Origin of the sequence: Duganella sp. BJB1802, assembly GCF_013369445.1 — a bacterium.
Taxonomy (GTDB): domain Bacteria; phylum Pseudomonadota; class Gammaproteobacteria; order Burkholderiales; family Burkholderiaceae_D; genus Rugamonas; species Rugamonas vulcania_A.
Map to the genome: position 1 here is coordinate 1 of NZ_JABWEF010000017.1, position 55,257 is coordinate 55,257.

The window sequence follows — 55,257 nt, forward strand, 5'->3', positions numbered from 1 at the left end:
GGGGGGGCGCGCAGGGGGCGCCGACGGCTGCCCGGCCAGCTTGAACACGCTGACCGCCTGCGCCAGCAAGTCCGCCTGGTCGCGCATGCTCTGCGCGGCCGCGGCGGCCTCCTCCACCAGCGCGGCGTTCTGCTGCGTCACGTCGTCGATCGAGACGATGGCTTGATTGACCTGTTCTATCCCCGTGCTCTGCTCGCTGCTGGCGGCGCTGATCTCCGTCATGATGTCGGCCACCTGCTTGACCGCCTTGACGATGCCGTCCATCGTCGCGCCGGCCTGATCGACCAGCAGCGATCCCGCATCCACCGTTTGCACCGAGCGTGCGATCAAATCCTTGATCTCCTTGGCGGCGCTGGCCGAACGCTGCGCCAGCGTCCGCACCTCCGAGGCCACCACCGCGAAGCCGCGTCCCTGCTCCCCGGCACGCGCCGCTTCCACCGCCGCGTTCAGGGCCAGGATGTTGGTCTGGAAGGCGATGCCGTCGATCACGCCGATGATGTCGACGATCTTGCTGGAGCTTTCCTTGATCGCGCCCATCGTGGTCACAACCTGGCCCACCACCTGCCCACCCTTGGTGGCGAAGTCCGACGCCGCCAACACCAGCTTGGTGGCCTGGCGCGCGTTCTCGGCGTTCTGCGTCACGGTCGAAGTCAACTCCTCCATCGACGACGCCGTCTCCTCCAGGCTGGACGCCTGCTGCTCGGTGCGGCTCGACAGGTCCAGGTTGCCGCTGGCGATCTGGTTGGACGCGGTGGCGATGGTGTCCGTGCCGGAACGCACCTGGCCCACGGTGCGCGCCAGGCTGTCGTTCATGTCGATCAGCGCGCGCAGCAACAGGCCGGTTTCATCGGTCGTGTCGCACTCCATGCGCGTGGTGAGGTCGCCGCCGGCCACCGCCTGCGCCATGCCGACGGCGCGGTTCAGCGGCTGGGTGATGCTGCGCGTGATCCAGTACAGCACCCACGACGCCAGCGCGGTCGCCATGACCGTCAGCAGTATCATCGTGTTGCGCGAGCCGGCATAGGATTGCTGGGCCACGACGCTGGCGTCCGCCACCGCCGCGTTCTGGAACTTGACCAGCTCGGTAAGCGCGTTCAGGTAGGCGGTTTGCTCCTTGCGCACCGCGCTCAGCAGATAGCTGACCGACTCGTCGCGTCTGCCGCTGTCGGCCGACATCTTGAGAAAGTTGGCCTGCACCACCGTGTACTTGTCGCGCGCGTCCAGCACGGCTTGCAGCTTAGCCTTGCTCTGCGGGTCTTCATCGTCGGCGATCAGCGTGGCCAACTGGTCGAGGCGGGCGGCGTTGTCGGCCTTGCGCTGCTCCACCCGCGCCAACTCCACCTTGACGACCTCGGGATCATTGGACAGCATGGCATTGCGCATGGCGCGCGCCACATCGTTCAAGCCGCCTATTGTTTCGTAACCCAGTATGACCTTGGGTATCTTGTCGGCCGCCAGATCCTGGGTGTTGTTATTCAACTTGCCAAGATTGCTGATGCCGATCACCGAAATGCCGACCATGAACACCATCGACACGCCCAGCCCGGCAGCCAGCCGCGCCCCTATTTTCCAGTTTCCAATACGCATTTACGTGCTCCCCAGAGTAAGACCATCGGACTTAAATTCTTGGTTGCTGCAAACTAGTTTTGAGTTTGAGTATAGGATCAATCAGGCATGCCAAATGGAAAAAATCAGCAGACTGTTCGATGGCCGCCACAGCTGAGCCTGCATCCCCAAATCAGGACAACTCCCCGCCGCTCAAGGCCGCGTCGATGTCGGCGCGGGTCAGGTCCGGCGCGAATTCCTGGATGAAGTGGTAGGCGTAGGAGCGCAGGTAGGCGCCGCGCCGCACCGCCAGCCGCGTGGTGTTCTGCGCGAACAGGTGCGACGCCTCCACCGCGCGCATGCCCTTGTCGCGCCCGTGGTCGAAAGCCATCGAGGCGACGATGCCCACGCCCAGTCCCAGCGCCACATACTGCTTGATGACGTCCGAGTCCATGGCCGTCAGCACGATGTCCGGCTTGACGCCGGCGCGTTCGAACGCGGCGTCGATGTGGCCGCGTCCGGTGAAGCCGATGTCGTAGGTGATCAGCGGGAACTCGGCCAGGTCCTCCAGCCGGATCGGCGAGCGCGCCAGCAGCGGATGGCCGTCCGGTACCACGATCAAATGGCTCCAGCGGTAGCAAGGGAAAGACACCAGGTCGGGGAATTGCGACAAACCCTCGGTGGCGATGCCGATGTCGGTCTTGCCGGACAAGATCCATTCGGCGATGTGCTCGGGCGCGCTCTGCTGCAGGGCGATGCGAACGTCCGGGTAGGCCGCGCGGAAGCCCTGCACCACTTTCGGCAGCGCATAGCGCGCCTGCGTGTGGGTGGCCGCCACGCTCAGGGTGCCGCTCTGCTGGCCGGTGTATTCCAGGCTAGCCTGCTGCAGATTCTCGGCCTCGATCAGCAGGCGCTCGATGATCTTCAGGATGCCCTTGCCCGGCTCGGTCATGCCGGTCAGGCGCTTGCCGTTGCGTTCGAAGATCACCACGCCCAGCTCGTCCTCCAGCTCGCGGATCTGGCGGCTGACGCCGGGCTGCGAGGTGAACAGCGCATTGGCCACTTCGGTCAGGTTGTAGCCACGGCGGGCCGCTTCGCGGATGGACCGCAGTTGTTGGAAATTCATATGGCCACTCCGGCATCGACAAAGACATGCAGGCGCTTGGGGCGCACCACCAGGGTTTCGCCTTCCTTCAATTGCAGAAGGCTGTAACGTTCATTCGACATCACCGCCTCGATCAACTCGGCGGTATCGCTGCGCTCCAGGTCCAGCTGGGCCAGCGGGCCGATCGCATGCGCGCGGCGCAGCTTGACCACGATGCCTTCCGCCCCCGGCGTGTAGCGGTCGATCTCCAGGTCGTGCGGACGCACATAGGCCGTGCCCTTGCCGTCGGCCTGCGGCTGGCCCGGCACGGCGAAGGACGCGTCGCCGCTGGCCAGCACGCCGTCCTGCACGCGGCCGTGGAACATGTTCACGTTGCCGAGGAAGCCGTACACGAACGGCGAGGCCGGATGGTTGTAGACCTGGTCCGGCGCGCCGATCTGCTCGACGTTCCCCTTGTTCATCAACACCACCTGGTCGGCCACTTCCAGCGCCTCCTCCTGGTCGTGCGTGACGAAGATCGACGTCACATGCAGCTCGTCGTGCAGGCGGCGCAGCCAGCGGCGCAGTTCCTTGCGCACCTTGGCGTCGAGCGCGCCGAACGGCTCGTCCAGCAGCAGCACGCGCGGCTCGACCGCCAGCGCGCGCGCCAGGGCGATGCGCTGGCGCTGTCCGCCCGACAGCTGCGGTGGATAGCGGTCGGCAAGCCAGTCCAGCTGCACCAGCTCCAGCAGCTCCTTGACCTTGCGGCGGATCTGGTCTTCCGACGGCCGCTCGGCGCGCGGCTTGACGCGCAGGCCGAAGGCGACATTCTCGAACACGGTCATGTGCTTGAACAGCGCGTAGTGCTGGAACACGAAGCCGACCTGGCGCTCGCGCACGTGGCGGTGGGAAGCGTCGCGGTCGTCGAGCAGCACGCGGCCCGAGTCGGGATGTTCGAGGCCGGCGATGATGCGCAGCAGCGTGGTCTTGCCGCAGCCGGATGGCCCCAGCAGCGCGGTCAGCTCGCCCTGCGGAAAATCCAGCGACACATTGTTGAGGGCGACGAAATCGCCGAAGCGTTTATTGATGTTGATAACTTCGATGGTCATGGCATTACTCCGTTGGACGCGCGTCGTCGGCGATCGATTCGTTCAGGCGCCAGGCGATAAAGGATTTCAGGGCCAGCGTCACCAGCGCCAGCAGGGCCAGCAGCGAGGCCACGGCAAAGGCGGCGGCAAAGTTGTATTCGTTGTAGAGGATCTCGACCTGCAGCGGCACGGTGTTGGTCTCGCCGCGGATGTGGCCGGACACAACCGACACCGCGCCGAACTCGCCCATCGCCCGCGCGTTACACAGGATCACGCCATACAGCAGGCCCCACTTGATGTTGGGCAGCGTGACGCGGCGGAAGGTGTCCCAGCCGGACGCGCCCAGCACGATGGCGGCCTCCTCCTCCTCGCTGCCCTGCGCCTGCATCAGCGGGATCAGCTCGCGCGCGACAAACGGGAAGGTGACGAAGATGGTGGCCAGCACGATGCCCGGCACCGCGAACAGGATCTTGATGTCGTGCGCCTGCAGCCACGGGCCGAACCAGCCCTGCGCGCCGAACAGCAGCACGTAGATCAGGCCGGAGATTACCGGCGACACCGAGAACGGCAGGTCGATCAGCGTCAGCAGGATGCTCTTGCCGCGGAACTCGAACTTGGCGATGCACCACGAGGCCGCCACGCCGAACACCAGGTTCAGCGGCACGGCGATCACCGCCGTGATCAGCGTCAGCTTGATGGCAGAGATCGCATCATCCTCGATGATGGCCGCCGCGTACGCCTCCCAGCCCTTGCGGAAGGCCTCGACAAACACCGCCACCAGCGGCACGAACAGGAACAGCGTCAGGAAGGTCAGCGCGATCGCGATCAGCACGACGCGCACCCACCAGGGCTCCAAGGTGTGCGGCGCCGGCGCGCCCCGGCGCGTGGTTGTGGTTGGAATGGCGCTCATTATTTCCCCGACTTTCCGCGAGCCCAGGCTTGCAACAGGTTGATGGTCAACAGCATGACGAAGGACACCACCAGCATCACCACGGCGATCGCGGTGGCGCCGGCGTAGTCGTACTGCTCCAGCTTGGTGACGATGAACAGCGGCGTGATTTCCGACACCATCGGCATATTGCCGGCGATGAAGATGACCGAGCCGTACTCGCCAGTGGCGCGCGCGAAGGCCAGCGCGAAGCCTGTCATCAGCGACGGCAAGATGGTCGGGAACACCACGCGGGTGAAGGTTTGCCAGGCATTGGCGCCCAGGCTGGCGGCGGCCTCTTCCAGTTCGCGCTCGGCGTCCTCCAGCACCGGCTGCACGGTGCGAACCACGAACGGCAAGCCGATGAAGGTCAGCGCGACCACCACGCCGACCGGCGTGAACGCCACCTTGAAGCCCAGCGTGCCTTCGAGGAAGCGGCCGAACCAGCCGTTGGCCGAATACAGCGCGGTCAGCGTGATGCCGGCCACGGCGGTGGGCAGCGCGAACGGCAGGTCGACCAGCGCGTCGATGATGCGCTTGCCGGGGAACTCGTAGCGCACCAGCACCCAGGCGACGATGCCGCCGAACACCACGTTGACGAAGGCGCCCAGCAGCGAGGCGCCGAAGGTCAGCTTGTAGGAGGCGACCACGCGCGCCGACGTCACCGCGCTCCAGAAGCCGTCCCAGCTGAGGGTGAAGGTCTTCAGGAACACGGCCGACAGCGGGATCAGCACGATCAGCGTCAGGTAGAAAATGGTGAAGCCCAGCGACAGCCGGAACCCTGGCATGACGCGGAAAGGCGCGCCCCGGGCGGCGGCTGGCGCCGTGGCGGGCGCAGCAAGAACTGCAGACATGTATGCTCCCTTATTACAAATTCTTCTATAAGGGCTGCATAATCTCATCAAGGCTTCATATTACAAACGAAGCATTTTTCATTTGGTTAGACGCTAAAGCTATATGGATTTTAAGACACCAGCTTGGCCGCGACCGCGACCAGGGTGAAGGCCAGCAAGCCGCGCAGCAGGCGCTCCGGCACGGCGCGCGCGGCGTAGGAACCGATGGTGATGCCGGGCAGCGAACCGACGAGCAAGGTCAGCAGCAAGCTCCAGTTGATCGAGCCCAGCCACCAGTGGCCGATGGCGGCGATGGCCGTCAGCGGCACGGCGTAGGCGATGTCGGTGCCCGCCACTTCGGCGGCGCTCAGGCGCGGATACAGCATCACCAGCAGCGTCGCGCCAATGGCGCCGGCGCCGATGGAGGAGATCGTCACCAGCGTGCCCAGCACGGCGCCCGCGATGATGGTGGCGATGGTCAGCGCGCTGCCCTGCAGCTGGCGCGACGGCTCGGCCATGATCCAGGTCAGCATCTTGCGCTTGAACATCAGCGCGACCACGGTCAGCATCACCGAGCCCGCGATCATGTAGCGGATCACCAGGCCGATTTCCTTGTTGAGCGTGCCGAAATGTTTGAGGGCCAGGCTGGCCACCAGGGCGGCGGGCAAGGCGCCCAGGCAGAGGCGGCGCACGATTTCCCAGTGCACCGTGCCGCGCATGCGGTGGGTGAAGGTGCCGACGCCCTTCGTCAGCGAGGCGAACGCCAGGTCGGTGCCGACCGCCACCGCCGGCGACACGCCGAACAATAGCGTCAACAGCGGCGTCATCAACGAGCCGCCGCCCACGCCGGTCATGCCGACCAGCAGGCCGACAGCGAAACCAGATGCGACAAAGGACAAATCCATGCAAATCCCCAAGAGTAGATCGCAGAGTACCTACTCTAAGGGAATATCCAAACAACGCAATCCTTATTTGCTTATATGCATTTCCTTGCAAAAGCGAACTTACTTGTTCGGCTGCGGGGTGACGCGCAGGTAGGGACGGGCTGCGGTGTAGCCCTTGGGATACTTCTGCTTCAGTACGTCCGGGTCCTGCACGGTCAGCGGAATGATGACGTCGTCGCCGTCTTTCCAGTTGCCTGGAGTGGCCACGGTGTAACCATCGGTTAATTGCAAAGCGTCGATTACACGCAACACTTCGTCAAAATTGCGGCCGGTGCTCATCGGGTAGGTCAGGCTCAGGCGCACCTTCTTGGCCGGATCGATCACGAACAAAGTACGCACGGTGGCCGTGGTCGAGGCGTTCGGGTGGATCATGTCGTACAGCGTCGAGACTTTACGGTCGGCGTCGGCGATGATGGGGAAGCCCACCACGGTGCCCTGGGTTTCCTCGATGTCCGAGATCCAGGCCGTGTGCGACTCGGCCGGATCGACCGACAGCGCGATGGCCTTGACGTTGCGCTTGTCGAATTCGGGTTTCAGCTTGGCGGTCAGGCCCAGCTCGGTCGTGCAGACGGGAGTGAAGTCGGCCGGGTGCGAGAACAACACCACCCAGGAATTGCCTGCCCACTCGTGGAAATGCAGCTTGCCGATGGAGGAATCTTGTTCAAAATCAGGGGCGGTATCGCCCAGTCGTATCGTCATAATCAGCTCCGTAAGGAAAAGGGGTTCAGGTGGACGTGAAGGCACTATTCTGCGCCTTTTCTGCTAAAAAATACAACGTTTCAAGGCCTTCCGTCCGGCTTACTTGGGCTGGTAGATCTGGTCGAACAGGCCGCCGTCGGCGAAGTGCACCTTCTGGGCCCTGGTCCAGTCGCCGGCCACGTCGGACAGCCTGAACAGCTTCACGCTAGGGAACTGGGCGGCGTATTTCTTCGCCTCCTTTTCCACGGCCGGACGGTAGTAGTTCTTGGCGATGATTTCCTGCGCTTCATCGGTGTAGAGGAAGTTCAGGTAAGCCTCGGCCACCTTGCGGGTGCCGCGCTTGTCGACCACCTTGTCGACCACCGCCACCGGCGGCTCGGCCAGGATGGACACCGACGGCGCGACGATGTCGAACTTGGCCGGGCCCAGCTCCTTGACCGCCAGCAGCGCCTCGTTTTCCCAGGCGATCAGCACGTCGCCGATGCCGCGCTCGACGAAGGTGGTGGTGGCGCCGCGCGCGCCGGAATCGAGCACCGGCACGTTCTTGTACAGCTTGCTCAGGAAGTCCTTGGCGGACGCCTCGCTGCCGCCGGGCAGGCGCAGTGCGTAGCCGTAGGCGGCCAGGTGGTTCCAGCGGGCGCCGCCGGACGTTTTCGGATTCGGGGTGATGACGGCGACGCCGGGCTTGACCAGGTCGTTCCAGTCCTTGATGCCCTTGGGATTGCCCTTGCGCACCAAGAACACGATGGTCGAGGTGTACGGCGTGCTGTTGTGCGGCAGCTTTTTCTGCCAGTCCGGCGCCAGCAGCTTGCGCTCGGCGATGGCGTCGATGTCGTAGGCCAGCGCCAGCGACACCACGTCCGCCTCCAGGCCGTCGATCACGGCGCGGCCCTGCTTGCCGGAGCCGCCGTGCGATTGCTTAATCTTCAGCACGTCGCCGGTCTTGGCTTTCCACTCCTTGGCAAAGGCGGTGTTGACATCCTGGTACAGCTCGCGCGTCGGATCGTAGGAGACGTTGAGCAAGGAGACTTCGGCGGCCAAGGCTGGCGCGATGGCGGTGACGGCAAGAACGGCAGCAGCGAGTAGTTTTTTGGACAGCATCTGATTCCCCTGGTAATGAAGGTCTTCAGATTAAGACTGTCCTTTATAAATGAGAACTAAGCTTTTAGCAGTTCAATATACCCAAATCTTATATAGGTTCAATAAAAGCGGTTGAACAGCACCACGCCCCAGGCGCCGGCCGCCAGCAGGCAGGTCAGCAACACGGCCGCGCTGCCGAAGTCCTTGGCGTTCTTGGACAGCGGATGGCGCTCCAGCGATACCCGGTCCACCACCGCCTCGATGGACGAATTGATCAGTTCCACGATCAAGATCAGCATCAGCACACCGATCAACATCAATTTTTCAAATGCCGAGATGCGCAGGATCAGCGCGATGAGGGTGCCGACCACGAACACGCTCACTTCCTGGCGGAACGCATGTTCATGCCGCCAGGCCGATTTAAAGCCGTCGATCGAGTATAAAAAGGCCGAAAAGATACGTTTCAGGCCACTCTTGCTCTTGAATTCGCTCACTGGTTCCATGAATAAGCCACAAATTGAGAATGTATCATTATGCATCAATTCCCATTTTTTTCACATTATGGTATAAAGTATCTATCGCATACTGCACCGCACCAACCACATCATGAAAATCGAAACCGTTCCAGAGCAAAAGACCACTATCCAGGTGATCGAGCGCATGGTGGCGCTACTCGATGCGCTGGCCAAATATCCCGACCCCGTGAGCCTGAAGGAATTATCCAAGGTTTCCGGGCTACACCCCTCCACCGCCCACCGCATCCTCAACGACATGGTGCTCACGCGCTTTGTCGACCGCATCGAACCGGGCACCTACCGGCTCGGCATGCGGCTGCTGGAATTGGGCAATGTGGTCAAGAGCCGGCTGTCGGTGCGCGAGGCCGCGCTGGATTTCATGCGTGCACTGCACAAAAAAACCCAGCAGACCATCAACCTGTCGGTCCGCCAGGGCGACGAGATCGTCTACATCGACCGCGCGTTCTCGGAGCGCTCGGGCATGCAGGTGGTGCGCGCCATCGGCGGCCGCGGTCCGCTGCACCTGACCTCGACCGGCAAGCTGTTCCTGTCGGTGGACGAGCCGAAAGCCATCCGCGCCTACGCCACGCGCACCGGCTTGGCCGGCCACAACAAGAATTCGATCACGGATCTGGTCAAGCTCGAACGCGAGCTGAACCTGGTGAAATCGCGCGGCTACGCGCGCGACAACGAGGAGCTGGAGCTGGGGGTGCGCTGCATGGCCGCCGGCATCCACGACGACAGCGGCAAGCTGATCGCCGGCCTGTCGATCTCGGCGCCGGCCGACCGCCTGCAGGACGAGTGGCTGGAAGACCTGGTCGCGACCGCCAACCAGATTTCCGCCACGCTCGGTTACATTCCGGTCGAATAAGCCGCCGGTGCGCTGAGGCCGGCCGGCTTCAGCGCCTCCAGCCATTTGCGCATGCGGCCGGCATCGGCGGTGCGCGACTGCTTGCCCTTGGAATCGAGGAACACCATGATCACCGAGCGGCCTTCGATCACCGCCTGCATCATCAGGCAGCGCCCCGCTTCGTTGATGAAGCCGGTTTTCTGCAGGCCGATCGCCCAGTCCGGGCTGGCCACCAGGTGGTTGGTGGTGCCAAACTGCATCGGACGGCCGTTGGTTTCCACCATGGCCTTGGCGTCGGTCGAGTACTGGCGCAGGATGGGCTGCTGATACGCCGCCATCGCCAGCTTGGCCAGGTCGCGCGCGCTGGCCACGTTCATTTTCGACAGGCCGCTGGAATCGACGTAGTGCGTGTCGACCATGCCCAGTTCGCGCGCCTTGGCGTTCATCGCCTCGACAAACGCCGGCTTGCCGCCCGGATAGTTGCGGCCCAGTGCCGAGGAGGCGCGGTTTTCCGAGCTCATCAGGGCGATGTGCAGCATGTCGGCGCGACTCAGCTGGGTGCCGACCTTCAGGCGCGAGCTGCTGAACTTTTCGCGGTCGACGTCCTCGTCGGTGATGGTCAGGATCTCGTCCATGTTCTGCTTGGCTTCGACCACGATCAGGCCGGTCATCATCTTGGTGATCGAGGCGATCGGCAGGGCGACGTTGGAATTCTTTTCAAACAGCACTTCGGAATTGGCCTGGTCCAGCACCAGCGCCACGTTGGACTTGAGGTCCAGCGGATCGTGCGTCATGTTCAGGCCGGCGAGATCGCCCATGGTCGGCACCGGCGGCGCGGCGACGATCAGGCGCTGGTACACCACCTTGCGGCGGCCGTGGACCATGACCACGCGCTTGACCACGCGCTCGCCCGGCTCGGCGGCGGCCACGCGCACCGGCCCACGGGCCTTGACCTTCTTCAGATGGTGTTTTTTCGGAGCGCCATCCGCCGCATGGGCGGCCGTAGCGGTGAGCGCCGTGGAAGCGAACATCAGCGAAATGAGCACACTCAAAGCTAGTTTAGACATCATATCCCCGAAAAAAGCACTGCACAGAAAGCGAAAGTACTGTTGCAGTTTAGCAAAACACCGGACAAGCGCAAGCAAATTTAACATTGAGAGCATCGATGGTTGCGTCGATGCAATAGCGCTCGGTACGCTTTGGACAAACTAGTGCTAACCAACAAATTTAACAAATTCTTCAACCGCCATCCGCTCGGTGACCAGCGAGTTTTCGATTTTCGAACTGTCGGCGTAGCCGAGCGCCATGCCGCACACGACAGTTTCATTGTCCGGCAAACCCAGCTCCTTGCCTATGATTTTATGATACTGGGTAAAGGCCGCCTGCGGACATGTATCGAGCCCCCTGGCGCGCGCCGCCACCATGATATTTTGCAGGAACATGCCGTAATCGAGCCAGGAACCCTGCTCCATGATGCGGTCGATGGTAAAGATGAGACCCACCGGCGCACCAAAAAATTCATAATTGCGTCCATGTTGCGCGGCCATGCCGGCCTTGTTGTCGCGCGTCAGGCCCAGCAGCGCATACAGGTCCCAGCCCACCTTGCGGCGGCGATCGATGAAGGGCGAGACCCATTCGCGCGGATAGTAGGCGTATTCCTCGGTGTGCTGCCGGGCCTGCTCGGGATCGTTGTGGGCGGCCAGGATCGCCGACGACAGTTGCCGCTTGCGCTCGCCGTCCAGCACGTAGACCTTCCACGGCTGGGTGTTGGTGCCGGACGGCGCGCGTGCCGCCACCTGCAGGATCTGCGCGACGTCCTCGCGCGCCACCGCCTGCGGCAGGTAGGCGCGGATCGAACGGCGGCTGGTGATGGCGGCGTCCACCGCTTGCTGGTCGGGAGTGGAAATCATGGGCCCTCGCTTTATCTGGTTTTCTTGACTACAAATATCACACCGGTGACCGCCAGCGCCATCCCCGCTATGCCGAGGGCGTTGAACGCCTCGCCGAACATCAGCCAGGCCATGACGGCGGTGGTGGGCGGCGTCAGGTACAGCAAGCTGGTGACTTGTGTGGCGTCGCTGCGGCGTATCAGCGCGAACAGCAGGAAGATGGCGCCGATCGACAAGCCCATCACCGACCACAGCAAGGCGCCGATGAAGCGCGGAGTCCACTGCACCGCAGCAAAGTCGGGCCCCAGGCCTTCGAAAAAGACCGCCAGCGGCAGCACCACCACCAGCGAGGCGGCGAACTGGATCACGGTGCCGGTGCGCAGGTCGAACTGCGGGCAATTGCGCTTCTGGTACAGGGTGCCGGCGGTGATCGACAGCAGCGCCAGCACGCACAGCAGGATGGCGTCGACCGGCAAGCCGGTCAGCTTGATCTTGGCTGCCACCACCAGCCCCACCCCGGCCAGGCCGAAGACCAGTCCCAGCCACTGCCGTGGCCGGACCCGCTCGCCGATCAGCGGCGCGGCGAAGGCGGTCAGGATGGGCTGCATGCCGACGATCAGCGCCGACAAGCCGGCCGGCATGCCCAGCTTGATGGCGCACCAGACGCCGACCAGATAGCCGGCCTGCACCAGCAGCCCGGCCAGCGCGATCTGCCAGATCTTGCCGTGCGGCCAGGGCGCCTTCAGCAGCAACACGGCCGGCACCAGGAACAGCAGCACGCCCAGGAAGCGCATCACCAGGAAGGTCAGCGGCGGCGCATACGGCAGGCCGAACTTGGCGACGATGAAGCCGCTGCTCCACAACAACACGAAAAACAGCGGCAGCGGCGACAGGAAAGTAGCGTGTTTGACGGGTACGGCGGCACTGGAGGTGTTGGACATGGATGAGCCGGTCAAACCTGCTTGCAAAATGAAAGGAAATCGGCGCCGGTTTGCGGCGCCGACTCGACAGCATGCAAGTCTATCACGGCAGGGGTTTCGTCACCGGCCACGCTGCATTTTCCCTGGGGAAATGCTTTCTTCCGGCCAGAGTCGGTTCTTTGATGCAACGCACAAAAAATCGCTTGACTTAATTTTTGAAGGCCGTAAAATCGGGTTTGTTGCGTTGCACAATTTGTTGTTCGGTCTGAAACGTGGATTGCCTGTTTCTCACCGGCTGTAGAAACAGCAGTACTTAATCAATGACTACTTTCCTGGAGATTTAAATGTTTTCAATCCCTGAGCAATTTTCCAATGCGACCAAAGCTAACTTTGAAGCTCAATTCGCGATTTTCTCGGCCCTGACCAACAAGGCTTTCGAAGGCGTGGAGAAGTTCGTCGACCTGAACCTGACCGCTGCCAAGGCATCGCTGGAAGAGTCGTCGATCACCACCAAGCAACTGCTGTCGGCCAAGGATCCACAAGAATTCTTCTCGCTGGCTTCGGCGCAAGCCCAGCCTAGCGCAGAAAAAACCATCGCTTACGGCCGTCACCTGGCGACCATCGCTTCGAGCACCGGCGCTGAATTCAGCAAAGCTGCTGAAACCCAGATCGCTGAAACCAACCGCAAAGTCATTTCGCTGGTGGAAGAAGTGAGCAAGAACGCCCCGGCCGGTTCGGAAAACGCCGTCGCCATCCTGAAATCGGCCATCGGCAACGCCAACGCCGGCTACGAGCAGTTCGCCAAGACCGCCAAGCAGGCTGTCGAGTCGATCGAATCGAACCTGACCTCGGCCGTGAACCAGTTCACCGCCGCTGCCGCCAAAGCTGCTCCAGCCAAGAAGTAATCAAGGAATACCGGCGCGGTAGGGTGCCGGTTCTTTGCTGGCGTTGCTTAACGCCTCCCTTAAAGCTCCATGTGCGCCCAACGCCACACGGAGCTTTTTTATTTGAAATTTAGAATGCGAAGTCGGAAATGCTGGAGCCGTCCGACGCAGTGACCGCAGTCGCAGTCACTGCTGAACCAGCGCCGAATTTGCTAACATTATTAATCACATAAGCAACATGGCAGGCCCCCATGTACAGTCGATCATTATTTGGATCAAATGCCAAGGCGCCATCGCCGCAGTCGAAGGGCTGGCCTGGAAGAGTCAGCACGAGATTTGATGTAGAAGTGATAGGTGCAGTTGCAGGGTAAATGGGCATATCAACTGCAGTAACGCTAGCATTCTCCACGATGGCAATGCCACGCGTACCGTATCTTACAAACAAGCGGTCGTGAGCGGAGTCCAACGCTATATTCTGATTAAACTCGCCAGAATTCCGCGACGCCATCGACAGACGAATAATCTTATGGCCAATTCTTTGAACGTCCCCATCAGCCGTATCAATATTCGAATACACATTGATTATCTCTGAAGTACTATGATTGTCGCGGATATACAAAAGCCCGCGCTTGCTATCAATAGCAAGTTGGTTTCCGGAAATATTCTCGATGCGGCGCGTGGGGACTACAGTTCCACTTAAAGTGCTGGCATGGGAAAAAACTGACAAGTTGTAGTACCCAAGCACGTATAAGCTGTCGGTTTCCTTTACGTAGACCATTTTTCCTACCACACCTGCTATTGCGGGCGTAATTACTCGAGTAGGAGCCGTACCTGGGGCCATCGTGCTGGCGCTCTGGAAGACCGAAATAGATCTTCCGAAAGAAGCAAACAACAAATCATGACCAGCATCGTAGGCTATGGCATCTCCATAGGCATGGCCATAGTACATGTCAGCATTGACGCTATTAACGAGGATCGAACCAGAAAATACCCCCGGCTGCGGTGACAACGTTGGAAATGCCGCGATCAACTCGTTGGCCGAGTCTGCGACAAACAACATGTTTTTCGCAGACGTTGGTTGAGTTACGGTCGCACCACCTCCGTTGGAGGGCACTGCCCCATTCGAGCCACCACCACCACCGCAAGCGCTGAGCGCGACCAGAAGAGCACTTACGACGAACCCTGAAACTATTTTCATAATAACTAAATTTCCAAAATGGAAATATTTTATCAGAAAATAAATTCTCAGCCTACCCTGCTACTCGCCCAAGTAGGCGGCTTTGACGCGCGGGTCGTCCAGCATGTCCTTGGCGTTGCCGGTCATGGTGATGTTGCCCGAATCCATGACGTAACCGCGGTGCGCGGCCTGCAGCGCCAGCTTGGCGTTCTGCTCCACCAGCAGGATCGTGATGCCCTCTTTCGAAACGTTGCGGATCACTTCGAAAATCTTCTCGACCATGATCGGCGACAGGCCCATCGACGGCTCGTCCAGCAGCAGCAGCTTGGGATGCGACATCAGCGCGCGCGCCATCGCCAGCATCTGCTGCTCGCCGCCCGACAGCGTGCCCGCCATCTGCGCCGCCCGCTCCTTCAGGCGCGGGAACACGTCGAACCATTTGGCGATGTCGGCCTCGATGCCGGCCTTGTCGTCGCGGGTGTAGGCGCCCATCATCAGGTTTTCATGGATCGACATGCGGGTGAACACGCCGCGCCCTTCCGGCACCATGGCCAGCTTCTTCTCGACCAGGTGGAAGGACTTGCTGCCCTTCAGCGACTCGCCCTGATAGGTGACCGTGCCCTCGACCTTGCAAGGGGGCAGCGTGCCGGTGATGGCTTTCAAGGTGGTGGTCTTGCCAGCGCCGTTGGCGCCGATCAAGGCGACCAGCTCGCCCTGGTTCACCTCCAGGTCGATGCCTTTGACGGCCTTGATGCCGCCGTACGCGACTTTCAGTCCCGATACTTTAAGAACGTTGTCGCCCATTAGTGCGATCCTCCCAGGTAGGCGTCGATAACCGCCTGATTGCTTTGTATTTCCGCCGGCAGACCCTCGGCGATCGGCTTGCCGTATTCCAGCACCATCAGCCGGTCGCACAAGCCCATCATCATCTTGACGTCGTGCTCGATCAGCAGCACGGTCTTGCCTTCGTTCTTGATCTTGACCAGCAGCTCGCGCAGCGCCAGTTTCTCGGTGGCGTTCATGCCGGCGGCCGGCTCGTCCAGCGCCAGCAGCTGCGGATCGGTGGCCAGCGCGCGGGCGATTTCCAGGCGGCGCTGGTCGCCGTACGACAGGAACCTCGACGTGCGGTTGGCGAACTGGCCGATGCCGACGAAGTCCAGCAGCTCCTGCGCGCGCTTGCGGATAGACGCCTCCTCCTCGCGCGCCGCCTTGTGGCGGAACACCGCGCCGAACACGCCCTGGTGCGAACGCACGTGGCGCCCGACCATCACATTCTCCAGCGCGGTCATCTCGCCGAACAGGCGGATGTTCTGGAAGGTGCGGGCGATGCCGGCCTTGGCCACCGCATGCGGCGCGGACGGCGAATACGGCTTGCCGGCCAGCTCGAAGGTGCCGGTGTCCGGCTGGTACAGGCCGGTGATGACATTGAAGAAAGTGGTCTTGCCGGCCCCGTTCGGGCCGATCAGGCCGTAGATCTGGCCCTTCATGATCTTGATGCCGACATCGGTCAGCGCCTGCAAGCCGCCGAAGCGCTTGTTAACGCCGGCGATGTTGAGAATGACTTGTTCGCTCATGTATGCTTTCCTCAGGCCGCCATCGTGCCGGACGATTGATCTTTGGTGTCGGAGTCGCCGTCGGGCCGGTCCTCATGCTTGGGCGCGGGCCACAGGCCGGCCGGGCGGATCAACATCATCAACACCAGGGCCAGGCCGTACAGCAATTGACGCATCACCTCGGCCTCGATATAGACGTGGCCGAACAGTTGCTGCTGCACCGGTTCGACGATGTAGCGCAACACCTCCGGCAGCGCCGCCAGCAACGCCCCGCCCAGGATCACGCCGGGAATATGGCCGATACCGCCCAGCACCACCATCGCCAGCACGGCGATCGACTCGGTCAGCGAAAACGATTCCGGCGAGACGAAGCCCTGGAACGACGCGAACATCGCGCCCGCGATGCCGCCGAACGAGGCGCCCATCGAGAACGCCAGCAGCTTGACATTGCGGGTATTGATGCCCATCGCCTTGGCGGCGATCTCGTCCTCGCGAATCGCGACCCAGGCACGGCCCAGGCGCGAGTGCTGCAGGCGCGTGGTGACGAACACGATCGCCACGCACAGGAACAGGAACAGGAAGTAGTAGGCGTTCACCGACGGCATGGAAAAGCCGCCGATCACCACATTGGCGCGCGAACCCGCCTCGCCCGCCAGGTTGACCCCGAACACCCGGATCGGATCGATCATGTTGATCCCCTGCGGGCCGTTGGTGAAGTTGATCGGCTCGTTCAGGTTGTTCATGAAGATGCGGATGATCTCGCCGAAGCCCAGCGTCACGATGGCCAGATAGTCGCCGCGCAGCTTCAGCGTCGGGGCGCCGAGGATGGCGCCGAACAGGCCGGCCAGCGCGGCGGCCAGCGGAACGATCACCCAGACCGACAGGTGGATGCCGTTCTGCTGGATATCCGGCCCCATGATGGCGACCAGCGCGTTGCCGACGGTCGGGTATTCATTGATCATCGATTCCAGCAGGGTCGCGAACTGCGGCGAGGCCAGCAGGCCCGTCATGTAAGCCCCCAACGCGTAGAACGCGATGTAGCCCAGGTCCAGCAGGCCGGCAAAGCCGACCACGATGTTCAAGCCCAGCGCCAGCATGATAAACAGCAGCGCAACATCGACAATGCGTACCCAGGAGTTGCCGAACGGCGCGGCCAGGAACGGGAAGATCAGCAAGCCGATCACCAGGACCGCCAGGCTGGCGTAGGTCTTGCGCGGATTGCGGGCAAGGTCGAAATTCAAGATAGCCATGATATTCCTTTCTTACGCGCGGTCCGCGACGCGCTCGCCCATGATGCCGGACGGGCGCACCGTCAGCACCAGGATCAGCACGACGAAGGCAAAGATGTCCTGGTAGTGGCTACCGAGGAAGCCGCCCGTCAGTTCGCCGATGTAGCCGGCGCCCAGGCTTTCAACGAGGCCCAGCACGATACCGCCTATCATCGCGCCGTAGATATTGCCGATGCCGCCCAGCACAGCGGCCGAGAACGCCTTCAGGCCGGGCACGAAACCCATGGAGAACGAGATCGACGCATAGTTGGCGCCCCACATCACGCCGGCCAATGCCGCCAGCGCGGCGCCCAGCGCGAACGTGGCGACGATGACCTTGTTCGAGTCGACGCCCATCAGGCCGGCCACGCGCGGGTTTTCGGCCGTGGCGCGCATGGCGCGGCCCATCTTGGTTTTTTCCACCAGCAAAACCAGGCCGGTCATCGACAGCACCGCCAGCGCCAGCAACAACACCTGGGTCTGCGAAATCAGCGCGCCGCCCACCTTGACCGGGTCCGACGACAGCAGTTGCGGGAAGGCCAGCGGATTGCGGTTCCAGATCATCATGGCGAAGGTTTGCAGCAGGATCGATACGCCGATGGCGGTGATCAGCGGCGCCAGGCGCGGCGCATTGCGCAGCCGGCGGTAGGCCACGCGCTCGATCAGGACATTGACCGCCATGCAGACAGGAATGGCGCCGCCGATGGCGATCGCCAGCTTGACGTAGCCGGGCAGGCCCGGCGCGTATTCGTTGAGGTATTTGAGGATGGTCAGGCCGGTCATGGCGCCGATCATCAGCACGTCGCCGTGCGCGAAGTTAATCAGGTTCAGCACACCGTACACCATGGTGTAGCCCAGCGCGACCAGGGCGTACATGCTGCCTAGCACCAGTCCGTTAATAATTTGTTGGATAAAAGTATCCATGAAGAGTGCCTTTACTTTTTAGTTTTGCCTGCACAACCGGTTCAAGTAACAAAAACGGCACCCGGAGTAAAGTCTCCGTAGTGCCGCCGTTGACTACGCGTTCACGATGCAAATTCCGTGCCTGAACCGGTATTCGTCTCCTGCGTACCAAGCTCTCATTTATAAGCCTAAACGACAACTTTTTAAGAGCGAGGCAATGATAACGAGATTTTCGAAAAACTAACTGCGGAATAACGGGGAAACACGGAATTTAATTCCGTTTCATCCAAAAACTGGTTAAACCGCGCCCCCGTTCGGTATGGCTTTTTGTCCATCCAGGCCCTTGGGCAGGGGGAAAGTGACCGCTTCCTGCACGCCGTCGAGCGTACGCACGCTGCGTGCGCCCAGTTCCTTGAGGCGATCAATGACGGCTTGCACCAGCACCTCGGGCGCCGATGCACCAGCGGTGACACCCACGCGCACCTTGCCGTCCAGCCAGAGCGGATCGATCTGCGTGGCGTTGTCGACCATGTAGGCGGGCGTGCCCTTCTTTTCCGCCACTTCGCGCAGGCGGTTGGAATTCGAACTGTTCGGGCTGCCGACCACGATCAACAACTCGACTTGCGGCGCCATGAACTTCACCGCTTCCTGGCGGTTGGTGGTGGCGTAGCAGATATCGCCCTTCTTCGGTTCGATGATCGCCGGATACTTGCGCTTGAGCGCTTCGATGATGTCGGCGGTGTCGTCCACCGACAAGGTAGTCTGGGAGACATACGCCAGTTGCTCGGGCTTGGTGACGTTCAGCTTGTCCACGTCGGCCACGGTCTCGACCAAGTACATGCCCTCTTCCGTCTGGCCCATGGTGCCTTCGACTTCCGGGTGGCCGTCATGGCCGATCATGATGATCTCGCAGCCCTGCTTGCGCATCTTGGCCACTTCCACGTGCACCTTGGTCACCAGCGGGCAGGTCGCGTCGAAGATGCTCAGGCCGCGCGATTCCGCTTCCGCCCGCACCGCCTTGGACACGCCGTGCGCCGAGAACACCAGCGTATTGCCGGCCGGAACGTCGTCCAGGTCCTCGATGAAGATGGCGCCCTTGTTGCGCAGGTCTTCCACCACATAGGCGTTGTGGACGATCTCGTGGCGCACATAGATGGGCGCGCCGAACTGGGTCAGCGCGCGCTCGACGATTTCAATGGCGCGGTCGACGCCGGCGCAAAAGCCGCGCGGCTGGGCCAACAGGATTTCTTTATCGCTCATGACTTCCTCACAGCACGGAAATGAGTTGGACTTCGAATTTCAGCGGCTGGCCGGCCAGCGGGTGGTTGAAGTCGAACAGGCAGGTTTCGTCGCCCAGCTCGCGCAGGATGCCGGCGAAGCGGCCGCCGCCCGGCGCGGCGAAGTCGACCAGGTCGCCCACTTTATAGTCGGCGCCCGGCATCGAGTTCTCGTCCAGCGTGGCGCGGGTGACTTCGCGCACCAGTTCCGGGTTGCGCGGGCCGAAGCCGACGCCCGGTTCCAGGTCGAAGGTCTGGTGCGTGCCTTCGGGCAGGCCGATCAACAGTTCCTCGAGCACCGGCGCCAGCTGGCCCTGGCCCAGCATCAGCGTGGCGGGATTTCCGCTGAAGGTTGTAACGATATCAGTACCGTCCAGCGAGGCGAGACGATAATGCAGTGTTAAGTAAGCCGATTTGGTGACGACAGCAGGTTGCGCGTTAGACATGACGTGGGATTCGGTGAGCTGGCAAAGGCTCTATTGTAAGCCACCTTGCCTGCCGCGCCTGTCGTCTGTGCCGATTTGCGGAGGATATCGATGACAATAAACGAATGGCCGCTGGAGCGCCGCCCGCGCGAGCGGCTGATCCGCGACGGCGCCGGGGCGCTGTCGGACGCCGAGTTGCTGGCGGTTTTCCTGCGCACCGGCGTGCCGGGCAAGGATGCGGTGCAGCTCGGCCAGGAAATGTTGCACCATTTCGGCTCGCTGCAGGGGATGTTCGGCGCCAGCCTGCCGGAGTTTTCCGCGCTACGCGGGCTGGGCTCGGCCAAGTTCGCCCAGTTGCAAGCGGTGATGGAACTGGCGCGGCGCGCCATCCTGGAGGAAATCAAGGCCGGACATACGCTGAACTCTCCGCGCGCTGTGAAGGAATACCTGCGCATCACCTTCAGCGGCAAGGACTTCGAATCGTTCTACGTGCTCTTCCTTGATGTAAAGAACCGCCTGATCGAATCGCGGGAAATGTTTCGCGGCACCCTGACGCACACCAGCGTCTACCCGCGCGAGGTGGTCAAGGCGGCGCTGGCCTGCAACGCGGCCAGCATCATGCTGGCGCACAACCATCCATCGGGCACGCCCGAGCCCAGCGAATCGGACCTGCTGCTGACGCGGGCGCTGGTGCAGGCCATGGCGCTGGTCGACATCCGCATCCTCGACCATTTTGTGGTGGCCGGCCACCAAGTTCATTCATTTGCCGAGCACGGCCAGCTATGAGTTTACCCCTATGGGTTCAAGGGTTTACGAGCGAATTCACAATTGTTAAATTTTTTTAGATATTCGAGACACAATTGTTTTTCACAAGTCATTGAAAAAGCTGAGTTTTTTGGATATACTCTTGTTTTTCCAATTGTGGAATGTCTTTTAAGGAGTGCGTTATGGCACGTGTTTGCCAAGTTACTGGGAAGAAGCCGATGGTCGGCAACAATGTTTCCCACGCAAACAACAAAACCAAACGTCGTTTCCTGCCTAACCTGCAGAACCGTCGTATTTTTGTTGAATCTGAAAACCGCTGGGTCTCCCTGCGTCTGTCCAACGCTGGTCTGCGCGTAATCGACAAAGTCGGCATCGATGCCGTACTGGCCGACATGCGCGCCCGTGGCGAAAAAGTCTAATTAGGGAGCTACCATGGCAAAAACTGGCCGCGACAAAATCAAACTGGAATCGACCGCAGGTACGGGTTTCTTCTACACCACCACCAAGAACAAGCGTACTACGCCAGCTAAAATGGAGATCATGAAGTTCGATCCTAAAGCTCGCAAGCACGTCATGTTCAAAGAAACCAAGATCAAGTAATCCGATCTTCGCTTCTCGCAAAAAAGCCGCTCAGCATCAGCTCAGCGGCTTTTTTCTTTTACAGGCAACCTTCGATGTATTGCACTTCCTTCCAGGCGCCGGCGTAGATTGCGCCGACCTTGCCCTTGCTGGTGTCGAAGCGGATCGCATATTGGCCGCCGCCGGCTTTGACGGTCAGGGTCTGCTCGCTGTCGTCGTAGGCCTGCGGCGCCGACGTCACCGCCTCGCCATACACCTGGCGTATCTTTTCCACCGGGTCGCCCAGGCCGATGCCACGCTCGGATAAGATGCCCTCCTCCATCACGTCCACCCGCTTCAGCACGTCGCCGACAAACATCAGCAGCAAACCGGGCTGGCGCGCCGGCTCCAGCTGGAAGCAATTCGGCGAGCCGCGCAACGCTTTCGGCGTGCGTTCCATGTGATCGCCCAGCACTTTATTGACGGCATCGAAACGCATGCCGATCTTCAACGGCCCGGCGCCGTCGAAGCGCACGGTCCAGTCGGCGGCGTGCGCGCCGCACAGCGGCAAGGCCAGCATCAGGGCCGCCAGATAAGTTCGCAATCGCATATTGCTCCTTGAATGAAAAACGGCCCCGAAGATTCGGGGCCGTTCAATTGTATCAATACTTTCTTATGCGTAGCTGCGCAGGCGGAGCGAGAAATCCTGCAGCGACTTGATGCCCGACGCTTCCGCGCGGTTGCACCAGTCTTGCAGCTTGTGCAGCAGTTGGTCGCGGGTGAAATGCGAACGCTCCCAGATCACACCCAGTTCCACGCGCATATTGTGCATTGTTTCCAACGCCTTGCTGTGCTGGAACAATTCCACCAGCTGTTGCTGTTGCGGCGCTTCCAGCTTACCCGGCTCGCGCTGCAGCAGCTTGCGCGACGACTTCAGGAAGCGCGCTTCCAGCTGGGCCTTGTCCTTCAGGTGTTCCAGCTCTTCCTTCCAGGCATGCTTGACCGACTTGGCGTACTTGGCCATCACGTCGTAACGGTTGGCGATCACCGATTGCAGCGTGTCGAAGTCGGCTTCCACTTTGCCTTTGGCGAACTTCGGCTCCGGCGCGCGCTTCTTGACCTTGGCCAGGCCCATCATTTCCAGCGCGCGGATATAGCCCCAGCCGATATCGAACTCATACCACTTCGACGACAGCTTGGCCGAGGTGGCGAAGGTGTGGTGGTTGTTGTGCAATTCTTCGCCGCCGATCAGGATGCCGAGCGGGATGATGTTGGTGGCGGCGTCGGCGCAATCGTAGTTGCGGTAGCCCCAGTAGTGGCCGATGCCGTTGATGATGCCGGCCGCCGTCACGGGGATCCACATCATCTGCACGGCCCACACGGTGATGCCGATCACGCCGAACAGGATGACGTTGATCACCAGCAGCGCAGCCACGCCCTGCCAGCTGAAGCGCGTGTACAGGTTGCGCTCGATCCAGTCGGTCGGCGTGCCATGGCCATACTTCTCCATGGTTTCCAGGTTCTTCGATTCAGCGCGATACAGCTCGGCGCCTTGCCAGAACACCTTCTTGATGCCGCGGGTGACCGGGCTGTGCGGATCTTCCTCGGTGTCGCATTTGGCGTGGTGCTTGCGGTGGATCGCCGCCCATTCCTTGGTCACTTGGCCGGTGGTCAGCCACAGCCAGAACCGGAAGAAATGGCTAGGTATGGCGTGCAGCTCCAGCGCGCGGTGCGCCTGGTGGCGGTGCAGGTAAATGGTGACGCTGGCGATGGTGATGTGCGTGACCACCAGCGTATAGAAAAATACTTGCCATGCGGTGAGTCGGGTGACGCCGTTGGCCAAAAAATCCAGTACATCGTATAAACTAAAAATCATTACTACTCCAAAGTGGGCGTGTCTCGCTGTACGGTCGTTCCGACAATATTGCGTTTCCAACAGGCGCAGGAAGTCCGTCAGTATTACTCTTGGGCTTCATTGTACGCTGAATTAAACGTGATTTGCGGAAGGATTTCCGTCAGTCACTGCCGTTTTCTTCGGCACGGTCGTGCTTTCCGGGGCGGTAAATTGCTCCGGCACGGGGCCGAGAATACGCATCTCCCGTTGCGGGAATGGGACGGAGATATTGTTCTCCTTGAGCGCGCGCCAGATCGCGCGGTTGACGTCCGAGGTCACGCCGCCACGGCCGTTCTGCGGATCGTTGATCCAGAAGCCCAGCTGCAGATCCAGCCCGTCCGCGCCAAAGCTCAGCAGCTGCGCCGACGGCAGCTTCTCTTCCTTCAACACGCGGTCCACGGTCAGCGCGGCTTCCTCCAGCAGCTTGAGCACCTTGTCGACATCGGTATCGTAGGCCACCGACACCTTGGTCGAAATCCACAACATGCTGCTCGACAGCGACGAGTTCTGCACCGCGCCCGACACCAGCATCTCGTTCGGCACGATCGACTCCACGCCGTCCAGGCCCTGCAGCACCGTGTAGCGCGTGTTGATTTGCGTCACACGACCGCTGTATTTATCGACCGTGATCATGTCGCCGATGGTCAGGCTGCGGTCCAGCAGGATGACGAAGCCGGACACATAGTTGCTGGCGATCTTCTGCAAGCCCAAGCCCAGGCCGACGCCGAGCGCGCCGCCGAACACCGACAACACGGTCAGGTCGATGCCCACCAGCGACAGGCTCATCAGCACCGCCACCAGGATCAACAACGCGCGCGCCGTGCGCGCCACCACCACGCGCAGATTGGTGTGCATGCCCTGCACTTTCATCAGCTGTTCTTCGAGCGCCGCGCCGGCCCACAGCGCCAGCATCAGCAGCACGATCACCGAAACGGTCGCCTGCAGGATGTCGGCCAGCGACACCTTGTACTTACCCAGCGGCAGGATGGTGTCGTCCATGAAGTCGAACACCTCCTGGTACAGGCCGGTGATATACAGCACGAAGGCCAGCCACACCAGCAGCTGGAACACCTTCTCGAACGCCAGCATGGTGGCGCTGATCTGGCCGTGGCGCGCAAACACGCGGCGCAGCAGGTAGACGGCAAAGCGGATCACGACCAGCGATCCGAAGATGGGCAGCGCCACCTTGATCAGGTTCACGTGGAATTGATACTTGGCCAGCGCCACGCGCGACAGCGCCAGCAGGCAGACCACGGCCAGCGGCGCCATCACGCGGCCGAAACTCTCCACGCCGAAGCCCAGCACGCCGCTCTGCACTTCCTGGCGGCCAAATCGTTTCTTCAGCAGCCGCGCCAGCCCCCAGCCCAGGATCACGGAACCGACGATGGCGGCGAGTTGCCACAATCGGCTGGGGTCTTGCAGGTCGCCGGTCAGGTCGTCGATCAGATTGAGCAGGGGCTGTTGTTGTGTCATAGGAGCTGGATGCGAAGGCTAAGGTGTGTAGATTAACGTAAAAAAGGCCGGAACCCCGGCCTTTTGCGATGAGACGTGCGGCCGATTACTCGTCGGCGGCTTCCTCTTCATCCTTGACGACGGCCTTCTTGACCATCGGCTTGCGCTCGAACACGGCGGCGAAGAAGCCGTCGGTCTGGTGCTTGTGCGGCAGCAGCTTCAGGTAGTCGCCCATCTCCAGCTCGATACGCTGCTCGGCCAGCACCTTGCTCATCGGCACCAGATCGAAATCGGGATGGGTGTCCAGGAACTGCTTGGCGATGAAGTCGTTCTCGTCGTCCAGGAAGCTGCAAGTGGCGTAGACCAGGCGGCCGCCGCCCTTCAGCAGGCGGGCCGCGCCGTCCAGGATGGCGGCCTGCTTGACCTGCAGTTCGCCGATCGCGCTCGGCTGCTGGCGCCATTTGACGTCCGGGTTGCGGCGCAGGGTGCCCAGGCCCGAGCACGGCGCATCGACCAGCACGCGGTCGATCTTGCCAGCCAGACGCTTGATCTTGGCGTCGCGCTCGTGCGCGATCTGCACCGGATGCACATTCGACAGGCCGCTGCGCGCCAGGCGCGGCTTCAGCTTGGCCAGGCGCTTCTCCGACACGTCGAAGGCGTACAGGCGGCCGGTGTTGCGCATGGTCGCGCCCAGGGCCAGCGTCTTGCCGCCGGCGCCGGCGCAGAAGTCCACCACCATCTCGCCGCGCTTGGCGCCGACGATGGCCGACAGGATCTGGCTGCCCTCGTCTTGTACCTCGATATGGCCTTCCTTGAACAGCGGCAGGTTCTGCAGCGCCGGCTTTTGCAGCACGCGCAGGCCCAGCGGCGCGAACGGGGTCGGCGTGCTGCGGATCGGCGCTTCCAGCAGCTTGGCGGCCACTTCCTCGCGGGTGGCCTTCATGGCGTTCACGCGCAAGTCCAGCGGCGCCGGCGAATTCATGCCGTCGGCCAGCGCCAGCGTCTCTTCCTCGCCCATCTGTTCGACCAGCTTGTCGAACAGCCACTTCGGCATGTTCGAGCGGCTGGACTTGTGCATCACCTTGCGGTCGATCTGCAGGATGCGCTCGACCCAGGACACCTCGTCCTCGGTCAGCCCGCCCAGCGACTCGACGCCGACCGCGTCCGCCATGCCCAACAGGGTCAGGCGGCGCATGGTGGCGCCGCCGCCCGCCTCGGAGAAATCGGTATAAAACGATTTATTGCGCAGCACGTTGTAGATGCACTCGGCGATGGCGCCGCGCTCACGGCCGCCCAGGCGATGGTGGTCTTTGAAATAGCGCGACAGGGTGGTGTCGGCCGGCGCGGCAAAGCGCAAAATCTCGCGCAACACTTCTTCGGCGTTGGCGAGTATCGCTGGTGGCAATCTCATGGAAATCCTTGGTTAGTTTTTTTACTTTGTGTGGTCCACGTGGACCGCGCCCTGCGCTATCGTCAACCTGTCTTCGACAAACCAGCGTATCGCCCGCGGATAAATCACATGCTCCTGCTGCAGCACGCGGGCGGACAGGGTTTCGACCGTATCGTCGGGCAACACGGGCACGGCGGCTTGCGCCACCATCGGCCCGTGATCGAGTTCGGCCGTCACGAAATGCACCGTCGCGCCATGCTCCGCCACGCCGGCGGCCAGCGCCTGCGCGTGGGTCGCCAGGCCGGGGAACAGCGGCAGCAGCGAAGGATGGATGTTGAGCATGCGGCCGGCGTAATGCGCGACAAACTGCTCCGTCAAAATCCGCATGAAGCCGGCCAGCACCACCAGATCGGGCTGGAAGCCGTCGACCACGGTTTGCAGGGCGGCGTCGAACTCGGCGCGGCTGGCGTAATCCTTGTTGGCCACGACGGCCGTCGGAATCCCGTGTCCGGCAGCGAACGCCAGCCCGGAGGCGTCGGCGCGGTTGCTGATGACGGCGGCAATCCGGGCGGGCCAGCGCTCGGCCTGCGCCGCGCGGACCACCGCTTCCATATTGCTGCCGCGACCGGAAATCAGGATGACGATGTTTTTCATAGGCCGACATTGTACCTTGTTCAGGCAGTCGGGACTACAACTGAACAAGATTTGTTGCAATGCAGCAGGGCAGCTTCGGGCGCAGCACGCCCGCTCCTACGCTGGCGCGGGAGGGGGTGCGGGCTTACTCGAAGGAGTAAAATACCCGGAACGGGACTTTCTTGTCGGCCCAGTAATCGGCAGCGTCGCGGAAGACATCCAGCAGGGTTTCCCGTGCTTCCTTGTCAAATTTCTGGGTATTGGGCAATTGCTCCAGCACCACCAGGAAACCCTCCTGGGTGCCGGCGCCGGCCATGGTTTCGGTCAATGTCGTCCGCAAACCATCGAAATTCTTGCCTATACCCTTGGGGAACAGGAACGACTCGGCAATGATGCCCAGGACTTGCTGCTTGGTCGCGCCGGCGATGCAGTGCGCGTACAGGAAGTGATGTCCGAGGCGGGCCGCTTCCTCCTGCAGTTCGACCACGCGGAAGGCGCGGATCGATTGCACGAGGTTGGGCGGCACGGTCATTAGCAAACTCATGTTTCCCTCAATCTGACCTGGTATGTACGGTGTGTCCACTTTACTGTCGAGCGTGCCTATTTTGTGAATTAAAGAGTAAATAATTTGAGCACCTGTCCACTTTACACGGCAAACTGGTCTGCGTTCGCCATGGCTGATTCAATATGTTTCTCGAATCCCATACGCATATTAGGGTAACGTGTTGTTCCTCCCAGATCAATACGAATGTGATGGCTCACGCAATATTTGTTAAAAACAGAACATTTTATCGGGGTTTTAGGGGTCAAATCGGCACATTTCCCTCTCGGACCCGCAGCACGGCCATTTGTGATCGCTGTTACAATTTGTTGCCACAGATACTTGATTAGCACTAGTTATGGCCAGGCGGCGGGATTACCATACCTACCATGCCATATCAGAATCCCTGACATGCCAACCCAGACATTCCAACTGAAACGAGGTACCAAATGAACTTGCAAGCCAAACTGATCGCATCCGTACTGTGCGTAGGCGCCCTGCCCTTCGCCGCTCAAGCTCAAGCTGCCGATTTCGAAGATTTCGGCCGGGTCGTTCGCGTGACCCCGCAAGTGGAGCAGATCAACCGTCCGCGCCAGGAATGCCGCACCGAATACGTGCAGGTCCAGCAACCCGCGCCGCAGCGCGGCGTCGGCGGCGCCATCATCGGCGGCCTGATCGGTGGTCTGTCCGGTAACCAGGTCGGCGGCGGCACCGGCCGCTCGGTCGCGACCGCGGCGGGCGCCATCGCCGGCGCCGTCGTCGGCGACCGCGTCGACAACGCCAACACGCCCAACAGCGGCGGCGTGCAGGAACAGCAAGTGAAACAGTGCCGCACCGTCGACCACTGGGAATCGCGCACCTCCGGCTACGAAGTCACCTACGACTATCGCGGCCGCAACTACACCAGCGTGATGTCCTACGATCCGGGCGAGCGCGTGCGCCTGCGCGTGGTCGTCGAGCCGATGCAGCGTTAATCCCCCGCCTCTCCCCCAGCACTGCCGGTCCGATGACCGGCAGTGTCGTTTTCAGGCTTGCTTTGCCGCAAGGCATCGCGGGATAATGCGGGTTCACCTCCTGTCGCCCGCCTCCCCCATGTTGATCAAACGAAAATCCATCGAAAAAGAAGAATCCTCCCGTCCGGCCCGCAAGCCCAAATATGCACCGGTGACACTGTCGGAGCAGGACGGCGTGCGCTACCTGCACTTCGGCACGGAATGGGTGCAGGGCGCGATGCGCATCCGCAAGCCGAACTGGCCGGAACTGGAATACGCGCAACAGATGATGGCGTGGATGCTGTGGCTGGACCAGCCGGCGCAGATCGCCCAGCTGGGCCTGGGCACGGCCACGCTGACCAAGTTCTGCTACGTCACCTTCCCCGAGGCGGCCGTCACCGCCGTCGAGCTCAACCCGTCGGTGATCGCGATCTGCGCCTCGATGTTCAAGCTGCCGGACAACGACGAGCGCCTGCGCGTGGTGGAGATGGACGCGCTCGACTACGTCAACGACGAAGCCAACGCCGACCTGCTGGACGTACTGCAGGTGGACCTGTATGACGCCACCGCGCGCGGCCCGGTGCTCGACAGCGCCGAGTTCTACCAGTCCTGCAACGCCTGCCTGGTCGACGACGGCATCATGACGGTCAACCTGTTCGGCGACCATCCGAGCTACGCGCGCAACATCAAGGCGATGAATTTCGCGTTCGAGCAAGTCATTTGCCTGCCGCCGGTACATGATGGTAACGTGGTGGCGATCGCCTTCAAGCGCAAGCGCGCCATCGACCTGGAAGCGCTGGCGGCGCGCGCGGCCCAGATCGCCGCCGACACCAAGCTGCCGGCCAAGACCTGGGTCAAGGGCCTTGCAACGAAGTAAGCGAAGCAATCGAAGGTAATGCGGCGGCGGGCCGTTCCGCTGCCAACTTTTGAAAGTGGCACGATGTCCGCAACGTCCGCAACTACCGTCACGCCGCCCGCCAAAGCTGGGCCTCTCGATCTGCAGCAGATCTACTCCTGGCTGCTGGCCGACGGCATGATACGCAAGGCCGAGGTCAAGGAACTGTACGCGCACAGCCAGGGCATTCTGAAGAACGCCGTCGGCCCGATGCACCCGCTGTGCGCGGTGGCGCATGGCAAGCTGCTGTCGGCGCAGCCGCCGCACAAGCTGCTCACGCTGGACGCGCTGTGCGAATGGCTGGCCGCGCGCACCGGCCTGGCCTTCACCCGCATCGACCCGCTGAAGATCGACTTCACCCGCGTGGCCGACGTGATGTCGGCCAGCTACGCGGCGCGCTTCAACATCCTGCCGCTGGAGATCAGCGGCGACACGCTGGTGGTGGCCACCGCCGATCCCTACGCGGTCGAGTGGGAGGCGGAGATCGCCAAGATCTCGCGCCGCACGATACGCCGCGTGATCGCCAACCCGCTCGACATCGCGCAGTACATCACGCAATTCTTCAGCCTGGCCAAGTCGATCAAGAAAGCCAACAAATCCAACACCAACGATCTCGCGCTGCGCAACAACTTCGAGCAACTGGTCGAGATGGGCAAGACCAACAAGCAGGTCGACGCCAACGACCAGCACGTGATCAACATCGTCGACTGGCTGTGGCAGTACGCCTTCGAACAGCGTGCCTCGGACATCCACCTGGAGCCCAAGCGCGACATGGCGGCGATCCGCTTCCGCATCGACGGCGTGCTGCACCAGGTGTACCAGGTGCCGGCGGTGGTGATGATCGCGATGACCGCGCGCATCAAGCTGCTGGGGCGCATGGACGTGATCGAGAAGCGCCGCCCGCAGGACGGCCGCATCAAGACCCGCACCGCCGGCGGCCAGGAAATCGAATTGCGCCTGTCGACGCTGCCGACCGCCTTCGGCGAAAAGCTGGTGATGCGTATCTTCGATCCCGAAGTGGTGGTGAAGACCCTGCCGGAACTGGGCTTCCCGCCCGACGACGCGCAGCGCTGGGACGCGCTGACCGCGCGTCCGCACGGCATCATCCTGGTGACCGGGCCGACCGGCTCCGGCAAGACCACCACGCTGTACACCACGCTCAAGGCGCTGGCCACGTCGGAGGTCAACGTCTGCACGGTGGAGGACCCGATCGAGATGGTGGAACCGGCGTTCAACCAGATGCAGGTGCAGCCGGGGATCGAGCTGTCCTTCGCCGACGGCGTGCGCGCGCTGATGCGGCAGGACCCGGACATCATCATGGTCGGCGAGATCCGCGACCTGGCCACCGCCGAGATGGCGATCCAGGCCGCGCTGACCGGCCACCTGGTGCTGTCGACGCTGCACACCAACGACGCGCCGTCGGCCGTGATGCGGCTGCTGGAACTGGGCGTGCCCTACTACCTGCTGGAGGCGACGCTGATCGGCATCATGGCGCAGCGCCTGGTACGCACGCTGTGCAGCGAGTGCAAGAAGCCGGACGGCGAACTGAGCGACGACATCTGGCACAGCATCGGCGGGGCCTGGGACTTGCCCAAGCCGGCCACCGTGTACCGCCCGGTGGGCTGTCCCGAATGCCGGCAGACCGGCTATCGCGGCCGCACCGGCATCTACGAGCTGCTGACGGTGACGGAAGGCTTCAGCGAGATGGTGCGCGAGGAGACCGACATCCAGGCGCTGCGCCGCCAGAGCGTGGCCGACGGCATGAAGCCGCTGCGCATCGCCGGCGCGATGAAGGTGCAGGAGGGCGTGACCACCGCCGACGAAGTGCTGAAGGTGACGGCGGCACTGGGCATGAAATAAGAAGCAGCTAAATTGTTTTCACAAAACCCTTTGCAGTTTGCGGCAGGCTGTATATAATACGGCCTCTTTCGGGGGTCGTTAGCTCAGCTGGTAGAGCAGCGGACTTTTAATCCGTTGGTCGCAGGTTCGAATCCCGCACGGCCTACCACCGAATTCAGTAGCAGCAATTGAGGCTTACCCGCTCCGGCGCGTAGGCCTTTTTTGTTTTCCCACACTGAACGCCATAACCATTCCGGTAATATCGTCGTCACCACAGCGCCGTTCCCATCCGGCGCAAGTCAACGCCAAACGACGCCGAGAGAAAATGAAAACACGCGCTTACCTGGAGCAGTCCGGCATGGCCATGGTATCTGCCTACGCCATCGCGAAGGAACGTGATCTATTCCATCGAGGCGACCCGACTGGAAAAATCTACTACAGTCTGCACTCACCGGGACGTCGTGAACCAATGTCGCACGTCTACAGACGAGGTACAGCCCCTCACTTTAAGTTCATTAATCCCGCCGATGAACACGTCAGCGGTCCAGGGGAATCCCTTGAACACCTGCTGTTCAAGGAGGCTGTGTCCTCAATAAGCGGGACGACCTTAAAGCTGGGGAAGATGGGCGATCACAGGGTGACAGTTATCCACAGCGAAGTAGAGAAAGAGATCAAACATACAGGCGCTCCCCGGCGTGCAGATGTCTACCTGCGCTTTGAAAGCCAAACCGCGCTCGGATTCAAATGGGGCAACGAGGTCTACATCGAAATCAGACACACGCACGCAGTGGAAAAGGAAAAACTCGATATAGTGAAGCAACTGCGGCTACCAATGGTAGAAGTTACAATCCATCCAAACATTCTCTACGAATATACGGGAGAGCAGACTACCGATGAACGTGAAGCCGCCTATGTCAAGCGCATCAAGAATATGCTTGAGGGAGCCACTGGCTTTCTCGCCTGTGAAGTACTTAACAATCCAAGTACAGCCCCTTACCTGGAGATGGAACTATCGCATACTCAAAAAAAACTCACCTTAGCTGAAGGGGAGCGCCTCGCCGCAGAAAAAAATCACTCAGATTTATCTATTGAAACCAATCGGTTGACACAAGAACTTCGTATAACGTCTCAAAACCTGGCAGTGGCTAGGGACCATGCCAACGCCTGCATGATCAGCACCAATGAGGCCGCCGCTAAAAATCAGCAGTTACTCCAACAACTGAAGCAAAATAATCTGGAGCTTGAAAGTTATCGAGCTTCCCAAAATAGATGGCTGGTCGATGCGCGCATCGTTTGTGGCTGTCTCATCGGCGTCGCCCTGCTCCTGTATCTCTACTATCAACTGACCGGCTGAAAATCCAGCGCGCGCAGGCCTTTTTTGCGTCTATTTCATCGCGGCGCCTTTGATGACTTGTGCCAGCGACGTCGTACCCGCCCATCCGATCGCGAAAGAATCGCTCCCCATGTCGATATGCGCGCTATTGAGGCCTCGCGTCATCTCGGTAAAACCGGCAAGTGCGACCGCCGAGAAACCAGCGCCCGCCAGTGCCTGCGGCCACTCCGCTTCCGGCAGCACCGCCACGTCGACAGGCTTGTCCAGCATGGACGAAAGAATGGCGGCGACATCGTTCGGCGCGTAGTCCCGCGGTCCCGCGAGATTGACGACACGGGTCCCTTTCCATTCATCCTGCAACAAAGCCGCCGCCGCGCTGCCCACGTCCGCAGTCGCCACCATTGACAGGCGGCGCTGCGCCGGCGCCAGGAACGTCGGCAGCGTGCCAGTGCGCAGCGCATGTCCAACCATCGGCATCCAATTCTCCATGAAGTAGGCCGCGCGCAGGAAGACGGTGGCGATACCTGCATCCGCCAGCCGCTGCTCGAACATGCGGTTCATCGCGATCCATCCCGTTCCGATTTCGCGGTCGGCGCCCACCGAGGACAGGGCCACCAGCCTGGGCACGTTCGCCGCGACCGCTGCGCGGGCCGTGGTCCCGGCAATCAGGTCGGCCAGCTCGAACAGGTCTTCGCGGTTGTAGTGCTGGGGGCTGACGACGTAGGCGCCCTGAACCCGCGTGAGCGCCCTGGTCATCGAGGCCAGGTCTGTCAGGTCGGCCAGCGCGACCTCCGCGCCCCGTTCGGCCCAGACGCGGCCCTTGGCCGGATCGCGCACCACGACGCGCACGGATTGGCCGGCGCGCAACAGCGTATCGGCGGCAGCGGCGCCGGTACGGCCGGTCACGCCGAAGACAACGTAAGGAAGGGGGATGGAAGCAGTCATACAAAAATCTCCTTTAAAGACGAACCCGAAGGGTGCATGATTGCGCGACATGCATCAATGACATGAAAGACATAGCGAATATGCGCCAAGTGGATTTCTCTACGATCGACCTCAATCTGTTAAAGCTGTTCGAAGCGCTCGTCCGCGAGCGCAGCGTCACCCAGGCGGGCCTGCGCCTGGGCTTGAGCCAGCCGGCCGCCAGCCGCGCGCTGGGACGGCTGCGCACCATGCTGGGAGATCGCCTGCTGGTTCGCGGCAAGCTCGGACTGGAACTGACACCGCGCGGTGAGGCGCTGGCAGGTCCCGTCTCCAGGCTGCTGGACGATGCGAGAGGCATCGTCTCGCCCGCCGTCTTCGATCCCGCCTCCGCGACGGGGCGGATCACGATCGCCGCGCACGATCATCTGAGCTTGCTGGTCCTTGCCGGTTTGATGGAGCGCTTCGAACGATATGCGCCGGCGCTCAGTCTCCATATCGCACAACCCGTCGGAGACAACGTGCGGCTTGTCGAGCAGGGAACGGCCGATCTGGCGCTGGGCATCTTCAACGCGCTGCCCGGCAGTCTGTATCGGCGCGGCCTTTACACCGACAGCATGGTGTGCGTGGTGAGAGCCGGCCATCCCTGCGCAGAAGGAGGATTGAGCCTGGAGCGCTATCTGGCCCTGCGTCACGTTGCCGTGACCATTTCCGGCGTGGGCGAGAGCGCGGTCGACGTCGCCCTCTCGACATCAGGACTCACCCGTCACGTCGCGCTGCGCGTGCCGCACTTTCTGGCCGGTGCGATGCTGGTGGCCGACAGCGACATGATCCTCACATTGCCCAGCCGTTTGGCGCGCCGGCTTGCGGAGAGGCTTCCGCTCGCGCTCCTGGATTTGCCGCTGGACGTCGCGCCCCTGGTGCCGGCCATGATCTGGCACGAGCGCTTCCACGGCGATCCCGCCCATGCCTGGGCGAGGCAACAATTACTCGAGGTAGTGGCATCGCCTGGCTAAGCTCATCATCAACATCAGGGCCGCGCCGCGCCCATGTATTGAGAAACGATCGCATCGTAGGCGCCGTTGGCGCGAATGATCTTCAGCCCCGCATTGAAGGCGTCGCGCACGCGCGCATCGCGAAACACCGCCTTGCGCGGACTGTCCGGAAAAATCCTGTGAAAGGTCACCGCCTTCGTGGCATCGATCTGCGGGTCGAGCTTATTGCTGAAGTAGCGAAAAATCAAACGGTCCCCCACCACCACGTCGACCCTTCCGGTAAAGAGCAGCTTGTTTTGTGTGATCTGGGATGGCACCTCCCTGTAATCCGGATGGCCGCTCACGGTCAAGCGATAACGCTCGCCCAGCACCATGCTGGCGTTCTGGAATGCCACCACCGAATAGCCGGACAAGTCCTCGATCTGCCGAAGCGTCAAGCGCCGGCTGGTGAGCGTGGTCGCGACGTTTTGATAAACGATGTAAGGGTCGGTGAAAAAATCATGGCCGCCGATCCCTTCCGTCGTCGACAACATGCCGTCGAGCTGGCCGGCGCGCAACATCGCCAGTGCGCGCGTCTGCGGCAAACTCCGGCCCACCATCTTGTAACCGCCGGCCGCCATGGCCTGCCTGGCAATGTCGTAATCGAGGCCAGCGGTACCCGATTCCATGATGTAGGGTGGCTTGGGCAGCCCCATGCCGACCAACACCTCCGGCATGGCCGACGCTTGGGCACACGCATCGAAGCCCAGCGCGCCAGCGACAGCAAGCATGAACGACAAGAATCGCCATTCGCCCGGTTGCACTCGCAACTGTGGGGCACGCTGGAATGACATTTGGCCTCCCCAAAAAATGGACGGTGCAGGAATCAATTACCTTACACCAAGCAAAACGAAATGCATACTCCCAGGCCGGGTAAAAAATCTATACCACCTGGTACGTGCCGACGTAGCGCGCACGCGGGCGTATCATGCTGCCGTTGGCGATCTGCTCGGCGGCGTGCGCGATCCAGCCGGCCGAACGGGCGAGCGCGAACAAAATCTCTCCGGCCGCCGGCGGCCAGCCGCAGACCACGCTCATGGCCGCCAGCGCGAAGTCGGCGTTGGACGGCATGCCCAGACGCGTGGCGACGCGCTCGCCGATCGCCAGCGCACCGCCGGCTTGCGGCCACGCCGACATGCGCGCCAACAGGCAAGCGCCGCGTGGATCGCCTTGCGGGTACAGCGGATGCGAGAAGCCGACCACGCTAGGGTCGCGTCCATCGAACCAGGCGTCGACGTTGTCCGATGCGAGCGCCGTTTCCAGCATGGCGCGGATCATGGTGCTGCCGGCGCCGTGCTGGGGACCCGACAACGCGGCCAGGCCGGCACTGAGCGTGGCCGCCTGCCCGGCGCCGGTCGACGCGACACAGCGCACGGTGAAGGCGGAGGCGTTCAATTCATGATCGGCCAGCAGCACCAGCGCCGCGCGTATCCATTCGGTTTGCGCGGCGTCGGCTTGCCATGCCTGCGCCACTTGCAGGTGCAGCGGCTGCATCGACGGTGCGCGCTTCAGCAGCAACGCGGCCAGCACGCGCATCAACGCGGCGCCGGCGACGAAGTCGTTGCGCGCGGAGAGCGACTGCGCGCACACGGGCAGCATGCACATCGCCGCTTCCAACGGCGGCATGGATCGCGTGCTGTCGATGGCCGCCGCGACGCCTGCCGCGAACGGCGCGTGCGCGGCGTCGGCGAAGTAGTCGATGCCATTGTCGTCCCACAGCAGGCAGGCCACCTGCTCCAGCGTGGCGCCGTCGGCCAGCGCCAGCACGTCGTGGCCGCGATAATGCAGGCGGCCGTCGGCGATGCCGGAGATGCGCGTCTCCAGCACCGGCGTACCCCAGTTCATCGCGGCGGCAACCTTGTGCCCTCCGCGCTTGCCGTCTGCCTTGCGCGCGGCCAGCCGCAGCACCTCGTCGTGCGGATAGCGCTTGCTGCGGTCGGCCAGCGCGCCGCTGGGCGTCAGCATGCCCCGGCTGACGTAGGAGTACAGGGTGGCGAGGCTGACGCCCAAGATGCGCGCCGCCTCGGATGCGGACAAGTCTTTGTTCATCCACGTATTGTAATGTCGATTGCAGGAATCAAGATTGACCCGGCCGCCGGCGCACTTTTAGACTGCCGCCATGCCATCGCCATCCGACACCGCTTCGATCTTCCAGCCGCTGCGCCATGCGCGCTTCCGCCAGCTCTGGATGGCCAACCTGCTGTCCAACCTGGGCAGCCGCATGCAGGCCTTCGCGGCGGCATGGCAGATCGCCTCGCTGTCGCAATCGCCGCAGCTGACGGCGCTGGTGCAGACCGCGACCTGGGCGCCGATGCTGCTGTTCGCGCTGCCCGCCGGCGCGCTGGCCGATACGCTGCACCGGCCCACGCTGCTCTTTCGCAGCAACGCCGTGATGGCGGTGGCGGCCGTCGTGATGGCCTTGCTGGCCTACGGCGGCAGGCAGCCGGTGCCGGCCTTGCTGCTGCTGACCTTTGTGATGGGCGCCGGCATGGCGTTCACGATGCCGGCGTGGCAGGCGTCCATGTCGTCGCTGGTGCCGCCGCACGAGGTCGAATCGGCCGCCACGCTGAACAACCTGAGCTACAACCTGGCGGCGCTGGCCGGCCCGGCGCTGGGTGGCGTGTTGTTCCAGCTGTCCGGCGCGGGACCGCTGTACCTGTTCAACGCCGTGTCCTTCAGCGCGCTGCTGTGGATCTACCGTCAATGGCGGCCGGCCGATGCGACGCGCACTGCGACGCCGGCCACCAGCCACCACGGCATGGCCAGCGCGCTGCGCATCAGCTGCGCCTCGCCGCGCTATCGCTCGCTGCTGCTGTACGCGATCGGGATCTTCTTTGTGTCGGCGGCATTCGCAGCGCTGCTGCCGCTGCTGCATCCCGACGCCGGCACCTACGGCTCGCTGATGGGCGCGCTGGGCGCGGGCGCGGTGGTGGCAGCCGTCGTGCTGCCGGCCGTGCGCCGGCGCGCGGTCAAGCGCCTGGTGCTGGCCGGCGGCCTGGGCGTGTACGGCGCCATGCTGGCGACGCTCGGCCATGCCGCCTCGCAGCCGCTGCGCCTGCTGCTGGTGTTGATCGGCGGCGTGGCGTGGTCCGCCATCGTCACCACGCTCAACGGCGCGGCGCAGAAGGCCTTTCCCGACGCCGTGCGGGCCCGGACGCTGTCGGTGCACATCCTGGCGATTGCCGCCGGCCAGACCGTCGGCAGCGCGGCGTGGGGCATGCTGGCGGCGCGCTGCGGCATCGTCCCGACGCTGACGGCGGCAGGCGCGGCCACGCTGGCCTGCGCGGCGCTGGTGGCCGGCTCAAATGATTTTCTGGAGACCGTATGAACGACATCATCATCCGAACACTGCAAGCCGAGGACGCCGCGCCGCTGCTGCAATTCGAGCTGGAGAACCGGCACTGGTTCGAGCAGCACATCGCGCCGCGCCCCGCGGAGTTCTATACGCCGCAGGGCGTGCGGGACCATATCGGCCAGTACCTGCACGGACACGCGAACGGCACCTGGCATCCCTGCCTGATCCTGGACGGCCAAGGCCGCATCGTCGGCCGCGCCAACCTGAAGGACATCGACCGCCAGGCCGGCAGCGCCGAGGCGGGCTACCGCATCGCCCGCGACCACACGGGACGCGGCCTGGCCACGCGCGCGCTGCAACACCTGCTCGCGCTGGCGGATGGGCAGTGGCGGTTGCGGCAGGTGCTGGCCTACGTCGTCGACGGCAATCCCGCGTCGGCACGCGTGCTGCGAAAATGCGGCTTCGCACAAGAGGCGCGCATGGCCGGCATGGACCGCATCGCCGGAACCCTGCGCAACGGCCGTCAATTTATCCGCCTGCTCCCCTGAGACTTTGGCGCCATACTGGTGTAAGCTTGTCATCAAATAGCGAGCAACGCGATACGGAGACAAGCAGATGGCAGGACAGCACAGCGGATGGAACCGGCTGCTTGGCGCGGCTTGCTGCGCGCTCGGCGTGGCGGCCGCCCTGCCCGCCCAGGCCATCGTGCTGCGCACCGCCGCGCAGGAAGGCACCGAGCCCAAGTTTGTCGCCGATGGCAAGGACGGCGTGACCGGCTTGTGCGTCGACATCCTGCGTGCCGTCGAGCAGATCGAACCCTCGCTGCGCTTCGTCGGCGACCAGCGCTGGAAGCCGCTGATACGCGCCTTCTCGGAACTGGAGACCGGCCAGCAGGACGTGCAGTGCGCCATGCAGCGCACCGCCGAACGCGAGCGGCGCTTCCACTACCTCGGCCCGGCGCTGTACACCATCGAATACCATTTCCTGGCGCGCGCGCAGGACACCGTCAGCATCACCCAGTGGGACGACGTGCGCCGGCTGGCGCCCGACAACATCGTGCTGATCAACCGTGGCTTCGCGGCCGGCGACGTTCTGGCCCGGCTGGGCGGCATCGAGGTGGACGCCAACTCCACCAACCCGCAACTGAATCTGCAAAAGCTGATCGCCGGCCGTGGACGATTGTTTTTCCATCGCGGGCCAGGACTGCAACGGCTGCTGGCGCGCACCGGCACCGTCGACAAGGTACGCATCCTGCCGCAGGTGATGTACAGCGCCAAGCTGTATTTTGTGACCAGCAAAAAGCTGGCGACCTTCATCACCGATCGCCTCGAGCGGGCCTTGTTCCAGCTCGAAAAAAACGGCGAGCTGGAACGGCTGATCCGCAAGTGGGATTGACATGCGGCGCGCCTTGCCGGCCCTGTTGGCCTTGCTGCTGTCGACCACGGCGCATGCCCAGTCCGGCGAACTGACGGTGCCGCTGGCGCCGCAGCAGGCGCAGCAGGCGATCCTGCAGGCGGTGCAGCGCATCCCGGCGCAGCAGGAGGCGCACCGGCGCTACCGCATGGCCCTGCCCTACGGCGCGCCGCTGTTCCCGCCCGACACCGACCTGGCGCTGGCGCCGGCCGGCGCAGCGTTGGCCGCGTGGCTGCGCCTGCCGGCGGAACAGCGCCGCCACGATGTGCTGATCGTTCCCGATGTCGACTACTACTGGAACGCCGAGGGGCGCCGGTTCTCCTGCCAGTTCATCGTGCACGTGCAGGCCGCGGATGGCCGGTCGCGGCTGGCCGTGCTGCAGGTGCGGCCCACGGTCTACGCCGGCAAGTCCTTCAAGCTGCTGGGCCGCACCGGACCCGGCATGTATCTGGACCTGCGGCCCGCCGCGCCGTCAGCCCAGAGCGGCGCGGAACTGCGCGCCTTTCTGGCGTCGGCGCTGCCCCAGCCACAATAACGGCAAGCCCGCCGCCAGCAGCCACAAGGTGCCCGGCAGCGGCACGCCCGTCACCGCCAGCGTGACCGACAGCGGCGCCAGCTGCAGGTCCGACACTTGCAGGAAGGTGCCGCCGGCCAGCGGATCGCCGCTCCACCACTCGCCCGACAGGCTGAAGCTGCCGCTGTCGCTCATGCCAGGCAGGGCGAACGAAAAAATCTGCAAGCCGTACAGCCCAGCGTGCGTGCCCGCATCGAAGGCGACGGTGGCACTCGTGCCCGGCGCCAGCGTCGGGAAGTCGAAGTAGCTGGCGTCCGGCGTGCCGATGCTGAACGAGGTGGCGTTCAGCTGCGTCGGCACGAACCAGTTCAGCGGATCGGTGTTGACCAGCTGGTAGCCCCACCCCACAGTGTCGCCGGGATGGCCGGTCAGCGCGCCGCCGGCCGGCAGCGTGGCGAAGGTGAACACGATGGGCGCGGCCTGCGCGGCCTGCGTCCACGACAAGGAACACAGCAGCGTGTTCAACAGCAGCGCGGCCAGCGCGCAAAAGGATCTGGGTTTCATGGCGGTTGCTCCGGTTATTTCGGGATGACGGATTGGGCCTGCGAGTAGGCGTAGATCACGCCGTTCAGGTCGGTGACGCCGCCATTCTCGATCACGCTGAAGCGCTGCACCGTGGACGGCACGTTGAAGGTCAGCCGCACGGTGAAGAAGCTGCCGACGTCGACGTTCGGCGTGATCATCGGCAGCGCCGGCGACAGCGCGGTGTTGAGCGTGACGGTGCCGGTGCCGGCCAGCGTGCGCAGCGACAGCGAGGACAAGGTCATGTCACGCGCCGTGCCCACGCCGATGTTGGTGAGCCGCACATCGATGCCGATCATGCCGGGCGCCACGGTTTCCTGGCCGACGATGGCGGCGGTGAAGTCGGGCCGTCCCGGCACCTGTGCCGCACCGGTGACGAACACCGTCAGCGATGCGCTGTTGTGCACGGTGGCCACGCTGGTGCTCTGCGCCGACACGGTGATGCTGTCGGAACCGCCGATGCGCGCACCGGCCGGCGGCATGAGCGTGACGGCCACGCTGGCGCTCTCGCCGGTGGCCAGCGTCAGCACGCTGGGCGAGACGCCGGTGATGTAGTGCTGGTCGTCGGTGGCGCTGACGCCGAAGCTGCCGGCCGGGCCGTCGTTGCGCACCCGGTACAGCAGCGTGGTGCTCACGCCGGGGCGCAGGTCCTGGCGCGACGGCGGCGTCACCGACACCGTCTGCGGCTGCACCATCACGCTCACCAGCCGCTGATAGGCGAAGCCGGAACTGTCGGTGCCGGTGGCGTAGGCGACGAAGGCCTCGTTGGGCACGGTCAGCGCGCCGAAGAACTTGCCGCCGTCGGTCTGGTCCTGCTCCAGCGGCAGCGGCGCCAGCAGGTCGAAGTTCTTGCGGCGCAGCTGGAACTGCGGCGCGCTGGCGATGCCGGTCAGCGCGGCGATCGCGTACAGCGACTGGCCCGGTCCCGGTTCGCCGTCGATGGTCAGCAGGCCCTGGTGCGGCGGCTGTGCACCGAAGCGGGCCAGCTTGAAGGAGTTGAACGCCAGGTCGGCCACGCCGTTGACGTTGACGTAGGTCTGGTCGGACGAGCCGCTGATGTCCAGCTTCCAGGCGCCGCGCGGCGGGCTGTCGATGGAGATGATGACGCCGCTCGACAGGCTCAGGTAGCGGGTGGCGTTGGCGGCGGTGATCGCCACGCCGTCCGGCCGCGTCAGCGTGACCACCGGCTGCACGCCCTGCACGGTGCCGCTGACCGACACCGTCAGCCGGCTCATGCTGCTGTCGACCGGCACCTTGTAACTCTTCGCGCTGGCGTAGGTGTCGACCAGCGACAGCAGCTGCACCACGTTGTTGCGCGCCACCAGGTCGGCCAGCTGGGTGACGGTGCCGGCCTCGCCGCCGAACAGGAAGAACACCTGGCCACCGGTCTCGGCCGCCGCCTGCAAAAAGCCCGGCGTCAACGGCGAGCAGCTGCCGAACAGGATGGGATAGATCTTGATGTCCTTGCTCTTGGCCAGGCTGATGACGGCGCCGGCCAGGCCGGCGTCCTTGGCGCTGGCGTCGGTGTACATGAACAGGTCGCCGCCGGGGTCGGCCAACGACAGGCCGTTGTACATGCCGGTCATGGCCAGCTCGGGGCAGTCGCCGCCGCCCGAGGCGCCCAGGCCGCCGATGGCGCCCTTGAACAGGCCGGCGTCGTTGGTGGCGATGGTGGGGCCGGTGAACGGGTCGTTGAACGGCGCCAGCACGTACTGCAGCGGTTCCTCGTCGGTGCCGAGGCGGGCGTCGACGATGCTGGTGGCCGAGGCGCGCACGCCGGCGATGATGCCACCCATGCTGCCGGTGGTGTCGATGGCGAAGGCCAGCGTCGGGCCGGCGCCCAGCAGCGCCTTCAGCTGGGCCGGCGTGATCTCGGCCTTGATGTCCTCGACGAACTGCTGGGTGGCGGCGATGGCGGCCGACGCCGCCGTGTTGTGGTAGCCGCTGTGCGGCGAGATGTCGCAGTACAGCGTGTCCTTGTTGATGCCTTCGCGGAAGTAGCCGAGCGGGTCGCTGGACGGCGAGCTCTTGTCGAGCGGGCCGCCGTGGCTGCACTTGAAGGCGCCCGGCTTGACGCGGTCCTCGCCGCCGTAGTACCCGCTGGTGAGCAGGCTGCCGGTCAGGTTGGACGAGTTGGCGCAGAACAAGCCGGTGTCGGTGAAGCCGGCGCAGGTCGGCGTGGCCGGGCCGGCGAAGGGCAGCGCGCCGGGCCGGCCGACGCCGGGATGGGCGCCGCTGTTGCCCTGCTCGACCCAGTTGCTGTGCGAATAGAAGTCCTGGATGGTGTGCAGCGCGCTGCCGAGGTTGTCGCGCGCGCCGGTGGCGTTGATCGGGTCGCTGCGCAGCGCGTCCAGCACGTTCTGCTTGAGCGTGGCCAGGCGCAGCTGGGCGCCGGCCGCGTTCTCGCCGTCGAAGTGCTTGGCCGAGCTGGTCTGGTCCTCGTCGACCTTGGCGTCGGCCTCGATGATCTGGTCCAGCGCCTTTTGCATCGACGCGGTCAGCTTGGGCACGGCGAAGTAGCGCTTGTCGAGCTCCTCGATGCCGCGCTGGGTGATGTCCTGGTGGGTCAGGCTGCCGGCCGACTTGGACGTGATGAAGCAGACAAAACCGTTCTTGGGACAGAAGGCGTTGCCGGGAACATTGACCAATAACAATAATGAGGCCAATAACAGGGTGGGAGCATTGCGCATACGATATCCTTTCCCATGCGTGGAAGCACCAGTCCGCGCCAAGGCGGACACGCGGCGAGGTGACGCATATATCGTGCCCCGCCCCGCTCCGCCTTTGGAATCAAGCGATTGGCGCGCGCCGGGCGGGCGGCGCGCACTTCACTGTCAAGTTCGCCGACAGGCTTATACTTTCCCTGCCGATCAATTCGACGCCGCCGCGGGAGGACCGATGTTGCCGATGACGAGACCGAGGCCGGCCGCGCTGCTGCTGGCGGCCTGCCTGCTGCTGCCGCCGGCCTCCGGGGCGGAGCCGGTGGTGTTGCGGGTGGCCGCGCAGGAAGGCACGGAGCCCAAGTTCATCGCGGACGGCAAGGATCACATCATCGGCCTGTGCGTGGACATCTTCCGCGCCATCGAGCGCATCGACCCCGGCCTGGTCTTCGTCGGCGACCAGCAGTGGATGCCGCTGATACGCGCCTATCACGAGGTGGCGGTGCAGCAGCGCGACGCGCTGTGCGGCGTGCAGCGCACGGAGGAGCGCGAACAGCGATATGTGTACCTGGATCCGCCGTTGTTCTCCATCCACTACATGCTGCTGGCGCGCACCGGCGACGACGTGGCGATCCGGGACTGGGACGATGTGCGCAAGCTCGGCAAGGACGGCGTGGTGCTGGGCAACCGCGGCTACGCCACCACCGATTTCCTGATCGCGCAGGGCGGCTTGCAGATCGACGCCAGCGCCACCAGTCCGGCCATGAACGTGCAAAAGCTGGTGGCCGGACGCGGCCGCTTCTTCCTGCACCGCGCGCCGGGACTGGCCCGCCTGATCGCCAGCGCCGGCGCCACCGGCAAGGTCAGGATACTGCCGACGGTGATGTCGACCGCGCAGCTGTACATGGTGATGGGCCGGCACATCGATCCGGCTGTGGTGGCGCGCGTGCGCGGCGCGATCGAGCAGATGGAGAGAACAGGCGAGCTGGCCCGCCTGCTGAAGAAGTGGGACTAGCCGCCGGGTCTACAGCGGCGCGCCCAGCGACTTCAAGTGCTGGACGGCGTTGCCGTTCTTCGGATCGAGTTGCAGCGAGCGCTGGTAATGCTGGATAGCCAGCGGCTTGTCCTGCGCCGCCTCGTAGGCCTCGGCCAGGCTGTCGTGGGCGTTGCCGCTGTCCGGATGCAGCGTCGCCGCCAGCTTGAGCACGGCGATGGCGCCCTGCTTGTCGCCGGTGCGCAGCAGCTGGTAGCCCCAGAAGTTGAGATTGCTCTCGCTCACTTCAAATTTCGGCTCTTGCTTGCGCATCTTCTCGTACACCTGCTGGATGTCGGCGAAGCCGGACTTGGCCGCTTCGTGCGCCAGCATTTCCAGCGTCGGCGGCGCACCTTCCGACAAGTGGGCCGCCACCGTCAGCAGATGGTCCGGTACGCCGTTCTGCTTAGGAGGCTTGGACAGGAAGGCCTTGGCGGATGCCTGCCCCTTCAGGTAGGCGTCGAGGAACTGCAGCGTGTAGCGCGCCATCCAGCCGTGGGACTGGCTCACCTCGGCCGGCGTGTACTCGTTGTAGGAACTGTCGTCCATGAAGCGCAGCGCCTCGGACGCGAAGGCGAAGTGCTCCATCGCCGGCAGCGTGACGGTGTAGACGTCGGAATATTTCAGCTCGTTGAGGAAGCTGGCGTTGGGCTTGTTGCGCCTGGCGAGATCCTCCAGCGAACGGGGACGCGCGGCCAGGAACAGCATCGGCACGGCCACGCGCGCCGGCTGTACGTACTTGGCTTCCTGCACGCGCTCCGGCCAGTAGCGCACCGAGCCGTCCAGGTTGACCAGCGCCTTGACGCGGCTGTCGCGCGCGGCGACGAAGACGTTGGAGATGCCGCCCCAGCTGTAGCCGGCGACCGCGATGTGGCCGGTGTCGGCCTGCGGCAGCGTGTGGGCGTAGCCGATCAGGAAGGCGATGTCGCCGGCCTGCGCCTCGATGCCTTCCAGGTCGTCGCTCATGCCGCGCCCGTGGGCGCCCATGCTGGGACTGGCGATGACGATGTAGCCGTGGCTGGCCAGGTACTCGCACAGGTCGACGTTCTCGTAGGTCTTGGCGCTGAAGCTGGGGGCGTAGATCACCACAGGGAACTTGCCGGCGGCCGGTTTGGCGTCGCGCAGCGCCCACATGCGGCGCGTCATCTCCTCGCGCGCGCGGGCGGCGCCGACCGGCGAGTCCTTCAGGCGGGAGTCGACATCGGCGGCGATGGCCGCCTCCGTGTTGTCGAAGCGCTCCTCGCTGGCGCCGAGGCGGAAGTAGTCGCCATAGACCATGGCCTTGCCGGACTTTTGCGCCGGATACCAGATCACGGTCTGCATCGGCCGCGCGGTCTCGCCGCTCACGGGCTTGCCGGTGACGATGTCGTATTGGCCGAGATAGCCGCGCGCGTAGTCGTACTGCTCGACCACGCGCAGGCCGACGCTGTGCGGTCCCGGCGTCACATCGAAGCTGAAGTTGGAGGCGGCCTGGCTCACGCCAGCGGTGAAGGACAGGATCAGGGTCAGCAGAAGACGCATGCTCACTCCCCCAGCATGCGGGCGTTGCCGGAGACGCGGATCGAGCTGCCGGCCTGGCCGGAAATCTCCACCCGCAAATGGCAGGGCGCGCCCATATCCTCGCCCTGGATGATGTCGATGGCGCCGCCGTGCGGCCAGTCGAGGTCGCGCAGATAGCCGCCCAGCGCGGCCGCCGCGGCGCCGGTGGCCGGGTCCTCGTACACGCCGCCGGAAGCGAAGGGATTGCGCGCATGGAAGCGCTGCAGCGTCTCCGCGTGCACCAGCGAAATCGTGGCCAGGCCGTGATCGCGCATCAGGTCGCGGCCGTCGGCCAGCTGGTAGCGCATCGCGCTCAGCCGGGCGCGGCTGGCCAGCGCCAGCACCAGGTGGTTGGCGCCGCCGTTGGCGATGGCCGGCGGAATGCGATCGTCCAAGTCGGCATGGCGGTAGCCGAACAGCGCCAGCGCGGCCGTCACCAGCGCGGCCGGGGCCGGCGCGCTGGCGGTGGCCGGCGACTGCAGCGCGGCGCTGCCCTGCCCGTCCTTGCTCTGCGCCTCGACGGTGACGCGGGCATGGTTGGTGGTCAGCGGGAAGACGCCGTCGCCGTTCTGCTGCGCCAGCACCGTGCCCAGCGCGATGGTGGCGTGGCCGCAGAACGGCACCTCGCCGTCCGGCGAGAAATAGCGCACGCGCCAGCCGTCGCCGGTGGGCGCGGCAAACACGGTCTCGGAGTAGCCCATCTCGGCGGCGATGCGCTGCATGGCGGACTCGTCCGGCAGCGCGGAACGGATCATGACGCCGGCCGGATTGCCGCCCTGCCCGCCGGCGGTGAAGGCGGCGACTTTGTGGATCTTGGTGATGGTCTGCATAGATGGCTACTCCACGGTTGAGGATGGATACTTGATTGACAGCAATTGGAGATTTGGTCACTATCGGCGCTTCACCGACTTTGCAGCGACCTCGTCATGACTATACCGCGACTTTCCATTTTTGCCATATTGTTTTCGGCAGGCCTGGCCGGCGGCAGCGCCGCTTACGCCGCCGACGCGCCGGCCGCCCGACACGCGATCACCCACGAGGACGTATGGCTGATGAAACGGGTCGGCGCGCCCGTGCCCAGCCCGGACGGCAAGTGGGCCGTGTTCTCCGTCACCGATCCGGCCTACGACAGCAAGGAACAATGGTCGGACCTGTGGATCAAGTCGCTGACCGACGACACGCCGGCGCGCCGCCTGACCTTCAGCAAGGGCGGCGAGAGCGGCGCGGTGTGGTCGCCGGACAGCAGGCAGCTGGTGTTCGTGGCCAAGCGCGACGGCGACGACGCGGCCCAGCTGTACCGCATCGACGTGGCTGGCGGCGGCGAGGCGCAGCGCCTGACCACGCTGACGCTGGGCGCGCGCCAGCCGAAGTTCAGCCCGGACGGCGCGCAGCTGCTGTTCGTCAGCGACGTCTACCCCGGCGACTCGAGCGAGGACGACGTCAAGAAAAGCGCCAAGGAACGCAAGGACCGCAAGTACTCGGCGCGCGCCTACGAGACCTTCCCGCCGCGCTACTTCGACAAGTGGCTCGACGATAAAAAGGTGCGGCTGTTCGTGATGGACGCGGCGGCCGGCGCCAAGCCGCGCGACCTGCTAGCCGGCAGCAAGCTGGCGGCGCTGCCGGGCTTCGGCGGCGGCCAGGGCGACGAGGGCCAGTCGCTGGACGCGCTGTGGTCGCCGGACGGCAAGGCCGTGGTGTTCGCGGCCTCGACCAATCGCGACGAGGCCGCCCGCGCGGCCGGCTACACGCAGATCTACAGCGTGCCGCTGGCCGGCGGCGAACCGGCGCAGCTGACCCGGGACAAGCACAGCTACGGCAGCCTGAAGTTCAGCGCCGACGGCAGGACGCTGTTCGTCCTGACCCAGGCCGAGGAAGAAGGCAAGGTCTACGACGTGACGCGCCTGGCCAGCTTCGCCTGGCCGCTGACGCAGCCGGCGCCCAGGATGCTGACGGCGTCCCTGGACCGCTCGATCTCGCGCTTCGCACTGCCGGCCGGCACCAGCCGCGTCGTGTTCAGCTACGAGCACGCGGGCCTGGAGCAGCTGCATTCGATCAACTACGCGGGCGGCGACCTGCGCGACGAGGCGTCGCCCGCGACCGGCAGCATCGGCTCGCTGGCGGCCGGCGGCAAGGCCATGGTGGGCGTGTGGGAATCGTCGGTCAATCCGCCCGAGGTGTACGCCTTCGGCAACGGCGCGCCCAAGCGCCTGACCGCGTTCAACACCGAACGCGCCGCCAGCATCGACTGGCAGGCGCCCGAACACTTCTGGTTCAAGGCCAGCGACGGCCGCATGATCCACAACATGCTCGTCAAGCCGGCCAATTTCGACCCGGCCAAAAAGTATCCGCTGTTCGCGGCGATCCACGGCGGCGCGGCCAATATGTGGCGCGACCAGTTCGTGATCCGCTGGAACTACCACCTGCTGGCGCAGCCGGGCTACGTGGTGCTGCTGACCGACTACAAGGGCTCGACCGGCTACGGCGAGGAATTCGCGCGCGCCATCCAGGGCGATCCGCTCAAGGGGCCGGGCGACGAGATCAACGAGGCGGTGGACGAGGCGGTCAAGAAGTTCGGCTACATCGACGGCGGCCGCCTGGCGGCCGGCGGCGCCAGCTACGGCGGCCACCTGGCCAACTGGCTGCAGGCGACCACCACGCGCTACAAGGCCTTCGTGTCGCACGCGGGCGAGATGGACCTGGTGATGCAATGGGGCAGCAGCGACAGCATCCACGGCCGCGAGGTCAACAGCGGCGGCCCGGTGTGGGGCGACCAGGCGGTGTGGCACGAGCAGAGTCCCGTGATGCAGGGCGGGAACCACGCCAAGGGCACGGGCTTCACCACGCCCATCCTGATTTCGGTGGGCGAGCTCGATTACCGCGTGCCGGCCAACAACGCGCTGATGAACTACGCGACCCAGCATCGCCTGAACGTGCCGGCCAAGCTGCTGGTGTTCCCGGACGAGAACCATTGGATTTTGAAGGGCGAGAACAGCCGCTACTTCTACAGCGAGGTGCACGGCTGGCTGGCCAGGTACCTGAAGTAAGACGAAAAAAAACCCCCGTCCGCACTGAATACGCTCAGCCGGACGGGGGTTTTTTATGCTTGCGGAATTACGCTTGCTTGCGGCGGCGGGCCAGGCCCACCAGCGCCAGGCCGGCGATCATCATCGCGTAGGTTTCCGGTTCAGGCACGGCGGTCACCGAGTTGATCCATGCGATGTGCGAGTAGGTCGCGGTGGAACCCGACAGGTCGCCATAGCTGGAACCATTCAGCGACGCATTGTCGCAGTCGGTCATGCCGCCGATCAGGTTGCAAGCGCTGGTACCTTGCCAGCCCCACGAGTGCACGCCCGACAGCAGCCATTCGGTGCCGTTCCAGACGAAATCGCCGCCACCCGAGTCGCCGCCGGCGATCAGGCCTTCCTTCGCGCCCAGGCCGGTGCCGCTGGTCCACTTGTTACCGGTGATATCGCCGATGCGACCCAGCGTGTTGTTGTTGGCTTGACCGCTGTCGAAATCGCTCATGTAGGTGGCGCCAGCCGCGTAATCCGCAGGATTGTAGCCCCAGCTGGCATCTTTGTCGCCGACCGCTTTATTGAACGTCTTGCTGTCGACGTCAAAGGTGTTGTAAGCGTAGTGGCCGTAGCCACCGTCGTTCCAATTGGTGGCCGCGTTGGTGGTGGCTTTCTGGGTGGTGCCATAGCCGGCCATCAGGTAATCCTTGCCGACGTCGTTGGTCGTGCTCAGGTGATAGCCGTTGATGCCGGTGACCGCGGTGTCCAGTTTCAGGATCGCGATGTCGGCGCCGGTGTCAAGCTGGCCGGTCCAGGCCTTGTTGACGTAGGCGTTGCCGACCGAAACGTTGCGCGTCACGGCGGCGCTACCGGCCTGCCAGCCGAACTGCACGGTCATTTTGCTGAAGTCATCGGCGCAATGGGCGGCGGTCAGCACGTACTGGCCGCCGGCCAGCAGCGAACCGGAGCAGGCCCAGTTGCCGCCCGAATTGCTGAAGCTCAGACGGGCAACGCCGTCCAGCGCGCCAGCGACGCCGTTAAAGCTCTGGCCCGCGGTGAAGCGCCAGTTGCTCACTGCCGAGGTGTTGCCGGTCAGCGGCTCCAGCCCCTTGTACGAGTGGACCAGGTTATCGGTCATGTTCGCGTTGGATGCTTGGACTGCGCCGGCGGCCAACAGGGCTGCGGCCACCGCGGCCAGCTTGAATTGTTTGGTTTGGAAAATCATGAATACTATCCTTACTTTTTAGGTTTCTTGTAGAAAGTTATAGGGCCCTGAATAGCAACCGCAGCCATCATCACCGAAGTGCATCCCAGATGGCTGTGGTAGGAAAAGCAATATAACATTGTTCTTTTGCGCACGAAACTTGTTGTAAGAATATTTATTTTTGCTCTACTTTCTTGATAATTGTTACGATTTGTGACAGATATTGCAGAGCTCGCCTAAAGATAGTTGAAACTCAATCCACAATTGTTGACGTGGATCAATTCCCTATCGTCAGGCGACGCTCCCCTCTCCCACCTAGTTGAAGCTGAGCCCGCTGCTGCTGGCGTTGCTCAGCGTCTTGGCCTTCAGGTCGATCGTGAAGTGGTCGCTGGGCTTGCCCGAGCCCAGGCCCTTGAGGATCGCAAACACCTGCTTGAACTGGTTCTGGAACAGCACGTGCACCGGGTTCTGGTCCGACGGCAGGTCGCCGATCTTAACGATCGCGGCCGGCGCCGCCGGGAACGCCGCCATCAACACCTTGTACTGCGCCACGCGCTCGGCGCCCATGTCGCGCAGCGCCAGTTCGCCGGCGTACACGGTGCGGTGGAAGTCGCCGTAGAACTCGTAGGCGCTGATCTTGGCGAAGTCGGCCAGCTTGAGGTTGGCGGCGGCGGCGATCTGCTCGGCCTTGGCGGTGGCGGCGGCCCAGTCGGCCGTCAGCTGGCTGGCGGCGACACCGCCCTCGGCCACGGTGCCCTTGGCGGCGCAGGCGGCCGTGATCGGCAGCACGCCCGGATTGTCCTTCAGCTGCGCCAGCGTGACCTTGGTCTGCAGCTGCGACAGGATCAGCATCTGGCGCGCGTCCAGCGACATCGCCGCTTCCTTCATTTCGCACGGCCAGTAGTCGCCCATGAAGCGCAGGCGCGACAGTTCGCCGAAATAGGTGCGGGTGAATTCGCCATACGATTTGGTGTCGAGGATGCCGCGGTTCCAGCGCTTGGCGATGTCGGCCGCCGCCACGCTGCCCTGCAGGTAGTCGTACTCGGCCTGGTACAGCGGGAACAGCTCGTTGTAGCGCGGGACGCTGTTCAACGCCACGGTCTGCACATCGATCTGGTCCTTGCTCTGGTAGCTGACAATCTTGTAGGCGGCGCCGAACACGGCCAGCGAGGGCGACTGCACATTGACCAGATAGTTGCCCGCCGCGTCCTTGTAGTCGTTGGTGCCGTTGAAGTGCATATGGCCGCCCATGTGCAGCGGCAGGCCGGTGGCGGCCAGCGCGGCGGTGGTGGAAGCGTCCGGCATGCGCGAGACCTGGAACGCGCCCGGCTTGAAGACCGCCTTCATGGCGCCGGTCTGGTTGGCGTAGAAGTCCATGGTCGGATAGTGCGAGAAGGCCATCAGCTGCTTGCCCTGCGCCTTGGCGCGCTCGGTCACCGACTTGATCCATTCCATCTGGTGGATCTTGTGCGTCTGCACCTTGTTCCAGCCCGCGTCGCCGGCGCCGTCGTAGCCCTTGAACGAGGCCGGATTGGCCGGATCGAACTTGGCGTTGGGCACGTGCACATTGGCGTCCAGCGCCAGCAGCCAAATGCCCTTGACCGGCTCGACCAGGTAGCTGGCGTCGATGATGTTGCCGCAGCGGGTGTAGGACTTGCCCAACCGGGCTTCGCCGGCCGCCTTGTAGCTGCCGCCCTCGCCTTCGGCGCAGATTTCAAACTGGCGCTTGCCCAGGTCGGCCGCGGCGGTGGCGGCGGCATAGCTGTACTTGCCGTCGGCGTATTTGGTGAACGGGGTTTCCCAGTAGACGTCGTTCTGGTTCGGCATGTAGCCGAAGTCGGCCAGCTTGGTCAGCAGCTTTTCATAGCCCTGCTCCATCAGCTGGTTGGTGCAGACGACGGCCGGATCCTTGGCCTTGCAGGCGGCCGCGCCGGTGGCGTAGATTTTCTGTTCCTTGCCGTCGCGGGTCAGGAAGTCGTTCTTGCCGGCCTCGTCGTTGTCGAACGGCTCGTTCGGATCGTGGTTGCCCGGCGCGATGAAGAAGCGCATGCCCTTGGCCTGGTACTCGTGCAGGATGTCGGCGATGCCGTCGATGTTGATCGGCTGGGCATCGTCGGAGATGTCGCCCGGGAGCGCCACCAGGCGCAGGCCCTTGCCATACGCATCGTCCAGCGCGCCGCGAAAGGCGAAGTAGTTTTCGTTGAACAGCCGGGTCGAGGTCAGCTCGGCGTACATGGTGCGGATGGTGGCGTTCCTGCCGTCCTTGGTCGGGATGCCGGCGAAATTGGGGTTCTTCAGGTCGCCGTAGATGTTCTCGAAGTGGACGTCGCTCATGAAGGCGACCGCGGTCGGGTTGAAGCCGTTGCCGGGGTTGGTCTCGGTGATCGGCACGCCGTCGCTGCCGCAGGCGGCCAGCAACGAGGTCATGGCGGCGGCCGCGATCAGCTGGCCGCCGGGGAAGGCAAAACGCATACAAACTCCATCAGGCTGTTAAGGTCGAGCGCATTGTTGCACCGGCGCATGACAGCCTGATTACATTTTGGGAGCGCTTCCAGCGTGGTGTCGTCGCGTCAGGCGCTGGCCTTGGTTGGGGGAGCAAGCGGGACGCCCGCCGCCGCCACGGCCGGCTTGCGGATCAGCAGGATGAGACCGGCGGCCACCAGGCAGGCGGCGCCGGCGGCGAACAGCGCCGGGTTATAGGTCAGCATCATGGTGCGGACGCGGCCGGCGCCGTAGGCGGCCACGGCCGCGCCCAGCTGATGGCCGGCGAACACCCAGCCGAACACCATGCCGGCCCTTTCCTTGCCGAAGGTGGCGCCGGCCAGCCGCACCGTCGGCGGCACGGTGGCGATCCAGTCCAGGCCGTAGAACATGGCGAACAGCGACAGCCCGTACAGCGTGAATTCCGAATACGGCAGCCAGAACAGCGACAAGCCGCGCAAGCCGTAGTACATGAACAGCAGCTTGCGGTTGTCGTAGCGGTCCGACAGCCAGCCCGAGGCGATGGTGCCGACCAGGTCGAAGGCGCCCATCATCGCCAGCACCGAGGCGGCCGGCACCGCCGACAGGCCGGCGTCGCCGCACAGCGAGATGAAGTGGGTCTGGATCAGGCCGTTGGTGCTGAGGCCGCAGATGAAGAAGGTGCCGAACAGTATCCAGAACACGCGGTTGCGGGCGGCCTCGGCCAGCACCTTGAACGGCGTGGCGAAGGTCACGCGCATCGGCGCGGCGGGCGGCGCCACCGGCGCGATTCCCGTCAGGGGATCGGCCGGCGCGCCGTACGGGGCCAGGCCGACTTCGCCGGGACGGTTGCGCATCAGCAGGAACACCAGCACGGCCACGATGGCGCAAGCGAGCAGCACCGGAATCACCGCCATGCGCCAGCCGTAGTGCTCGATCAGCCAGGCGCCGACCGGCAGGAACACCAGCTGGCCGGTGGCCGAGCTGGCCGTGAGCACGCCCACCACCAGGCCGCGCCGGGTGTCGAACCAGCGGGTCGAGACGACGGCGCTGAGCACCAGCGCGGTCATGCCGGAACCGACGCCGAGCATGATGCCCCAGAACAGCACCAGCTGCCAGAACTGCGTCATGCGCGTGGCCAGCGCCAGGCCGCTGGCGACCAGCGTCAGCGCGGTGACGACCACGTTGCGCAGGCCGAAGCGTTCCATCAGGATGGCCGCGAACGGCCCCATCAGGCCGAACAGCACGAAGCGCACCGCCAGCGCCGACGAGATCTGCTCGACATCCCAGCCGAACTCCTTCGACAACGGTTGCAGCAGCGCGCCGGGCAGGCCCAGCGCGGCCGACGAACTGAGCCCGGTGAGGAAGGTGATGGCGACGATCACCCAAGAAAAGTGCAGGCCGCGGCCTTGCAGCCAGCGGGATAAAGGTATGGCGAACATGCGGCTCCTCGCGTCATGGGGGCGCGCGGAAGCGCACGCTGGCCCCGATCTTAAATGACGATCATAATGAATGCAAGCAAAAAAAAGGGACCGCGGCGGCGGTCCCCTGCGGCAAGCGGGGGATTACTTGATGCGCAGCGAGCTCTGCACCTTGTTGACGCCCTTGACGTTGCGGGCCACATCGACGGCCTTGTCCACCTCCGCCTGCGACGGCACGAAGCCGCTCAGCATGACGGTGCCGTTGGTGGTTTCCACGTGCACGTCCAGCGATTTCAGGGCGGGCTCAGCCAGCAGTTCGGACTTGACCTTGGTCGTGATCACGGAATCGGCCACGGTGTCCTTGGCCATTTCGCTCTTCTGCCGGGTTTCGCAGGACGCCTTGTCGGTGCCGGTCATGGTGCTGCAATCGATGCCGGTCTGGGCGACGTCGGCCATTTTCTTGCCGGCCTTGGCATCGTTGATGGCGGCCACGTGGGTCGATTTGGCGGTGCTCAGGCAGCTGTCCTTCTCGGCGCCGGTCTGCGGAGCGCACTTGGCCTTGGCCAGGTTGTAGTCGGCGTCCGCCACTTCGGTCTGGGCCTTTTGCACCGAGCGCTTATCGTTCCTGTATTGCATGGTGGCGGTGGCCTCGCTGTTGGCCCGGGCCACCTTGGCCTGCTCCACGCAGATATCCTTGGCGGTGCCCGATTGCGCATCGCAAGCCGCCTTGGCGCTCTTGTAGTCGATCTCGGCCTGCTTGGTGGCCGCCTTGTAGGCGACGGAATCGTTGTTGGGGGTGGCGGCGAAGCTGGCGCTGGTCGCGGCGGCCAGCACGATGAAGAGTAATTTGTTCATGATGTGTCCCTTGTGTGGTGGTTGGTGGACACATTAAACGCCGCCCGGAGACCCTGCTCTGTGCGGGAACGTACAGAGTTACGGATGTTTACTCGTCGCGCAACAGGCCCTGGCGCCACAGGCTCGCCGCCTGTTCGAACAGGGGCTGGGCAGGGTCGAAGGCGGCGCCGCTGGGCGCCAGCTGCAACCACGCCAGCGTGCCGTGCGAACCGGCCGTGCCGGCGGTGGCGGGCTGGCGCACCTGCCGCATCCAGGCGGCGACGGCGGCGTAGTCCTGTGGATGACGATGCTGGGTCCAGGCCAGCGCGACCAGGTCGGCGAAGCCCTCCTCGCGGCGGGTCAGGCGCAGCGCCTGGGCCTGCTCCTGCGCGTGCTCTTGCGCCGGTTGTTGCGCAGGCTGCTCGAAGCCGGCCGGCAGCGCGTGCCACACGCCCTGCGCATAGCGCCAGCAGTGGCCGATCTCGTGGGCGACCATGGCCTCGATCATCAGCGGACGTTGTTCCGCGGGCAGGCCGGCCAGGATGTCCTCGGCGGCGGGATTGCCGCGCATCGACAGCACCAGCTTGCAGCGGCCGTCCTGGAAGCCCAGCGCCAGCGGCACATCGGTAGCGCGCGCCTGCGGTTGCACGGTGATATCGATCGGCAATTTGAGTTCCTGCTTGGCATAGGCCAGTACGGCAGAACCGGCGGTGAGCCAGCGGGTTTCCATATCGGTCAGCGGAGCGGCGGAAGCCAGGCCGACGGACGACAGGAGCAGCAGGAATAAGGTGCGCTTGATCATGGTGATCAAACTGTAGCACGCCCAAAGCAAGATTTATTGCTCCAAAGCAGGTTCAACAACAACTTATTTCTACGTAGAAAAAATTGAATGCTTGCAAAATTGGGGTCAAGTCTGCCGTAGCGGCTGCTACGGCAGAGCTCGCTGTGTCCAATGTCAGACTTCAGAGATACGTACCGCATCTCCATCGGATAATAACGAAGCGTGCGGCCGGGCGGAGTGACGTGCTGATCAGGACTTAGTGCCATGTGGAGCACGGTCAGATAGGTGCTCGCCCGTTTCATTTGATAAGTCCGAACGGTATCTTGGGAATATCGTGTCAATGCGTAAGCCTGCATACGAGGGAAGGTCAAAAATGGATGCGATATACGCAGCAGTAG

Annotated in this window: 54 protein-coding genes and 1 tRNA gene; 18 read left to right on the top strand and 37 right to left on the bottom strand. The window is 63.7% G+C overall.

Going from position 1 to position 55,257, the window contains the following annotated elements; all coding sequences use genetic code 11:
• From HUX88_RS23675 to HUX88_RS23715, 9 genes are all read right to left on the bottom strand, one after another.
• Positions 1–1,587, bottom strand: a 1,587-nt coding sequence (locus tag HUX88_RS23675) for a methyl-accepting chemotaxis protein (RefSeq protein ID WP_176363361.1), incomplete at its 3' end; no start/stop codon positions are given.
• 151 nt (positions 1,588–1,738) lie between these two features.
• Positions 1,739–2,671 carry a CysB family HTH-type transcriptional regulator gene (locus HUX88_RS23680; RefSeq protein ID WP_117011706.1) on the bottom strand — a complete coding sequence of 311 codons (933 nt, stop codon included), beginning with the start codon at positions 2,669–2,671 and terminating at the stop codon, positions 1,739–1,741.
• The gene (locus HUX88_RS23685; RefSeq protein ID WP_117011707.1) at positions 2,668–3,738 is read right to left on the bottom strand and encodes a sulfate/molybdate ABC transporter ATP-binding protein; all 1,071 of its coding nucleotides are present in this window, start codon (positions 3,736–3,738) and stop codon (positions 2,668–2,670) included. The genes HUX88_RS23680 and HUX88_RS23685 overlap by 4 nt, the downstream gene beginning before the upstream one ends.
• A gap of 4 nt (positions 3,739–3,742) precedes the next feature.
• Positions 3,743–4,627, bottom strand: a complete 885-nt coding sequence (gene cysW, locus HUX88_RS23690) for a sulfate ABC transporter permease subunit CysW (protein ID WP_117011708.1) — start codon at positions 4,625–4,627, stop codon at positions 3,743–3,745.
• Complete coding sequence (cysT, locus tag HUX88_RS23695) at positions 4,627–5,499, bottom strand: sulfate ABC transporter permease subunit CysT (RefSeq protein ID WP_176363362.1); 873 nt, start codon at positions 5,497–5,499, stop codon at positions 4,627–4,629. Before cysT ends, cysW begins: the two co-directional genes overlap by 1 nt.
• Before the next feature lie 110 nt (positions 5,500–5,609).
• A complete protein-coding gene (locus tag HUX88_RS23700; RefSeq protein ID WP_117011710.1) occupies positions 5,610–6,383 on the bottom strand; it encodes a sulfite exporter TauE/SafE family protein in 774 nt (257 codons plus the stop codon).
• 99 nt (positions 6,384–6,482) lie between these two features.
• The gene (locus HUX88_RS23705; protein WP_117011711.1) at positions 6,483–7,121 is read right to left on the bottom strand and encodes a peroxiredoxin; all 639 of its coding nucleotides are present in this window, start codon (positions 7,119–7,121) and stop codon (positions 6,483–6,485) included.
• Positions 7,122–7,220: 99 nt separating this feature from the next.
• Positions 7,221–8,222 carry a sulfate ABC transporter substrate-binding protein gene (locus HUX88_RS23710; RefSeq protein ID WP_176363363.1) on the bottom strand — a complete coding sequence of 334 codons (1,002 nt, stop codon included), beginning with the start codon at positions 8,220–8,222 and terminating at the stop codon, positions 7,221–7,223.
• A gap of 98 nt (positions 8,223–8,320) precedes the next feature.
• Positions 8,321–8,704 (bottom strand): diacylglycerol kinase, encoded by a 384-nt coding sequence (locus HUX88_RS23715; protein WP_117011713.1) that lies wholly within the window; start codon positions 8,702–8,704, stop codon positions 8,321–8,323.
• 103 nt (positions 8,705–8,807) lie between these two features.
• Between HUX88_RS23715 and HUX88_RS23720 the strand changes: the two genes are divergently transcribed.
• Positions 8,808–9,587: an IclR family transcriptional regulator gene (locus tag HUX88_RS23720; RefSeq protein WP_117011714.1), complete on the top strand. Its 780-nt coding sequence runs from the start codon at positions 8,808–8,810 to the stop codon at positions 9,585–9,587.
• On the opposite strand, the gene pbpG is transcribed toward HUX88_RS23720, so the two are convergent.
• From pbpG to HUX88_RS23735, 3 genes are all read right to left on the bottom strand, one after another.
• Positions 9,569–10,633: a D-alanyl-D-alanine endopeptidase gene (gene pbpG / locus HUX88_RS23725; protein ID WP_176363364.1), complete on the bottom strand. Its 1,065-nt coding sequence runs from the start codon at positions 10,631–10,633 to the stop codon at positions 9,569–9,571. The two genes, HUX88_RS23720 and pbpG, sit on opposite strands and share 19 nt — an antisense overlap.
• A gap of 147 nt (positions 10,634–10,780) precedes the next feature.
• On the bottom strand, positions 10,781–11,476 hold the full coding sequence (locus HUX88_RS23730) for a nitroreductase (RefSeq protein WP_117011715.1): 696 nt from the start codon (positions 11,474–11,476) through the stop codon (positions 10,781–10,783).
• Between the two features lie 11 nt (positions 11,477–11,487).
• Complete coding sequence (locus HUX88_RS23735; protein WP_117011716.1) at positions 11,488–12,396, bottom strand: DMT family transporter; 909 nt, start codon at positions 12,394–12,396, stop codon at positions 11,488–11,490.
• Between HUX88_RS23735 and HUX88_RS23740 the strand changes: the two genes are divergently transcribed.
• On the top strand, positions 12,395–12,676 hold the full coding sequence (locus tag HUX88_RS23740) for a hypothetical protein (RefSeq protein ID WP_147330337.1): 282 nt from the start codon (positions 12,395–12,397) through the stop codon (positions 12,674–12,676). The genes HUX88_RS23735 and HUX88_RS23740 overlap by 2 nt on opposite strands.
• Positions 12,677–12,719: 43 nt before the next feature.
• Positions 12,720–13,280, top strand: a complete 561-nt coding sequence (locus HUX88_RS23745; RefSeq protein ID WP_116990480.1) for a phasin family protein — start codon at positions 12,720–12,722, stop codon at positions 13,278–13,280.
• A 109-nt stretch (positions 13,281–13,389) separates the two neighbouring features.
• Here HUX88_RS23745 and HUX88_RS23750 read toward each other — a convergent pair whose 3' ends face one another.
• The 7 genes from HUX88_RS23750 to HUX88_RS23780 form a co-directional block, all read right to left on the bottom strand.
• Positions 13,390–14,457, bottom strand: coding sequence for a hypothetical protein (locus tag HUX88_RS23750; RefSeq protein ID WP_147330338.1), 1,068 nt, complete (start codon positions 14,455–14,457; stop codon positions 13,390–13,392).
• A 60-nt stretch (positions 14,458–14,517) separates the two neighbouring features.
• Positions 14,518–15,240 carry an ABC transporter ATP-binding protein gene (locus tag HUX88_RS23755; protein WP_176363365.1) on the bottom strand — a complete coding sequence of 241 codons (723 nt, stop codon included), beginning with the start codon at positions 15,238–15,240 and terminating at the stop codon, positions 14,518–14,520.
• Entirely contained in the window at positions 15,240–16,010 is a 771-nt protein-coding gene (locus tag HUX88_RS23760) for an ABC transporter ATP-binding protein (protein WP_176363366.1), read from the bottom strand. The genes HUX88_RS23755 and HUX88_RS23760 overlap by 1 nt, the downstream gene beginning before the upstream one ends.
• A gap of 11 nt (positions 16,011–16,021) precedes the next feature.
• On the bottom strand, positions 16,022–17,239 hold the full coding sequence (locus HUX88_RS23765; RefSeq protein WP_117011719.1) for an ABC transporter ATP-binding protein: 1,218 nt from the start codon (positions 17,237–17,239) through the stop codon (positions 16,022–16,024).
• 12 nt (positions 17,240–17,251) lie between these two features.
• The gene (locus HUX88_RS23770) at positions 17,252–18,181 is read right to left on the bottom strand and encodes a branched-chain amino acid ABC transporter permease (protein ID WP_117011720.1); all 930 of its coding nucleotides are present in this window, start codon (positions 18,179–18,181) and stop codon (positions 17,252–17,254) included.
• A gap of 276 nt (positions 18,182–18,457) precedes the next feature.
• Positions 18,458–19,420: a 4-hydroxy-3-methylbut-2-enyl diphosphate reductase gene (ispH, locus tag HUX88_RS23775; RefSeq protein ID WP_176363367.1), complete on the bottom strand. Its 963-nt coding sequence runs from the start codon at positions 19,418–19,420 to the stop codon at positions 18,458–18,460.
• 7 nt (positions 19,421–19,427) lie between these two features.
• The gene (locus HUX88_RS23780; RefSeq protein ID WP_117011722.1) at positions 19,428–19,883 is read right to left on the bottom strand and encodes a peptidylprolyl isomerase; all 456 of its coding nucleotides are present in this window, start codon (positions 19,881–19,883) and stop codon (positions 19,428–19,430) included.
• A 90-nt stretch (positions 19,884–19,973) separates the two neighbouring features.
• Here HUX88_RS23780 and radC point away from each other — a divergent pair, with 90 nt between their 5' ends.
• The 3 genes from radC to rpmG all read left to right on the top strand — a co-directional run bounded on the left by radC (position 19,974) and on the right by rpmG (position 21,227).
• Positions 19,974–20,648: a DNA repair protein RadC gene (radC, locus tag HUX88_RS23785; RefSeq protein WP_117011723.1), complete on the top strand. Its 675-nt coding sequence runs from the start codon at positions 19,974–19,976 to the stop codon at positions 20,646–20,648.
• 161 nt (positions 20,649–20,809) lie between these two features.
• Positions 20,810–21,046 (top strand): 50S ribosomal protein L28, encoded by a 237-nt coding sequence (rpmB, locus tag HUX88_RS23790; RefSeq protein WP_008451488.1) that lies wholly within the window; start codon positions 20,810–20,812, stop codon positions 21,044–21,046.
• Positions 21,047–21,059: 13 nt separating this feature from the next.
• On the top strand, positions 21,060–21,227 hold the full coding sequence (rpmG, locus tag HUX88_RS23795; RefSeq protein ID WP_008451489.1) for a 50S ribosomal protein L33: 168 nt from the start codon (positions 21,060–21,062) through the stop codon (positions 21,225–21,227).
• Between the two features lie 58 nt (positions 21,228–21,285).
• Here the strand turns inward: rpmG and HUX88_RS23800 are convergent, their stop codons facing one another.
• From HUX88_RS23800 to HUX88_RS23825, 6 genes are all read right to left on the bottom strand, one after another.
• Positions 21,286–21,795 carry a hypothetical protein gene (locus HUX88_RS23800; protein ID WP_117011724.1) on the bottom strand — a complete coding sequence of 170 codons (510 nt, stop codon included), beginning with the start codon at positions 21,793–21,795 and terminating at the stop codon, positions 21,286–21,288.
• A 63-nt stretch (positions 21,796–21,858) separates the two neighbouring features.
• Positions 21,859–23,061: a fatty acid desaturase gene (locus HUX88_RS23805; protein ID WP_117011725.1), complete on the bottom strand. Its 1,203-nt coding sequence runs from the start codon at positions 23,059–23,061 to the stop codon at positions 21,859–21,861.
• A 111-nt stretch (positions 23,062–23,172) separates the two neighbouring features.
• Complete coding sequence (locus HUX88_RS23810; RefSeq protein WP_117011726.1) at positions 23,173–24,552, bottom strand: mechanosensitive ion channel family protein; 1,380 nt, start codon at positions 24,550–24,552, stop codon at positions 23,173–23,175.
• Between the two features lie 85 nt (positions 24,553–24,637).
• The gene (locus HUX88_RS23815; RefSeq protein WP_176363368.1) at positions 24,638–25,942 is read right to left on the bottom strand and encodes an RsmB/NOP family class I SAM-dependent RNA methyltransferase; all 1,305 of its coding nucleotides are present in this window, start codon (positions 25,940–25,942) and stop codon (positions 24,638–24,640) included.
• A 21-nt stretch (positions 25,943–25,963) separates the two neighbouring features.
• A complete protein-coding gene (gene purN, locus HUX88_RS23820; RefSeq protein ID WP_176363369.1) occupies positions 25,964–26,575 on the bottom strand; it encodes a phosphoribosylglycinamide formyltransferase in 612 nt (203 codons plus the stop codon).
• A gap of 124 nt (positions 26,576–26,699) precedes the next feature.
• The gene (locus HUX88_RS23825; RefSeq protein WP_117011729.1) at positions 26,700–27,098 is read right to left on the bottom strand and encodes a barstar family protein; all 399 of its coding nucleotides are present in this window, start codon (positions 27,096–27,098) and stop codon (positions 26,700–26,702) included.
• Positions 27,099–27,544: 446 nt separating this feature from the next.
• Here HUX88_RS23825 and HUX88_RS23830 point away from each other — a divergent pair, with 446 nt between their 5' ends.
• The 5 genes from HUX88_RS23830 to HUX88_RS23850 all read left to right on the top strand — a co-directional run bounded on the left by HUX88_RS23830 (position 27,545) and on the right by HUX88_RS23850 (position 32,175).
• On the top strand, positions 27,545–28,069 hold the full coding sequence (locus HUX88_RS23830; RefSeq protein ID WP_176363370.1) for a glycine zipper 2TM domain-containing protein: 525 nt from the start codon (positions 27,545–27,547) through the stop codon (positions 28,067–28,069).
• Between the two features lie 118 nt (positions 28,070–28,187).
• Positions 28,188–28,964 carry a spermidine synthase gene (locus tag HUX88_RS23835; RefSeq protein ID WP_176363371.1) on the top strand — a complete coding sequence of 259 codons (777 nt, stop codon included), beginning with the start codon at positions 28,188–28,190 and terminating at the stop codon, positions 28,962–28,964.
• A 63-nt stretch (positions 28,965–29,027) separates the two neighbouring features.
• Entirely contained in the window at positions 29,028–30,842 is a 1,815-nt protein-coding gene (locus HUX88_RS23840) for a GspE/PulE family protein (protein WP_176363372.1), read from the top strand.
• 72 nt (positions 30,843–30,914) lie between these two features.
• Positions 30,915–30,990 (top strand) — tRNA-Lys (locus HUX88_RS23845).
• Between the two features lie 156 nt (positions 30,991–31,146).
• On the top strand, positions 31,147–32,175 hold the full coding sequence (locus HUX88_RS23850) for a hypothetical protein (protein WP_147330339.1): 1,029 nt from the start codon (positions 31,147–31,149) through the stop codon (positions 32,173–32,175).
• A 30-nt stretch (positions 32,176–32,205) separates the two neighbouring features.
• Here the strand turns inward: HUX88_RS23850 and HUX88_RS23855 are convergent, their stop codons facing one another.
• A complete protein-coding gene (locus HUX88_RS23855) occupies positions 32,206–33,099 on the bottom strand; it encodes an NmrA family NAD(P)-binding protein (RefSeq protein ID WP_176363373.1) in 894 nt (297 codons plus the stop codon).
• A gap of 62 nt (positions 33,100–33,161) precedes the next feature.
• On the opposite strand from HUX88_RS23855, the gene HUX88_RS23860 reads away from it, so the two are divergent.
• Positions 33,162–34,091, top strand: a complete 930-nt coding sequence (locus tag HUX88_RS23860) for a LysR family transcriptional regulator (RefSeq protein WP_229213034.1) — start codon at positions 33,162–33,164, stop codon at positions 34,089–34,091.
• 14 nt (positions 34,092–34,105) lie between these two features.
• Here the strand turns inward: HUX88_RS23860 and HUX88_RS23865 are convergent, their stop codons facing one another.
• On the bottom strand, positions 34,106–34,903 hold the full coding sequence (locus HUX88_RS23865; protein ID WP_176363374.1) for an ABC transporter substrate-binding protein: 798 nt from the start codon (positions 34,901–34,903) through the stop codon (positions 34,106–34,108).
• An 88-nt stretch (positions 34,904–34,991) separates the two neighbouring features.
• Positions 34,992–36,158, bottom strand: coding sequence for a citrate synthase family protein (locus tag HUX88_RS23870; protein WP_176363375.1), 1,167 nt, complete (start codon positions 36,156–36,158; stop codon positions 34,992–34,994).
• Positions 36,159–36,228: 70 nt separating this feature from the next.
• Between HUX88_RS23870 and HUX88_RS23875 the strand changes: the two genes are divergently transcribed.
• The 4 genes from HUX88_RS23875 (at position 36,229) to HUX88_RS23890 (ending at position 39,352) form a co-directional block, all read left to right on the top strand.
• Positions 36,229–37,437, top strand: a complete 1,209-nt coding sequence (locus tag HUX88_RS23875) for an MFS transporter (protein WP_176363376.1) — start codon at positions 36,229–36,231, stop codon at positions 37,435–37,437.
• Positions 37,434–37,952, top strand: a complete 519-nt coding sequence (locus tag HUX88_RS23880; RefSeq protein WP_176363377.1) for a GNAT family N-acetyltransferase — start codon at positions 37,434–37,436, stop codon at positions 37,950–37,952. Before HUX88_RS23875 ends, HUX88_RS23880 begins: the two co-directional genes overlap by 4 nt.
• Before the next feature lie 67 nt (positions 37,953–38,019).
• Entirely contained in the window at positions 38,020–38,799 is a 780-nt protein-coding gene (locus tag HUX88_RS23885) for an ABC transporter substrate-binding protein (RefSeq protein WP_176363378.1), read from the top strand.
• A 1-nt stretch (position 38,800) separates the two neighbouring features.
• A complete protein-coding gene (locus HUX88_RS23890; protein ID WP_176363379.1) occupies positions 38,801–39,352 on the top strand; it encodes a hypothetical protein in 552 nt (183 codons plus the stop codon).
• Here HUX88_RS23890 and HUX88_RS23895 read toward each other — a convergent pair.
• Positions 39,290–39,895 (bottom strand): hypothetical protein, encoded by a 606-nt coding sequence (locus HUX88_RS23895; RefSeq protein WP_176363380.1) that lies wholly within the window; start codon positions 39,893–39,895, stop codon positions 39,290–39,292. The two genes, HUX88_RS23890 and HUX88_RS23895, sit on opposite strands and share 63 nt — an antisense overlap.
• 14 nt (positions 39,896–39,909) lie before the next feature.
• Complete coding sequence (locus HUX88_RS23900; protein ID WP_176363381.1) at positions 39,910–42,603, bottom strand: hypothetical protein; 2,694 nt, start codon at positions 42,601–42,603, stop codon at positions 39,910–39,912.
• A gap of 217 nt (positions 42,604–42,820) precedes the next feature.
• Between HUX88_RS23900 and HUX88_RS23905 the strand changes: the two genes are divergently transcribed.
• Complete coding sequence (locus HUX88_RS23905) at positions 42,821–43,588, top strand: ABC transporter substrate-binding protein (protein ID WP_229219506.1); 768 nt, start codon at positions 42,821–42,823, stop codon at positions 43,586–43,588.
• 9 nt (positions 43,589–43,597) lie between these two features.
• Here HUX88_RS23905 and HUX88_RS23910 read toward each other — a convergent pair whose 3' ends face one another.
• Positions 43,598–45,127, bottom strand: coding sequence for a CocE/NonD family hydrolase (locus HUX88_RS23910; RefSeq protein ID WP_176363383.1), 1,530 nt, complete (start codon positions 45,125–45,127; stop codon positions 43,598–43,600).
• 2 nt (positions 45,128–45,129) lie between these two features.
• Positions 45,130–45,975, bottom strand: a complete 846-nt coding sequence (locus tag HUX88_RS23915) for a PhzF family phenazine biosynthesis protein (protein WP_117011746.1) — start codon at positions 45,973–45,975, stop codon at positions 45,130–45,132.
• Positions 45,976–46,104: 129 nt separating this feature from the next.
• Here HUX88_RS23915 and HUX88_RS23920 point away from each other — a divergent pair, with 129 nt between their 5' ends.
• Positions 46,105–48,189 carry a S9 family peptidase gene (locus HUX88_RS23920; protein ID WP_229219507.1) on the top strand — a complete coding sequence of 695 codons (2,085 nt, stop codon included), beginning with the start codon at positions 46,105–46,107 and terminating at the stop codon, positions 48,187–48,189.
• Positions 48,190–48,256: 67 nt separating this feature from the next.
• On the opposite strand, the gene HUX88_RS23925 is transcribed toward HUX88_RS23920, so the two are convergent.
• From HUX88_RS23925 to HUX88_RS23945, 5 genes are all read right to left on the bottom strand, one after another.
• Positions 48,257–49,384: a trypsin-like serine protease gene (locus tag HUX88_RS23925; RefSeq protein WP_117011748.1), complete on the bottom strand. Its 1,128-nt coding sequence runs from the start codon at positions 49,382–49,384 to the stop codon at positions 48,257–48,259.
• A 294-nt stretch (positions 49,385–49,678) separates the two neighbouring features.
• A complete protein-coding gene (locus HUX88_RS23930) occupies positions 49,679–51,835 on the bottom strand; it encodes a metallophosphoesterase (protein WP_229219508.1) in 2,157 nt (718 codons plus the stop codon).
• A gap of 98 nt (positions 51,836–51,933) precedes the next feature.
• The gene (locus HUX88_RS23935) at positions 51,934–53,265 is read right to left on the bottom strand and encodes an MFS transporter (RefSeq protein WP_176363385.1); all 1,332 of its coding nucleotides are present in this window, start codon (positions 53,263–53,265) and stop codon (positions 51,934–51,936) included.
• A 123-nt stretch (positions 53,266–53,388) separates the two neighbouring features.
• Entirely contained in the window at positions 53,389–54,099 is a 711-nt protein-coding gene (locus HUX88_RS23940; protein WP_176363386.1) for a BON domain-containing protein, read from the bottom strand.
• Positions 54,100–54,187: 88 nt separating this feature from the next.
• The gene (locus tag HUX88_RS23945) at positions 54,188–54,880 is read right to left on the bottom strand and encodes a hypothetical protein (RefSeq protein WP_176363387.1); all 693 of its coding nucleotides are present in this window, start codon (positions 54,878–54,880) and stop codon (positions 54,188–54,190) included.
• Between the last annotated feature and the right edge of the window lie 377 nt (positions 54,881–55,257).

What these genes read in the sequence shown, in the direction of transcription:
- HUX88_RS23680 (WP_117011706.1), bottom strand. Translation starts at nt 2,671, where the DNA reads ATGAATTTCCAACAACTGCGGTCCATCCGCGAAGCGGCCCGCCGTGGC.
- HUX88_RS23685 (WP_117011707.1), bottom strand. Translation starts at nt 3,738, where the DNA reads ATGACCATCGAAGTTATCAACATCAATAAACGCTTCGGCGATTTCGTC.
- cysW (WP_117011708.1), bottom strand. Translation starts at nt 4,627, where the DNA reads ATGAGCGCCATTCCAACCACAACCACGCGCCGGGGCGCGCCGGCGCCG.
- cysT (WP_176363362.1), bottom strand. Translation starts at nt 5,499, where the DNA reads ATGTCTGCAGTTCTTGCTGCGCCCGCCACGGCGCCAGCCGCCGCCCGG.
- HUX88_RS23700 (WP_117011710.1), bottom strand. Translation starts at nt 6,383, where the DNA reads ATGGATTTGTCCTTTGTCGCATCTGGTTTCGCTGTCGGCCTGCTGGTC.
- HUX88_RS23705 (WP_117011711.1), bottom strand. Translation starts at nt 7,121, where the DNA reads ATGACGATACGACTGGGCGATACCGCCCCTGATTTTGAACAAGATTCC.
- HUX88_RS23710 (WP_176363363.1), bottom strand. Translation starts at nt 8,222, where the DNA reads ATGCTGTCCAAAAAACTACTCGCTGCTGCCGTTCTTGCCGTCACCGCC.
- HUX88_RS23715 (WP_117011713.1), bottom strand. Translation starts at nt 8,704, where the DNA reads ATGGAACCAGTGAGCGAATTCAAGAGCAAGAGTGGCCTGAAACGTATC.
- HUX88_RS23720 (WP_117011714.1), top strand. Translation starts at nt 8,808, where the DNA reads ATGAAAATCGAAACCGTTCCAGAGCAAAAGACCACTATCCAGGTGATC.
- pbpG (WP_176363364.1), bottom strand. Translation starts at nt 10,633, where the DNA reads ATGTCTAAACTAGCTTTGAGTGTGCTCATTTCGCTGATGTTCGCTTCC.
- HUX88_RS23730 (WP_117011715.1), bottom strand. Translation starts at nt 11,476, where the DNA reads ATGATTTCCACTCCCGACCAGCAAGCGGTGGACGCCGCCATCACCAGC.
- HUX88_RS23740 (WP_147330337.1), top strand. Translation starts at nt 12,395, where the DNA reads ATGGATGAGCCGGTCAAACCTGCTTGCAAAATGAAAGGAAATCGGCGC.
- HUX88_RS23735 (WP_117011716.1), bottom strand. Translation starts at nt 12,396, where the DNA reads ATGTCCAACACCTCCAGTGCCGCCGTACCCGTCAAACACGCTACTTTC.
- HUX88_RS23745 (WP_116990480.1), top strand. Translation starts at nt 12,720, where the DNA reads ATGTTTTCAATCCCTGAGCAATTTTCCAATGCGACCAAAGCTAACTTT.
- HUX88_RS23750 (WP_147330338.1), bottom strand. Translation starts at nt 14,457, where the DNA reads ATGAAAATAGTTTCAGGGTTCGTCGTAAGTGCTCTTCTGGTCGCGCTC.
- HUX88_RS23755 (WP_176363365.1), bottom strand. Translation starts at nt 15,240, where the DNA reads ATGGGCGACAACGTTCTTAAAGTATCGGGACTGAAAGTCGCGTACGGC.
- HUX88_RS23760 (WP_176363366.1), bottom strand. Translation starts at nt 16,010, where the DNA reads ATGAGCGAACAAGTCATTCTCAACATCGCCGGCGTTAACAAGCGCTTC.
- HUX88_RS23765 (WP_117011719.1), bottom strand. Translation starts at nt 17,239, where the DNA reads ATGGCTATCTTGAATTTCGACCTTGCCCGCAATCCGCGCAAGACCTAC.
- HUX88_RS23770 (WP_117011720.1), bottom strand. Translation starts at nt 18,181, where the DNA reads ATGGATACTTTTATCCAACAAATTATTAACGGACTGGTGCTAGGCAGC.
- ispH (WP_176363367.1), bottom strand. Translation starts at nt 19,420, where the DNA reads ATGAGCGATAAAGAAATCCTGTTGGCCCAGCCGCGCGGCTTTTGCGCC.
- HUX88_RS23780 (WP_117011722.1), bottom strand. Translation starts at nt 19,883, where the DNA reads ATGTCTAACGCGCAACCTGCTGTCGTCACCAAATCGGCTTACTTAACA.
- radC (WP_117011723.1), top strand. Translation starts at nt 19,974, where the DNA reads ATGACAATAAACGAATGGCCGCTGGAGCGCCGCCCGCGCGAGCGGCTG.
- rpmB (WP_008451488.1), top strand. Translation starts at nt 20,810, where the DNA reads ATGGCACGTGTTTGCCAAGTTACTGGGAAGAAGCCGATGGTCGGCAAC.
- rpmG (WP_008451489.1), top strand. Translation starts at nt 21,060, where the DNA reads ATGGCAAAAACTGGCCGCGACAAAATCAAACTGGAATCGACCGCAGGT.
- HUX88_RS23800 (WP_117011724.1), bottom strand. Translation starts at nt 21,795, where the DNA reads ATGCGATTGCGAACTTATCTGGCGGCCCTGATGCTGGCCTTGCCGCTG.
- HUX88_RS23805 (WP_117011725.1), bottom strand. Translation starts at nt 23,061, where the DNA reads ATGATTTTTAGTTTATACGATGTACTGGATTTTTTGGCCAACGGCGTC.
- HUX88_RS23810 (WP_117011726.1), bottom strand. Translation starts at nt 24,552, where the DNA reads ATGACACAACAACAGCCCCTGCTCAATCTGATCGACGACCTGACCGGC.
- HUX88_RS23815 (WP_176363368.1), bottom strand. Translation starts at nt 25,942, where the DNA reads ATGAGATTGCCACCAGCGATACTCGCCAACGCCGAAGAAGTGTTGCGC.
- purN (WP_176363369.1), bottom strand. Translation starts at nt 26,575, where the DNA reads ATGAAAAACATCGTCATCCTGATTTCCGGTCGCGGCAGCAATATGGAA.
- HUX88_RS23825 (WP_117011729.1), bottom strand. Translation starts at nt 27,098, where the DNA reads ATGAGTTTGCTAATGACCGTGCCGCCCAACCTCGTGCAATCGATCCGC.
- HUX88_RS23830 (WP_176363370.1), top strand. Translation starts at nt 27,545, where the DNA reads ATGAACTTGCAAGCCAAACTGATCGCATCCGTACTGTGCGTAGGCGCC.
- HUX88_RS23835 (WP_176363371.1), top strand. Translation starts at nt 28,188, where the DNA reads ATGTTGATCAAACGAAAATCCATCGAAAAAGAAGAATCCTCCCGTCCG.
- HUX88_RS23840 (WP_176363372.1), top strand. Translation starts at nt 29,028, where the DNA reads ATGTCCGCAACGTCCGCAACTACCGTCACGCCGCCCGCCAAAGCTGGG.
- HUX88_RS23850 (WP_147330339.1), top strand. Translation starts at nt 31,147, where the DNA reads ATGAAAACACGCGCTTACCTGGAGCAGTCCGGCATGGCCATGGTATCT.
- HUX88_RS23855 (WP_176363373.1), bottom strand. Translation starts at nt 33,099, where the DNA reads ATGACTGCTTCCATCCCCCTTCCTTACGTTGTCTTCGGCGTGACCGGC.
- HUX88_RS23860 (WP_229213034.1), top strand. Translation starts at nt 33,162, where the DNA reads ATGAAAGACATAGCGAATATGCGCCAAGTGGATTTCTCTACGATCGAC.
- HUX88_RS23865 (WP_176363374.1), bottom strand. Translation starts at nt 34,903, where the DNA reads ATGTCATTCCAGCGTGCCCCACAGTTGCGAGTGCAACCGGGCGAATGG.
- HUX88_RS23870 (WP_176363375.1), bottom strand. Translation starts at nt 36,158, where the DNA reads ATGAACAAAGACTTGTCCGCATCCGAGGCGGCGCGCATCTTGGGCGTC.
- HUX88_RS23875 (WP_176363376.1), top strand. Translation starts at nt 36,229, where the DNA reads ATGCCATCGCCATCCGACACCGCTTCGATCTTCCAGCCGCTGCGCCAT.
- HUX88_RS23880 (WP_176363377.1), top strand. Translation starts at nt 37,434, where the DNA reads ATGAACGACATCATCATCCGAACACTGCAAGCCGAGGACGCCGCGCCG.
- HUX88_RS23885 (WP_176363378.1), top strand. Translation starts at nt 38,020, where the DNA reads ATGGCAGGACAGCACAGCGGATGGAACCGGCTGCTTGGCGCGGCTTGC.
- HUX88_RS23890 (WP_176363379.1), top strand. Translation starts at nt 38,801, where the DNA reads ATGCGGCGCGCCTTGCCGGCCCTGTTGGCCTTGCTGCTGTCGACCACG.
- HUX88_RS23895 (WP_176363380.1), bottom strand. Translation starts at nt 39,895, where the DNA reads ATGAAACCCAGATCCTTTTGCGCGCTGGCCGCGCTGCTGTTGAACACG.
- HUX88_RS23900 (WP_176363381.1), bottom strand. Translation starts at nt 42,603, where the DNA reads ATGCGCAATGCTCCCACCCTGTTATTGGCCTCATTATTGTTATTGGTC.
- HUX88_RS23905 (WP_229219506.1), top strand. Translation starts at nt 42,821, where the DNA reads ATGACGAGACCGAGGCCGGCCGCGCTGCTGCTGGCGGCCTGCCTGCTG.
- HUX88_RS23910 (WP_176363383.1), bottom strand. Translation starts at nt 45,127, where the DNA reads ATGCGTCTTCTGCTGACCCTGATCCTGTCCTTCACCGCTGGCGTGAGC.
- HUX88_RS23915 (WP_117011746.1), bottom strand. Translation starts at nt 45,975, where the DNA reads ATGCAGACCATCACCAAGATCCACAAAGTCGCCGCCTTCACCGCCGGC.
- HUX88_RS23925 (WP_117011748.1), bottom strand. Translation starts at nt 49,384, where the DNA reads ATGATTTTCCAAACCAAACAATTCAAGCTGGCCGCGGTGGCCGCAGCC.
- HUX88_RS23930 (WP_229219508.1), bottom strand. Translation starts at nt 51,835, where the DNA reads ATGCGTTTTGCCTTCCCCGGCGGCCAGCTGATCGCGGCCGCCGCCATG.
- HUX88_RS23935 (WP_176363385.1), bottom strand. Translation starts at nt 53,265, where the DNA reads ATGTTCGCCATACCTTTATCCCGCTGGCTGCAAGGCCGCGGCCTGCAC.
- HUX88_RS23940 (WP_176363386.1), bottom strand. Translation starts at nt 54,099, where the DNA reads ATGAACAAATTACTCTTCATCGTGCTGGCCGCCGCGACCAGCGCCAGC.
- HUX88_RS23945 (WP_176363387.1), bottom strand. Translation starts at nt 54,880, where the DNA reads ATGATCAAGCGCACCTTATTCCTGCTGCTCCTGTCGTCCGTCGGCCTG.